Source organism: Massilia sp. LXY-6, assembly GCF_051233485.1.
Lineage (GTDB): Bacteria > Pseudomonadota > Gammaproteobacteria > Burkholderiales > Burkholderiaceae_D > Telluria.
Map to the genome: position 1 here is coordinate 113,747 of NZ_JBKFGF010000001.1, position 56,676 is coordinate 170,422.

Genomic DNA, 56,676 nt, shown 5'->3' on the forward strand with positions numbered 1-56,676 from the left:
CGGGTAGTTCTCGGCGTCGAAGCGGCCCGACAGCACGATGCGGCCGTCGATGTCGATGTGGTACAGGTCGGCCGTCACCGAGACCGACTTGGTCGGGGTCCAGGTCAGGCCCAGCGTATAGCTCTTCGACTTTTCTTCCTTCAGCTGCGGAATGCCGGCCGCGTTGGCGACCTTGCCGCCGTTCGGCGCCAGCACCACGTCCATCGGCACGCCGCTGATGAAGTCGGTGAAGGTGGAGGAGAAGTAGACCTGCTGCAGCGACGGTGCGCGGAAGCCGGTGCTGGCGGAAGCGCGCAGCAGGACATCCTCGGTCGCCCTGAAGGAGCCGGCCAGCTTGCCGGTGGTGGTCGAGCCGAAGTCCGAGTAGCGCTCGTGGCGCAGCGCGGCCTGCAGCTTGGTGCGGGCGGTCAGGTCGGCCTCGAAGTCGAGGTAGGCGGCGCTGCTGTGGCGGTTGCGGTTGGCGGCGTCGCCCGGCTGGAAGCCCGGGAAGCCCTGGCTGCCGGCATTGCCGCCCACGCCCACGCCGTCGGCGTCGATGTAGGAGCCCGGTTCGCCGGCGAAGATCTGGTAGTTCTCGGCGCGATACTCCATCCCGAAGGCCGCGTTCAGGCCGCCCAGGACATCGGGGTAAAAGCGGCTGAAGTCGGCGTTGGTGGTCAGCTGGCGGAACGAGAAGCCGCCGGCGTCGAACTGCGACGGGCTGATGCCCTTGCCGCCCTTGCTCAAATCGAGATTCGCGATCGAGGCGTTCAGCGTGTGCGCGATGGTGTAGCGCATGCGGTTGTAGCCGTAGGTCTGCGAGAAGTCGCCGGCCCATTCGCCGAGGCGGGTACGGTAGCCGAGGATGGCGTAGCGGTCGTCGATGTCGCCGTTGATGTAGGGGACGAAGCCTGCCGGATACATCGCCGCCGAGTTGCGCGAGGGGATGTCGTCCGAGCCGATGCCGCCGCGCGCCCAGGCGGCCGAGGAGGCGTCGCGGGTCTGCGCGCCGGCGGTCAGGTACAGCTTGCCGGGACCGACCGGGAATTCGCCGTTCACGTAGACGGTCTTGTTCTGGCTCTTGGTGTCGCCGATGGTGCGCGGGTTGTCGGCGTCGGCGCGGTTGGAGCGGCCGCGGTCGTAGTATTCGCCGGTGATGCCCAGCACGCCGTCCGCCACCGCGACGCCGCAGTAGGCCGAGGCCAGCCAGTTCTTGCCGTCGTGCCTGGAGTATTCGCCGAAGCCGAGGATCGATTCGCAGCCCAGGCTCTTCTTCAGCTCGACGTTGATCACGCCGGCGATCGCGTCGGAACCGTATTGCGCGGCGGCGCCGTCGCGCAGCACCTGCACATCCTTGATCGCCAGCAGCGGCAGCGCGTTCATGTCGGTGCCGGTATTGCCGCGGTTGCGCGCGCCGAACAGGTTGACCAGGGCGGTGGTGTGGCGGCGCTTGCCGTTCACCAGCACCAGGGTCTGGTCCGAGCCCAGGCCGCGCAGGGCGGCCGAATCGACCAGGTCGGCGCCGTCGGCGCCCGTCTGGCGGGTCGAGTTGAACGAGGGCGAGATGTTGGTCAGGGTCTGCGCCAGGTCGAACTGGCCGCCTTGCTCGGCCGACTTGGTCAGCGGGATGTAGTCGACCGGGACCGTGGTGTCGGTGGCCGAGGTGTTGCCGACGCGGCGCGAACCGACGATGCTGACGCTCTGCATGCCGGTATCGGACGAGGCGGCCGGGGCGGTGGTCTGGGCCGTGGCGCCGAACGGCAGGGTGGCCAGGGCGGCTCCGCCGTACAGGGCGAGAAGCAGGGAATGGCGGATCGGGTTGAGTTTCAAGTACTTGCTCCTTGGTAAAAATCACGTTTCCACGAATTTACCAGCTGGCAACCATGGGCAAGAAGTTAAACGTCTCATAACTGCAACAATGCGTCTCATAATCGGGAGTCATGTTGCAGAGCAGCGTCGTATTGACGTTATTTTGGTACATTGGTAACATACCTGAGCATTTTTGAGGCATGCATGACTGACCAGGAATTTATCGACACCTTCACCGCCGGTCAGCTTGCGCCCGCCGGTTTCGACCACCGCGCCCACCTGCGCGCAGCCTTCCTGCTGCTGCGCGACCGGCCCTTTCTGGAAGCCTGCGTGGCGATGCGGGACGGCCTGCAGGCGCTTGCCGGCAAGCTCGGCAAGCCGGACCTGTACCACGAGACCATGACGGTCGCCTTCATGGCGCTGGTGGCCGAACGTGCGCCGCCAGGCCCGGACGACTGGGATGCCTTCATCGAGGCCCATCCGGAGCTGTGCGAGCGCGGCCTGCTCGACAGCTATTATTCGACAGCGCTGCTGGCCTCCGGCGCCGCCCGTACGCGCTTTATCCTGCCGGACCGCTCCAAGGGCCGCCATGACTGAACGCGTGACCGTGGAGCGGGTCCAGACCGGACTGCGCATCGAAAAGCGGATGCTGAAGGTCTTGAAGGCGCTGGCGGAATACCACGACATCAGCCTCGGAGACCTGGTGGAGGGGATCGTCCTGTACGCCTTCGAAGGCAAGAGCGCGTTCGGCGAAGACAGCCTGGCGCGCATCCGGGACCTCAAGCGCATTTACGGCATGCAGCTCGATACGGGCGATGCGCACCGCCTGCAGGAGGCGGACCCGCCCTGATTACTCCTGGTGGAACTCTTCCGCCGTCGAGAACAGATCCCAGGAAGCGACGAACAGCGCCGCGACGACCGGGCCGATCACGAAGCCGTTCAGGCCGAACAAGGCCATGCCGCCCACGGTCGACAGCAGCACCACGTAGTCCGGCAGCTTGGTGTCCTTGCCGACCAGGATCGGGCGCAGGACGTTGTCGACCAGGCCGATCACGAACACGCAGAACAGAATCAGGACGACGCCCTGCCACACTGCGCCGGTGACCAGGAAGTACACCGCCACCGGCGCCCACACGATCGCCGCGCCGATCGCCGGCAGCAGCGACAGGAAGGCCATCACCACCGCCCACAGCAGCGGCGCCTGCACGTGCAGGATCCAGAAGATCAGCCCGCCCAGCGCGCCCTGCGCCATCGCCACCAGCACGTTGCCCTTGACGGTGGCGCGGATCACGGTGGTGAAATTACTGAACAGGCGCTGCTTGTACTTGCGGCTCAGCGGTACCGCGGTCCTGATCCTTCCCGCCAGCGAATGGCCGTCGCGCAGCAGGAAGAACAGCAGGTAGAGCATGATGGTCATGCTGACCAGGAAATCGAAGGTATTGCTGGCGAGGTTGAGCGTGTATTTTGCCGCGACCTGGCTGGCCTGGGCCGCGAAGCTCGAGAGTTTCTGCTGCAGGGTGGCCATGCTGGTGAGGTCGAAGCGCTCCAGCAGGCTGACCACCCAGTCCGGCAGCACCGCGATGATCTGGCGGAAGTACTGGCCGAAGTCGATGTGGCCGGAGCCGACCATGTTATAGATCCCGACCGCCTGCTGGACCAGCGAAGCGCTGATCAGGGCCACCGGGATGATCACCATCACCACGATCGAGGCCAGCGTGAGCAGGGCGGCGAGGTTGGCTTTCTGGCCGGTCGCGCGCAGCAGGCGGCGGTACAGGGGGATGAACAGGATCGCCAGCACGACACCCCAGAACACCGCGCCGGCATACGGCATGAGGATCCAGCCGAAACCGATGGTGACGATGGCCAGGAGAAACAGGAAGACTTTCTGCTGAAGTGTGTATTGGCTGGCGGGTGGGTTCATGATTGAATGATAATCCATCCGCCGTTCAGTACGCCATCTGCCGCTCCAGGTATTCCTCGAAGGCCTCGCGCGGCAGGGCTTTCGAGTAGTACCAGCCCTGGATGTAATCGCAGCCGAAGGCGGCCAGCAGGGCGCGCTGGGCCTCGTGCTCGACGCCCTCGGCGATCACTTCGATGCCGAGGCGGTGCGCCAGGCCGATGATCGCCTCCGTCACCGCCTTGTCGCTGCCGTCCTCGGCCAGCTGGTCGATGAAGGACTTGTCGATCTTCAGGTAATCGACATCGAAGTGCTTCAGGTAGGCCAGCGAAGAGAAGCCGGTGCCGAAATCGTCGATCGAGACCTTGGCGCCGGCGCCGTGCAGGGCGCCGAGGCAGCGCGAGACCTGGGCGGCGTCGCTTACCAGGATGCCTTCGGTGATTTCCACGGTGATGCTGCGGCTCGACGACTCCATCGCCAGGATGCGGTCCAGCCACGGCAGCTTGCCCTGGCGCTCGAACTGCATCGGCGAGATATTCACGCTCAGTTCGATCAGGCAGTCGTATTTCTGGCGCCAGCGCTCGATGCTGGCGATGGCCTCGCCCAGCACCCATTCGCCGATGTCGTCGATCAGGCCGGTCTCCTCGGCCAGCGGGATGAAGCTGGTCGGGCTGATCAGGCCCAGCTCGGGATGCTCCCAGCGCAGCAGCGTCTCGGCCTTGCGCACGCGCCCGGTGTCGGCTTCGACGATGGGCTGGTAGTACACGTGCAGCTGGCGCCGGGCGAGCGCCATGCGCAGGTCGTTGGTCAGCCTCAGCTTGTGCGCAGCCTGCTGCTGCAGCGAGGTCGTGAAATACTGGAAGTGGCCGCGCCCGGCACGCTTGGCCTTGTACATGGCGTGTTCGGCGCTGGCCAGGAGGGCGCCGGGGTCGGCGCCGTCGTCCGGGTAGACGCTGATGCCGATGCTGGCCGACAGGTAGGCCATGCCGTCGGGGCCGAGGCGCAGCGGCGCCGCCACCCCGTCGCTCAGGGCGCCGGCGATGGTCTCGAGGTGCAGCTGCTGTTCGCCCTGGCCGACCGCGATGGCGAACATGCCGCCGCCCAGGCGTGCCATGGTCGCGTCGGCCGGGATGCGGCGCGCCATGCGCCGGGTCAGCTCGACCAGGACCTCGTCGCCGCGGGCGTAGCCGTAGCCGTCGTTGATGTCCTTGAAGCGGTCGATGTCGAGCAGCAGCACGCCCAGCCGGCGCCCCGCGCCCTGGGCCTTCTTCAGGTCCTGCTGCAGGCGGTCGAGGAACAGCCGGCGGTTCGGCAGGCCGGTCAGCGAATCGAAGTTGGTCTGGCGCCAGATCACTTCGTCCTTCTGCTTTTGCTCGCTGATGTCCTGGAACTGGATCACGTGGCGGTAGACGCGGCCGTCCGGATGCCGGATTACGCGGATGTTGACGAACTTCACCGTGAAGCGCCCGTCCTTGTTGCGGTCGTGGATCTCTCCCTGCCAGTGGTCGTTGGCCGCCAGCGACTGCCGCAGGCGGGCGTAGAAACCCTGGTCGTGCATGCTCGAGCCGAACAGCGACGGCTCGCAGCCGGCAACCTCGTCCAGCGCATAGCCGGTCAGCGCCGTGAAGGCCGGGTTGGCGTCGACGATGTGGTTGGCTTCGTCGGTGACCACGACCGCCTCCGAGCTGGTGCGGTAGATCAGGTTCGCCATCCGCATCGATTCTTCGAGGTCGCGGCGCTGGGTCACGTCCTGCACGGTGCCGCTCAGTACCGTCCGGCCGTCCGCGGTCACGGGGACGCACAGCACGCGGACCCACTTGCGCGTGCCGGCCGCGGTGAGGATGCGGAATTCCTGGTCGAAAGGCTTACCGGCGGCAAAGGCCTTGTCGCGCGCGCGCTCGCCCAGCGCCCGGTCTTCCGCACTGTAGCAGGCCTCGCAGGCGGCCAGCGTCACCGGCTGCCCGGCGGGCAGTTCATAGATCCTGGCCAGCTCATCGGTCCACTCCAGGTGGCCGGTGGCGGGGTCGAGCTCCCAGGCGCCGATCCGGGCCAGGGCGCTCATTTCCGTGAGCAAGCGTTCCTGCCTGCGGATGGTGCGCTCGTGCTCGAGGCGCATGCTCACGTCGCGCCCGACGCCCAGCACGCCCAGGACCTTGCCGTCGGCGGCGACGACCGAGGTCTTGATCGTTTCGAAGCTCCGCTCCTTCGACTCGCCAGGGGCCGTCAGGCGCTGTTCGTGCACGGCCGGCGTGCCGGTGCGGAGCGCCTCGAGATCGGTGTTGCGCATGCGCTCGGCCGCGGCCGGCGCGAACAAGTCCTCGTCGCGCCGGCCGACAATGTCCGCGCGCGGCTTGCCCACCAGCTCCTCCAGCCGCGTGTTGCAAGCGAGGTAGATACCGTCGGGGTCCTTCAGCCAGATCGCGTCGGGGCTGCTTTCGACCAGCGTGCGCAGCTGCGCCTTTTCTTGTTCGAGCTCGGCGGTGCGCCTGCGTACCGCGCGCCGCACGGAAGTCAGCCAGACGGCCAGCAGCAGCACCAGCCCGCCCAGCGCAAGCAGGGCCAGCAGCAGCCGCCCGGCGTAGCGGACGAAGGGGAGGGTGCGGCCCATCCATTTGTCGTGCAGGGCGTCGAGTTCGTCCGGCGTGATCCGCGCCATGCCGTCCTCGACCATGGCGAGGGTGGCGGCGTCGCTCTTCCTGACGGCGCGCCGCAGGCCGTTACGGGTGACTTCGAAGGCCTTGACGTACTGGCGCTGCAGGCCGAGCTGGTACAGGCGGTAGTCGGCCGAATATTCGTCCATGCACAGCAGCTTGATGCTCTGGCTGGCGGCCGCGTCGACCAGCAACCGGTAGTTCGGGTAGATCCGCACCCCGGTGACGCCGGCGCGCCGCAGTTCCTCGGCGCAGGCGTCACCGGCCTGGACACCGACTTCGAATCCTTTCAGGCTGGCAATGTCGTGGACGCCGCCGATCGACGCATCGGCATACACGGCCGTGCCGACCGTCGCGTAGGGCTTCGAGAAATCGAGGGTGGCGGTGCGCTCCTCGGTGCGGAAGATGGTATCGATCACGTCGGCCTTGCCACTGGCGAGCGTCGGCTGGACGTCGGCCCAGTTCACGGCGATGAGCTCGGCCTGCCTGCCGGTCTTTTTCTCCCACAGCCGCCACAGGTCGACCGTATAGCCTTCAAGCTGGCCGTCCGCGGTGCGGTGGACGAAAGGCGGGTAGTTTTCGTCCAGGACAACACGCAGGGGCGCCGCCGAGGCGAGCCAGGGAATGCACAGTATAGCAAGCACGACGATGCGCAGGAGCCGCATGGACAAACTCTCCGGAAGTTGGCATGACGATATCACGAAGCGCTTGCCGCGCTCCGGCGCACGCGCGGCCGGACGAGGGCGGACCGGTCAAGCGTCCGGGCCGGCCTGCACCTGCCCGGATTGCGCGTCCCGGCTTTCGCGCTTGCGCAGGCTGCGGTTGGCCGCGACCACGCCGACCCCGACGATCGCCAGGCTCAGCATGGCCCCGAGCGAGGGCGCGGCCAGCCAGCGCAGCGACTGGTCCGGCAGTTCGGAGGGCGCCTGCTGCGGCGGATCGGAGTTCGCCTGCAGCATGGCCGGGGCGGCTTCGGCATCGCCGGCCAGCAGGGGCAGCAGCGCGCGCAGGAAGGCGGCGGCGTCCTGCGGAGTCCTGCTGGTGAGCATGCGGCCGTCGCGCACGACTTCCTGGTTGCACCAGATCGCGCCGGCATTCACCAGGTCGTCGCGCACGCCCGGCCAGGAAGTCAGCCTGCGCCCGGCCGCCAGTCCGGTCGACACCAGCACCAGGGCCGCGTGCGACATCGCCGCGATCGGCTTGCCGGCGTCGTTGAAGCCGCGCACGAACTCGCGCGCCTGGGCCGACTGGCGCAGCAGGTCGGGCGAGATATAGCCGCCGGGAATGAGCAGCGCATCGTAGTCGGCCGCACGGACATTGACGACCGTCCTGTCGACCCGGACCAGGTCGGCCGGCTGGTGCCCCTGCATGCTGCGGATCCGGCCGGCACGCAGGGCCACCAGCGCGGCCTGCGCGCCCGCGTCCTTCAGCCCCGCCAGCGCGGCGTCCAGTTCCGCCTGTTCGACACCGTCCGCCGCCAGCACGGCAATCCGCTTGCCGGCGAGTTTTCCGCTTGCGCTCATGATTTCCTCCGATCGATCGCCTCTTGCTAGCAGAGTTGGCTGACGTGGCTTTAGTTCCGCTAATATTGCGACGGTCTACAGGGCGAGGATGTCGCGCCCGATCTCGCGGATCGAGCGCACGCCGGTGAGCACCATGTTGGTGCGCATGTCCTTCTCGAACAACTCGAACAGCCTGCGCACCCCGGCCTCGCCATGGGTGGCGAGCGCATAGACGAAAGCGCGGCCGAGCAGCACGCCATCGGCGCCGAGGCCGAGCATGCGGATGACGTCAGTGCCGGTGCGTACGCCGCCGTCGGCGAAAATCGTCAGCCCGCCCTTGACCGCGTCGGCAATCGCCGGCAGCGCGCGCGCCGAGGACAGTGCACCGTCCAGCTGGCGGCCGCCATGGTTGGAAACGACAATGCCGTCGGCGCCGAAGGATTTCGCATCGCGCGCATCCTGTGCTTCGAGGATGCCCTTGATCACCATCGGACCTTGCCACTCGTCGCGAATCCATTGCAGGTCGGACCAGCCGATACCCGGATCGAAATTGGCGGCCAGCCAGCCGATGTAGTCCTCGAGCCCGGTCGCATGGCCGCGGTAGGCCGAGATGTTGCCGAGGTCGTGCGGACGGCCGAGCAGGCCGACGTCCCAGGCCCAGCGCGGATGCATCATCGCCTGCCACATGCGGCGGCGCGGGCCGGACGCGCCGCTCATGCCGGAATGCGCGTCGCGGTAGCGCGCGCCCGGTACCGGCATGTCGACGGTGAAGACGAGCGTGGTCGCGCCGAGTTCGCGTGCACGCTGCAGCACATCGCGCATGAAGCCGCGGTCCTTCAGCACGTAGAGCTGGAACCAGATCGGCCGGTTCGAAGCGTGGGCCACTTCCTTGAGCGGGCATACCGAGACGGTCGACTGGATGAAGGGGACCTTGCGCGCGGCCGCCGCCCGGGCCGCCTGCACTTCACCGCGGCGCGCATACATGCCGGTCAGCCCGACCGGCGCCAGCGCGACCGGCAGGTCGTATTTCACACCGAACCATTCGGTCGACAGGTCCAGGTCCTCCGACCCCTTGAGCACGCGCTGGCGCAGCTTCACCTGCTGCAGGTCGTCGATGTTGGCACGCAGCGTCTGCTCGGCGCCGGCGCCGCCGTCGAGATAGTGGAACAGGAAGGGCGGAACCTTGCGGCGCGCAGCTTCGCGATAATCGGTAGCGGAAGAGATGATCATGTCTAAAGCTTAGTGAGGCACCATGCCTGTCAGAACATAGGCTTGCAGCAGCGTGATGAGGCCGATGAAGACGGCAAACAGCAGGCTGTGCTTGACCGTGAAGCGAAACAGTTCCGATTCCCGGCCGACCAGCCCGGTGGCGGCGCAGGCGACCGCGATCGATTGCGGCGAAATCATCTTGGCCGTCACGCCGCCCGTGGTGTTGGCCGTGACCAGCAAGGTGTCGGACACGTGGATCTGGTGGGCGGTCGTGCTTTGCAGCGAACAGAACAGCGCATTCGACGAGGTATCCGAACCGGTCAGGAACACGCCCAGCCAGCCCAGGAAAGGCGAGAAAAAGGGAAAGGCGGCGCCGGTGCCGGCCAGCAGCAGTGCCAGCGTGGACGACATGCCGGAGTAATTGGCGACAAAGGCGAATGCCAGCACCAGGCCGATCGACAGGATGGGGCGGCGCAGATCGAGCAGGGTCTCGCCGAAGGCGGCAATGGCGGCGCGCGGCTTCATGCGCAGCAGTGCCACCGAGATGATCGCGGTCAGCAGGATCGCGGTGCCGACGGCGGAGACCAGGTCGACCTTGAGCACGGCCTCGTAGGCTTTCGGCGTCGCGACGATCGGCGCGGTTTTCACGACCAGTTGATCGAGGAAGGGAATCTTGAACTTGAGGATGGTGCCGGCCAGCGCCCCTTTGCCTGCGAACAGGGCCTTGAACGGCGGCAGGCTCCACACGGTAACCACGGCGGTGAGGATGAAAAAGGGCGCCCAGGCGCGGAGGGTTTGCGCCGGCGAATACGGCGACGCCTTGCGGCTGCGCGGCCGGGCGCCGCTACCGCCAGGGAATCCGCCGAGGGCGGCGGTGCCGCCGCCGGCTGCGACCACCGGCGTGCCGGCCTTGGCGCCGGCGGGCTGCCATACCTTGAGGAAGACCGTCAGGGAGAACAGGCACACGAGCGCCGAGGTAATGTCCGGCAGCTCAGGGCCGATGAAGTTGGAGGTGAAATACTGCGTCACCGCAAAGCTGCCGCCGGTGACCAGCGCCGCCGGCCAGACTTCCCGGATGCCGCGCATGCCATCCATCATGAACACCAGCCAGAACGGCACCAGCAGCGACAGCAAGGGCAGCTGGCGGCCGGCCATGGCGCCGATATGCATCGGGTCGATGCCGGTGATCTGTCCCGCCACGATCATCGGAATGCCCATCGCGCCGAACGCGACCGGCGCGGTATTCGCGATCAGGCACAGGCCGGCGGCGTAGAGCGGATTGAAACCGAGCCCGACCAGCAGCGCGGACGTGATGGCCACCGGCGCGCCGAAGCCGGCCGCGCCTTCCAGGAAGGCACCGAAGGCAAAGCCGATCAGCAACAGTTGCAGGCGCTGGTCATCGGTGATCGACAGGATCGAGGCACGGATGATGTCGAGCTGTCCGGTCTTGTCCACGATCTTGTAGAGGAACACGGCCGTGACGATGATCCAGGCGATCGGCCACAGGCCGTAGGCAAAACCGTAGCCGGCCGCCGCCAGCGCCTGCGGCACCGGCATGCCATAGGCGAAGATTGCCACGCCGATGGCCAGCAGCAGGGTAATCGCCGCAGCTACATGCCCCTTGATGCGCAGGGCAGCCAGGGCGATGAAGAAGAAGATGATGGGAATGGCAGCCGCCAGGGCGGATAGCCACAGGCTGCCGAGTGGTGAATAAATTTGGTTCCATGCTTGGTGCACGCCGGTCTCCTCGATAGGAATTGATTTGTAACTTCTAATTTTTGCGTTTTATTCTTGTTGTCCGCATAATTCCAGCATCTGCAGCGCACGACAAACTGGTTGGACCAGTTCGCATTTGCATGCAAAATAGACAATGAATAGTGGGGAGCACATGCAGGGACGCGTCGAGGAAATCGTGCGCCGGTTGGAGATGGCAATGCTGGACGGAAACTTCCAGGCCAATGCGCGGCTCCCTTCCGAACGGGTGCTGGCAGAGCAGTACGGCGTATCGCGCAACACCGTGCGCGAGGCGATCCAGCGGCTGGCCGCGCGCGGCCTGGTGCGCAGCCGTAGCGGTTCGGGCGCCTTCGTGACCGATCAGCTGCGCACCAGCAGCGCCTCGCCGTGGGGCCAGCTGGTCGCCGATCATCCGGCCGTGCGCGACGACATCCTGGAGTTTCGCCGGGTGCTGGAAGGCGCGACCGCGTATTTCGCTGCACTGCGCGGCAATACGGCGGACCACGAACGCATCCGCGAGCTGCTGGGCCAGCTGGAGTCTGCCCGCCGCGCCGGCGACAAGGCCGTCGAGGCGAGCATGGATTCCAAGCTGCATGAGGCGATTGCGCTGGCATCGCACAACACCATGTTCCTGCACTTGCATAGCAGTATCCTGAACATGCTGCGCGAGCACATCACGATCAATAACGCCAGCCTGCGCGAACTGGACGAAGATGTTTCCGAGCAACTGCTGTCGCAGCACCGTTGCGTATGCGAAGCGATCTGTGAACGCCGTCCCGAAGAAGCGCGTACTGCCATGCAGAGCCATATCGACTTCGTGCGCAGCCGCATTGCACAGGACGCCGGATAGACCGGGAATTGGTCCAACCAGTGGCTTTTACGGCGGCTTCGGCGCCGCCTGCTGCTTCTCCTGCCAGGCGCAATGCTGCGAAGAGGCGAGGCCTTTCAGGAAAGCCCGCCGCACCGACCCGGCCGTGAGGCTGGCGGCCACATGCTTCGAATGCCGCTCCGCACCGCTGAGTTTGCGTACCCAGCTGCGGAACGGGATCAGGCCCTCGGCCGTCCTTTGCACCGCGCCGACCGCCTGGTCTTCGGCGACGTCGGACGCCTTGTCCGCCAGCGATTCCTTGGTCTCCACCGCCGGTGCGTCGTAGTCGGGGCCGAGCGCTTCGTCGAGTTCGCGGATCTCGCGCGCGATGGCGGCACAGCTGCGGCCGGCCGGCATCCGGTAGGGGTTGTCCTTGGCTTTCTCGAGCACGGCCGGGATCTCTTCCTTGCTGATGCCGAGGTCCTTGAGCGGGGCGGCGGCGGCGCTGCCCATCCGGGACACCGTCTTCGAGGCGCAGCCGCCCAGCACCAGGAGGGTAGCTGCCAGCATGAGCTTGGTGGCGGGATGCATGTGTGTCAGGCGGCTTCGGCCGCTCCGCCCACCAGGATAGCGCCGTCCTCGACCCGTGCGCGGATCAGGCAGTCGCGCCCGGTCGCACGGCCCTGGCGCACGCTCAGGCCGCGGCCCAGCGCCACGGCCAGCGCGCCCGCGGCCACGCCGGTCGCGCTGTCTTCCAGGGCCGGATCGAGGTGGTTGAAGTTGCGGCCCTCGACCGTCCCCGCGTCCAGCCGGCAGTAGACATAGAAACCGTTCACGCCGTGTTCCTTGCCCCAGGCCGTGATGCCGGCCAGGTCGGGCGCCAGGCCGTACAAGGTGGCCGCATCGCGCACCTCGACCAGCAGCTTGGGGCTGCCGACCGAGGCCACGCGCGGCGCCCACGCCAGGGCCAGGCCGGGCGCGTCCAGCAGGGCCGCCACCTGTTCCGCGTCGACCTGAATGTGCGGCGCCGGCTGCGGCGCCAGCTTCACGAAATAGTCGTCGCCTTCGCGCGACAGCAGCAGGCGCTGCCCCTTCATGGCCGTGCGCACGGCGATCGTGTCGCCAGCGTGGGTGCGCGCGAACAGCACCGCCGCCACCGCCAGCGTCGCGTGCAGGCACAGCGGGCTGCGCATGTGCGGATAGAAGTAATCGACTTCGCCATCCTTTGACAGGAAAACGCAGGTCGTATTTTGTTCGGCGGCGAAGGCCTGGCGCGCGGCCGCGTCCATGCCGTCGCCTTCGATCACCAGCGCCGGGTTGCCGTCTCCAGGCTTCGCCCCGAAGCATTTCAATGTTTGTACGTGCATGTTTCGCTTGCGGAAGTCGTCAGTTATACTGTGTTTTTGTACAGGTGCGACCTGAAAAGTCGCTGTTTCAACCGTCCTGCTTCCTGGAAGAAAGGATGACAGGACCTGCTGTTCTGCCAGCAGTAGCCTACCTGAACGTGCATGGCTGGTAACGGCCGGGTGCGAAGCTTCAGGGACAAGGTACCGCGGTCGAAAGACCTAAATCATACCGCGAGGTATGAGGACCTCTGCGAGCATCACGCGGAGAGCTGGGCCTGGCTCGAATGGAAGATGGTTAACGAAAGTGAACCTTTGCAAGCGTCGCGAGCAAACAGTCCAGCCAAAGATGCTGAAAGGCTGAGGGCAAAAGCTATGGGATCTGGTGTCTCCCGTCTGGCTAGGGAGCACGCAGACGACAACGGTCCCCGGCGTAAAGAAGGAACCTGGCCATTCTGTTGAAACAACGGAACAGGGTAAGCCCGTCTATCTGCCCTCGGGCAGGTGGACCGTGAGGAACACTGTTGGATGGGCGGGTAAAGGAGGCTGGAGAAAGCAAAGGCCGGGCTGTAATGGTCCGGATATGGATGCAGGGTCACACCGGAGTCATCCAGCGCGAAAGCGGGCAGACTTCCAGCTGGTTTCTCGTCACGAAAGCGTTTGCATAATCTTCGAAGGCAGGAAGGCAAATGAGCGGGCAGTCGACGTGTGCGCTTGCCGACATGACGACACCTTGGCACGGTATCGATTGGGCCGAGGCGTACAGGCATGTCAGGAGAATGCAGACCCGTATCGTGAAGGCGACTCAGGAAAAGCGCTGGAACAAGGTGAAAGCCTTGCAAAGGCTGCTGACCAGCTCGTTTTACGGCAAAGCCTTGGCCGTACGGCGGGTGACTGAAAACCAGGGCAAACGCACGCCCGGAGTAGACGGCGCAACATGGTCGACTCCGGCAACCAAGATGGACGCGGTGTATTCGTTGAAGAGGCGGGGGTATCAAGCTTTGCCGCTCAAACGGATATACGTCCCGAAGAGTAACGGCAAAATGCGGCCCCTGAGCATCCCGACGATGCGGGACCGGGCCATGCAAGCCTTGTACTTGCTGGCGCTGGATCCTGTATCCGAAACGATCTCCGATGAGCAATCGTATGGGTTCCGCAAGGCTCGCTCCACCCATGATGCGATCGCGCAGTGCTACTTGAACGCGCGCTATCACGGTAATCCGAACGACAGAGGAGCACGTCGTTCGGCGGAGTGGATTTTCGAAGCGGATATTCAAGGCTGCTTCGATAACATCGACCATGACTGGTTGCTCGCACATGTCCCGATGGACGCGAGCATATTAAGGAAATGGTTGAAAGCCGGTTACTTGGAAAGGAACGTATTCGCACCGACGCAGAAAGGAACGCCGCAAGGCGGGATCATCAGCCCGGTGCTGGCGAACTTTGCGCTGAATGGGTTGGAACAGGCTCTCAGGGATGCACTCGGGAGCAAGGAGCAATGCAAGAAGGCGAAAGTGAACCTCGTACGTTACGCGGATGACTTCGTTATTACGGGTGCAAGCAGAGAGTTATTGGAAGAGCGGATCAGGCCGGCGGTGGAAAAGTTCCTTGCTGGCCGGGGTCTGTCGCTTTCCCCAGAAAAGACGAAGATCAGCCACATTACGGAGGGGTATGACTTCCTGGGGCAAAACATCAGGCGATACAACAGCAAGCTGTTGATCAAGCCATCCAGGAAGAACGTCAAGGCTTTCCTGCAGAAGGTGCGGGGTCTTGTAAAGGAGCTATGTGCGGCGCCACAGTTGAAAGTCATCGAGGTGTTGAACCCGGTGATCGATGGCTGGGCAAGGTATCACCGTCATGTGGTTTCGAAGCATACGTTTTCGAATGTGGACAACCAGATTTGGTACTGCTTGTGGAAATGGGCAAAACGCCGGCATCCGAACAAAATCAACAACTGGATAAAAGAGCGGTATTTCCATCGGATCGGAGAAAGAAGTTGGATGTTTGCAGTCCGAGTCGGTGGCATGTCCGAGGAAGGCGAGTTTGCGTATCGGGTGTTGAGACACGCGGCAAAACTTCCGATAGAGCGTCATCAGAAGATCAAGGCGGATGCGAATCCCTACGATCCTGCATGGGAAGAATACTTCGAGAAGCGCGCAGTCTGGCGCATGGAGCAATCGACCCAGGGCAGAAAAAGAATCGCTGACCTGTGGATGTCTCAGCATGGTCGATGCCTTGTATGTCACGAGCTATTAGAAGTCGGCGACATGCACGTGCATCACATCATCGAGCGCTGCAAGGGCGGCAAAGAGATAGCGTCCAACGAGGTCCTGTTGCATGACACTTGCCATAAGCAGGTGCATAGCCAGGGAATCAAGTTGGAGAAACCGGGTCCGGTAAAACGGGCCTTTGTAGAAACTTGAGCCGTATGCCGGGAAACTGGCACGTACGGTTCTGAGGGGGCGGGGCTGTGGAAACACAGCTCTGCTACCCGACTATTGTCTTTAGTTAAAACAATTGTAGACCTATTTGCCGAGACGATGCCACCCGAGCCGCCACCATCCCAGTCGCCTGCGCAGCAGGGCCTGCACCTGGGCTTGCCCCAGTATGCGGAACTGTTCTGCCTGTCGAACTTTTCCTTCCTGCAGGGCGCTTCGCACGCGGAGGAACTGGTGGCGCGGGCCGTGCAACTGGGCTATGCGGCGCTGGCGCTCACCGACGAGTGTTCATTGGCCGGCGTGGTGCGCGCGCACGCGGAGGCGAAGCAGGCCAGGCTGCCGCTCATTATCGGCGCCCATTTCCACCTGGAGCATCCGGACGGCAGTCGGGCGCTCTCGCTGGTGCTGCTGGCGCAGAACCGCAACGGCTACGGCAACCTGTCCGAGCTGATCACGCTCGGGCGCACCCGCAGCGGGAAGGGCAGCTACCTGCTGCGTCCCGCCGACCTGGAGAATGGCATGCCGGACTGCCTGGCGATCCTGCTGCCCGCGTATCCGGGCCACGACCAGGCCGGGGTCGACCGCCTGCATGCCCAGGCGGCGTGGCTGGCGCTGAGCTTCCCGGGCCGCGCCTGGATCGGCCTGAACCTGCTGCACCGCGCCTTCGACGATGCCCACCGCGCCAGCGTCGAGGAAGTCGGCTGGCAGCACGGCCTGCCGATCGTCGCGGTCGGCCACGTGCTCATGCACGTGCGCTCGCGTAAGCCGCTGCAGGACACCCTGAATGCGACGCGGATCGGCAAGCCGGTCGCCGAATGCGGCTACCAGTTGGCCCAGAACGCCGAGCAGCACCTGCGCTCGCGGGTGCGGCTGGCGAACATCTATCCGCGCGCGGCGCTCCAGGAGACCATCCGTGTCGCCAGCCGGTGCACCTTTTCGCTGGACGAGCTGCGCTACGAATATCCGGACGAGGTGGTCCCGCCCGGCCACACGGCCGCCAGCTACCTGCGCAGCGAGACCTATATCGGCGCGCACCGGCGCTTCCGCGACGGCATCCCGGCCAAGGTGCAGGCGCAGATCGAGCACGAGCTGGGCTTGATTTCCGAGATGCGCTACGAGCACTACTTCCTGACCGTGTACGACATCGTCCGCTTCGCCCGTTCCCGGCACATCCTCTGCCAGGGCCGCGGCTCGGCCGCCAACTCGGCGGTGTGCTACTGCCTCGGCATCACCGAGGTCGACCCAAGCAGGGCCAGCTTATTGTTCGAGCGCTTCATCTCGAAGGAGCGCAACGAGCCGCCCGACATCGACGTCGACTTCGAGCACCAGCGCCGCGAAGAGGTCATCCAGTACATCTACCGGAAATACGGCCGTACCAGGGCGGCGCTGGCGGCGGTGGTGATCAGCTACCGCCCCAAGAGCGCGCTGCGCGACAGCGGGCGCGCGCTCGGCATCGACCTCGCCATCGTCGAGAAGGTGTGCAAGCAGCACCACTGGTTCGACAGCAAGGCCGACCTCCTGGCGCGGCTGGCCGAGAGCGGCCTCGATCCGGACGCGCCGCTGTCGCAGCAATGGGCATCGCTGGCGCAGCGTCTGCTCGGCTTCCCGCGCCACCTGTCCCAGCATCCGGGCGGCTTCGTGATGGCGCGCGGTAAGCTCTCGCGCCTGGTGCCGATCGAGAACGCGACGATGGCGGAGCGCAGCGTGATCCAGTGGGACAAGGACGATCTCGAAGAGCTGGGCCTGATGAAGGTCGACGTGCTGGCGCTGGGCATGCTGTCGATGCTGCGGCGGGCACTCCACCTGGTCGGCCAGCGCCACGGCGACGTCTTCGAGCTGCAGGACATCCCGGCGGACGACCCGGCCACCTACCGCATGATCCGCGCGGCGGATACCGTGGGCGTATTCCAGATCGAGTCGCGCGCCCAGATGAGCATGCTGCCGCGGATGAAGCCGCGCGCGTTCTACGACCTCGTGATCCAGGTGGCGATCGTGCGTCCCGGGCCGATCCAGGGCGGCATGGTGCATCCCTACCTGAAGCGGCGCGAGGATCCGCGCCTGGTGACGTATCCGAGCCCGGACATGAAGGTGGCGCTGGAACGTACGCTCGGGGTGCCGATCTTCCAGGAGCAGGTGATGCAGGTGGCGATCCTGGCGGCCGGCTTCACGCCGGGCGAGGCCGACCAGCTGCGCCGCGCGATGGCGGCCTGGAAGAGAAAAGGGGGACTCGAAAAATATTACGAGCGTATCGTCGGCGGCATGCTCCAGAAGGGCTACGACATCGGCTTCGCCGAGCAGATCTTCAGCCAGATCCAGGGCTTCGGTGAATACGGTTTCCCGGAATCGCACGCGGCCAGCTTCGCGCTGCTGGCCTATGCCAGCTCCTGGCTGAAATGCCACGAGCCGGCGGCGTTCCTGTGCGCGCTGTTGAACAGCCAGCCGATGGGCTTCTACAGCCCTTCGCAGCTGGTGCAGGATGCGCGCCGCCACGGCATCGAGGTGCGCCCGGTGGACGTGACGGTCAGCGGCTGGGAGTCGGCATTGGAGGAACTGGACGCTCAGTCAGGCGATAGCCAGCCGGCGGTGCGCCTGGGCCTGCACATGCTGCGCGGGATGGCGCAGGACGCCGCCGAACGCATCGAACTGGCGCGCGCGATCCGGCCCTTCGTCGACGTGGCCGACCTGGCGCGGCGCGCCAGCCTGGAGCGTCGTGAGCTGCAGGTGCTGGCCGGCGGGAATGCGCTCGAGCTGCTTGCCGGGCACCGCCGCCAGGCGCTGTGGCAGGCGGTGGGCGCGGTGCCGGACAAGGACCTGCTGCGCCCCGCCGGCCTCGAAGAACAGACCCCCATCCTGGCCGCGCCCAGCGAAGGGCAGGAGATCGTCGGCGACTACCGCGCCCAAGGGCTCACGCTGGGCCGCCATCCGCTCGCGCTGCTGCGGCCGCAGCTGCTGGCGAAGCGCTTCCTGCCGGCCGAGGTGCTGATGGATTTCCAGGACGGCCAGCTGGCGCGCGCCTGCGGCATCGTCACCGTGCGCCAGCGTCCGGGCACGGCCAAGGGCGTGCTGTTCCTGACCATCGAGGACGAAACCGGGAACGTCAACGTGATCGTGTGGGCCAGCCTGGTCGAACAGCAGCGCCGCGAAGTGCTGAATGCGCATCTGCTGGGCGTGTATGGGATCTGGCAGAGGGAGGGGGAGGTGAGGCACCTGGTGGCCAAGCGCCTGGTGGATATGTCGCACCTGCTGGGGGGACTTGATACGCGGAGCAGGGATTTTTGTTAGCGCCGCCGTCGTTCCCGCGAAGGCGGGAACGACGGTCAAAACATTAAAACTCTTCCCAGTCCGCTTCCACCGCCTGCTTCGCGCGCTTGGCCGGCTTGGCCGCGGCCACCTTCGCCACCGGCTTTGCGGCGCGCGGCAGGGCAGGGCGGGCCGGGGCGGCCTTGACAGGTGCCGCCGCTGCCTTGGCTACACCGAGCTCGTGCGCGCGGTCCAGCTTGAACACGCTGACCACGTCGGCCAGCTTGGCGGCCTGGTCCTGCATCGACGTCGCGGCGGCCGCCGCTTCTTCGACCAGGGCCGCGTTCTGCTGGGTCACGTGGTCCATCTGGATGATGGCGCTGTTGACCTGCTCGATGCCGCCGGTCTGTTCCTGGCTGGCGCTGGTGATCTCGGCCATGATGTCGGTCACGCGGCGGATGCTGCCCACCACTTCTTCCATCGTCGCGCCGGCCCGGTCGACCAGCCTGGTGCCGGCGTCGACGTTGGCCACCGAGGCGGTGATCAGTTCCTTGATTTCCTTGGCCGCGGCCGCCGAGCGCTGCGCCAGGTTGCGCACTTCCGAGGCCACGACCGCGAAGCCGCGGCCCTGTTCGCCGGCGCGCGCCGCTTCGACGGCGGCGTTCAGCGCCAGGATATTGGTCTGGAAGGCGATGCCGTCGATCACGCCGATGATGTCGGCGATGCGCTGCGAGCTGTCGTTGATCGCACTCATGGTGGTGATCACTTCGCCGACCACTGCGCCGCCCTGGGTCGCCACTTCCGACGCGGCGATGGCGAGCTGGTTGGCCTGGCGGGCATTGTCGGCGTTCTGGCGCACGGTGGTGGTCAGCTCTTCCATCGAGGCCGCCGTCTCTTCCAGCGCGCCGGCCTGTTGTTCGGTGCGGCTCGAGAGGTCGAGGTTGCCGGCGCTGATCTCGCGCGAGGCGGTGGCGATGGTATCGGTGCCGCCGCGGACCTGGCCGACGATGCCCACCAGGCTGTCGTTCATGTGGCGCAAGGCGCGCAGCAGGGCGCCGGTTTCGTCCTTCGTGGAGGCGACGATGTCGCGGGTCAGGTCGCCGCTCGCCACGGTTTCGGCCACCGCCACCGCATCGCGGATCGGCAGCACGATGCCGCGGGTGAGCACCCAGGAGATCGCGCCGCCGAGCGCGAGCGAGCAGGCGCACAGGATCACGATCAGGTTCGTAGCGCTGTCGGCGTTGCCGTCGATGCCGTTGGCGGTGGCGTCCATGCTGCTGCGCTGCATGGTGACCAGTTCCTGGAGCAGGTCCTGGTACTTCTGCGCCGCCGGCGTGAATTCCTTGTCGAGGATGCGTGCCGCTTCTTCGGCGTTGCCGTCGGCCTTGGCCTTGACGGTGCCGTCGCGTGAGGCACTGTACACCTTGCGCTGTTCGAGGATCTTCGCAAACAGCTCCTTTTCCGGACCGCTGGCCGCGATCAGCGGTTCGATCTGCTTGAGCAGCTCGGCGGCTTTCTTCACCGAGGCGGCCGCGTCTTCCTTGAAGTAGGCGCCCAGCGACGGATCGGCGCTCTTGGCGATGGCCGCCGTGCGGCGGATCGACGCGAAATTCAGGGTGTACCAGTCGGTGATCAGGCGCTCTTTCGCGAGCGGCACGGCCATCATGGCCTTGGTCGCGTCGGCCACCTCGGCCATGCGCCAGGCGCCGACGGCGGAAATGACCACCGTCATCGCGAGAATGACGGCAAAACCGAGTCCGAGGCGTTTGCCGATCTTGATGTTTGCAACGAATCCCATCGAATTTCCTTTGTGCAGCCAGAAAAAACTGGATTGTACGTGGGGACAATTGCCCAAAGGAATCAAAAAATGCTAAATAGAAATATTTTTGCAACATTTTGTAGGTATTATCCGACATACATACAGGAGAATTGTTAAATTGAACATTGTTGCAAATGGAGTGATCTGTTAGGCTGAAAAAAGGAGCATGCCATCCGCGCCTGCTTTTTTCTCACCCAAACAACGTGAAACTCCTCCCCATGAAACCCTCCAGCATTCTCCGCAACACCCTGTTCCTGGCCGGTATCATCGGCGGCGCCGCCAGCGCGGCATCGCTGCCTGCGCCGTTCACCGAGCAGCTCAACGCCAACTATCCGGCGATCGAGACCCTGTACCAGGACCTGCACCGCAATCCGGAACTCGGTTTCGACGAACACAAGACCGCCGCCAAGCTGGCGGAACTCGCCAAGAAGCTGGGCTTCGAAGTCACCACCGGCGTCGGCGGCACCGGCGTGGTCGCGATCATGAAGAACGGCCCCGGCCCGACCGTGATGCTGCGCACCGAGATGGACGCGCTGCCGGTCCAGGAAAAGACCAGCCTGCCGTTCGCCAGCAAGGCCACCGGCAAGAACGCCGCCGGCGAACCCACGCCGGTGATGCACGCTTGCGGCCACGACCTGCACATGTCGGCCTGGTACGGCACCGCCAAGCTGATGGCCGAGAACCGCAAGGCCTGGAGCGGCACCCTGATGCTGGTCGGCCAGCCGTCCGAAGAGACCGTGCGCGGCGCCGAGGCGATGCTGAAGGACGGCCTGTTCAAGCGCTTCCCGAAGCCTGACTACGCGCTGTCCTTCCACGACGATGCCAGCGGCCCGTCCGGCACGGTCATGTACCACGCCGGTCCGTTCCGCGCTTCGTCCGACGTCGTCAACATCACCGTCTTCGGCCAGGGCGGCCACGGCGCCGTGCCGCACGAAACCCGCGACCCGATCGTGATCGCCGCACGCCTCGTGCTTGCGCTTCAAACTCTTGTTTCGCGCGAAAACAATCCGCTCGACCCGGTGGTCATCACCATCGGCAGCATCCAGGGCGGCACCCAGGCCAACATCATCCCGGACCAGGTCAAGCTGTCGCTGTCGGTGCGTACCTTCAAGCCGGAAGTGCGCCAGCGCGTGCTGGCCAGCATCGCGCGCGAAGCCAAGGGCGAGGCGCTGGCCGCCGGCGCGCCGAAGGAGCCGCTGGTCGAAGTCAAGCCGGGCACTGATTCGGTCTACAACGATCCCGAGCTGGTCGATCGCATGGTCAAGGCCGTGCAGGGCGCGGTCGGTCCCGAGTTCGTGAAGGAAATGCCGGCCAAGATGACGTCGGAAGACTTCTCGCAGTACGGCCAGCAGCCGGGCGTGAAGGCGATCCTGCTGCACGTCGGCGCGGTCGACGCGGGCCGCCTGGCCGCCGCCAAGAAGGCCGGCCAGCCGCTGCCGGGCACCCACTCGCCGCAATGGGCGCCGGACTTCAAGCCAACCGTGACCAACACCATCAAGGCCGAGACCGCGATCCTGCTGGACCTGATGGCGCCGAAGAAGTAAGCAACCGGATCGATCCCGCGAAGGCGAGAACCCGCAGCGGCAACAGCTAGCTGAGACCTTGTCCCTGTCCTGTCTTGCGCGATTTTGTGGAACAAGCTAACAGGCCCCAAAAGTTGGAGACAACTTTTGGGGCCTGTTCATGTCAGGGGCATTGCCTTGACCATTCCAACGCGATGCGTAGAGCGCTTATCGGTTAGCTGATTTGTTGCGTCGGAATCCAAGCGCCGCGCCCAGAAGTCCAATTCCAAGGAGTGCAAGGGAACCCGGTTCCGGCACTGCAGTAACGTTCAAGGAATCGATGTACGCGCCTTCGCCGGTTTTGTCGACACTTACCCAGAAACGAAGATCGATCATGGAGTTATCTGCCAATTGGCCGAGGCTAAACGATGCGGGGGCAAAGTTACCAGGGCCGCCCAGCGAAATGGAAGCAATGTTCGTGAAAACCGTGTCCGAAGTTTTCTTCCACGAGACCTTCAGAAAGTCAGTCTGATCGGAGGCGGTCAGCGGCGACCACAGGAAGTTGACTTGAACGTCATGGTAACCCGAGGCATCGATAGTATGAGTCGCTGCGGAATTCGGGCTCTTGAGTTCAAGCGTATTGTTAACGATCCTGACGTTCGAGTTCTGATTTTCTGTTTCAGTCCAGCCATTACCAACGAGGTTGCGGTTCTGGCCATCGAAATTATCCTGGAAAATCGTGACGGGACTGGCGATTGCCAACGGCATGGCAAGGAGCAGTGCAACTGCTGGGATAGCGCGACGGATAGATGGGTACATATAGTTGGCCCTAGTTTTGGTTATTTAACAGGTTTTTAAACTTCAATTCCTAATAAGCAAAACTTGTGCCAATTATGTAACTAATTGTTTTTAGGAAAAAAATTATTTTGACATTGTCTAAGATGTAAGATTTTTCGACAACTCGTCAACCAACGAAGCGGGCGGCAAACCAGTTCCGGGTACTCGAGCGAAGGACCTGCGGTTTGTGGCGGCTCGCTTGGTGAGGGCAACGTCCGCTTACTTCGACGGGGTGCGTTCTTCGAGTAGAGTCGATCCACTCGTCCTCGGTCCGGTCCGGGCCCTGCGGGCGCCCGGCCGCAATACCGGATCCGCAGCCGGCAAGGAGCAGCTGTCGGCGGCGAGCGCGGATGCCGCGATGGAGAAGGGGAGCAGGGCCGCAAGGATCGTGCGTGCGCACAGCGCACAGCGCCCGGCGGCTCATGCCGGCTGCGTGCCGTAGTAGTGATGCACCGCGCCGACCCATTCGAGGTCGGCCATGTCCGGCCAGTGGTCGGTATCGAAACCGGGAGCGCCGTCGATGCGCTCCTTCGGGATGTCCATCGTGAAGCGCTTGTGCTGCGGGTCGAGGGCCAGGGCTTGCCAGGGCACCGCGAACAGCTTTTCGCCCAGCCCGAGGAAGCGGCTGGACGACATCACGGCATAGGCGATGGCGCCGGTGCGCATGTCCACCATGAATTCCTTGATGACGCCCAGGTGTTCGTTCTGCAGGTTATGGACATGGTCGCCGATCAGGGTGTTCGTGCCCATCAGTTCAGGGCCCGGTCCCTTGCCATGCTTGTTCTTGTACATGCCGTAGTCGTCTCGTTCCTCGTAGGACATTTGCGCCTCCAGTATTCGGAAGCGCAAGGATAACCCGAGTCCGGCGAAATTCCGTTCGCGACTGTACCGGCCCGCATCTCTCCTCAGTAGGAGCGCGGCGCAGCCAGCGCCCTGCCGGCGCGCGCGGCCGGCAGCGGGGCGGCCTGGCCGGCCACATTGAACAGGCCGACCACCTGGGCCAGCTTGCCGGCCTGCTCCTGCAGCGAGCCGGCCGCGGCGGCCGACTGCTCGACCAGCGCCGCGTTGTGCTGGGTCGAGGAATCCATGTCGGCGATCGCCTGGTTGACCTGCTCGATGCCGGTACGCTGCTCGGCGCTGGCGCTGGTGATCTCGGCCATGATGTCGGTCACCTTGCGGATGCTGTCGACCACCTGTTCCATGGTGGCGCCGGCCTGGTCGACCAGCTTGCTGCCGCTGTCGACCTTGTCGACCGAATCCACGATCAGGACCTTGATCTCCTTGGCCGCGGCGGCCGAGCGCTGGGCCAGGGTGCGCACTTCGCTGGCCACGACCGCGAAGCCGCGGCCTTGCTCGCCGGCGCGCGCCGCCTCGACGGCGGCGTTCAGGGCCAGGATGTTGGTCTGGAAGGCAATGCCGTCGATGACGCCGATGATGTCGGCGATCTTGCGCGAGGCTTCGTTGATGGCGCCCATCGTGGCGACCACCTGGTTCACCACGGCGCCGCCCTGGGTCGCCACTTCCGAGGCGGTAATCGACAGCTGGTTGGCCTGGCGCGCGTTGTCGGCGTTCTGGCGCACGGTGCTCGTCAGCTCTTCGACCGCGGCCGCGGTCTCCTCGAGCGAACCGGCCTGCTGCTCGGTACGCGAAGACAGGTCGAGGTTGCCGGCCGAGATTTCCGACGAGGCGGTGGCGATGGTATCGGTGCCGGTGCGCACCTGGGTGACGATCGCCAGCAGGCTGTCGTTCATGTGGCGCAGTGCGCGCAGCAGGGCCCCGGTTTCGTCCCTGGCGTCCGATTCGATGCGCTGGGTCAGGTCGCCGGCGGCCACCTGCTCGGCCACGCCGACCGCCTGGCGGATCGGACGCACGATGGCGGCCGTGAGCGCCCACGAGCAGAGGGCGCCGAGCACGAGCGCGGCGATGGCCAGTATGCCGATCATGCGCACGCCGTCCTTGTTATTGGCCTTGATGTCGGCGGCGATGGCGTCGATGTGCTGCTGCTGGATCTTGACCAGGTCGGCCAGCGCGCTTTCGTAGGCGTCGGCGGCCGGCACGTATTCCTGGGTCAGGGTCCGGTCGGCGCCGTCGGCATCGCCCGCGGCGCGCAGCTTGATCGCCTTGTCCTTGGCCGCGGTGTAGGCCTTGCGCAGCGCGCTGATGTGATCGAACAGGGCATGTTCCTTGTCGCCTTCGAGCAGGGGTTCGATTTGCTTGATCAGCTCGGTGGTGCGGCCAGCCGTCTTGCTGCCGTCGGCCTTGAAGAATTCGACCAGGCTGGGGTCGCTGCTCTTGACGATGGCGGCGGTTCGGCGCACTGCAGCAAAGGTCTGGGTATGCCATTCGGTGATCAGGCGCTCTTTCGCCAGCGGCGCGGCCATCATGTCGCTGGTGGCGTCGGCCACCGCATCCAGGCGCCAGATGCCGGCGCCGGCAATCAGGACGGTCAGCGCCAGCACCAGGGAAAATCCGGCGCCGAGGCGCTTTCCGATATTTATGTTGTTAAAGAAACTCACTGCACATCCTCGGTTATTTATTTGCGGAAATTTTACCTGCTTCAAGGTTACAAAAAGCTTTCGACAGCCGGCAGTGATGCTGCTTTGCAACACGTGACAGGAAGCAGCTCGAGCAAAGGCGTGGCTTTGCGCGTGTTGCCAAGTTGTATTGAAGAAGCATTTGCGGGTTTTAAGGTATAATTTCTATTTCCCGCGCGTGCCGTTCGGCACCTTCTGCACAATGACCAAATTCGTATTCGTCACTGGCGGCGTCGTGTCTTCCCTGGGTAAAGGGATCGCGGCCGCTTCCCTCGCCGCGATCCTCGAATCGCGCGGTCTCAAAGTCACCATGCTCAAGCTGGACCCGTATATCAACGTGGACCCGGGCACGATGAGCCCGACCCAGCACGGCGAAGTCTTTGTCACCGACGATGGCGCCGAGACCGACCTCGACCTCGGCCACTACGAGCGCTTCATCAGCACCCGCATGCGCAAGGTGAACAACTTCACCACCGGCCAGATCTATGAATCGGTGATCCGCAAGGAACGCCGCGGCGAGTACCTCGGCAAGACCGTGCAGGTGATCCCGCACATCACCAACGAGATCCAGGACTACATCCGCCGCGGCGCCGAAGGCGTGGACGTGGCGCTGGTCGAGATCGGCGGCACCGTCGGCGACATTGAATCGCTGCCCTTCCTGGAAGCTGCGCGCCAGCTGTCGCTGCGCCTGGGCCGCAAGTCGACCGCCTTCGTGCACCTGACCCTGGTGCCCTGGATCGCCTCGGCCGGCGAACTGAAGACCAAGCCTACCCAGCACTCGGTGCAAAAGCTGCGCGAGATCGGCATTTCGCCGAACGCGCTGCTGTGCCGTGCCGACCGCCGCATTCCGGACGACGAGCGCGCCAAGATCTCGCTGTTCGCCAACGTCGAAGAGCAGGCCGTGATCTCGGTATGGGACGTCGACACCATCTACAAGGTCCCGCAGGTGCTGCGCGACCAGGGCCTGGACGACATCATCCTGGAAGCGCTGGGCATCGACGCGCCGCCGGCCGACCTGTCGATGTGGACGAAACTGATCCACACGCTGGAGAACCCGAAGCACGAAGTGACCATCGGCATGGTCGGCAAGTACGTCGACCTGATCGAGTCCTATAAATCGCTGACCGAGGCGCTGCGCCACGCCGGCATCCACACCGAAAGCCGCGTCAACATCGAGTACATCGACTCGGAAGAGATCGAGACCACCGGTTGCGCCCACCTGGCCAAGTATGACGCCATCCTGGTGCCGGGCGGCTTCGGCAAGCGCGGCGTGGAGGGCAAGATCATGGCTGCCCGCTATGCCCGCGAAAACGGCATCCCCTACCTCGGCATCTGCCTGGGCATGCAGGTCGCGCTGATCGAATACGCGCGCCACATGGCCGGCCTGCCGAACGCGAATTCGACCGAGTTCGATCCGGAAACCGACCAGCCGGTCGTGGCCCTGATCACCGAGTGGCAGAACCACGACGGCAAGGTCGAGCAGCGCGACACGAATTCCGACCTGGGCGGCACCATGCGCCTGGGCGCCCAGACCTGCGCGGTGAACCCGGGCACGCTGGCCGCCGAAATCTACGGCAACGTCGTGACCGAGCGCCACCGTCACCGCTACGAAGCGAACAATTACTACCTGCCGAAGGTCGAAGCCGCCGGCCTGGTGGTGTCGGCCCGCACCCCGAACGAAGACCTGTGCGAGATCATGGAGCTGCCGCGCAGCGTGCACCCATGGTACATCGGCGTCCAGTTCCACCCGGAGTTCAAGTCGACTCCGCGTAACGGCCATCCGCTGTTCACCTCGTTCATCAAGGCGGCCTTGTCCCACCAGGCCGGCAACACCAATCAGCAGGCGGCGGAGCAGCGCGCGCCGGCCCTGCAAGGAGATGCAGCATGAAGCTTTGCGGATTCGAAGTCGGCCTCGACCAGCCGATCTTCCTGATTGCCGGCACCTGCGTGATCGAATCGCGCCAGATGGCGATGGACGTCGCCGGGCAGCTCAAGGAAATCACCTCGGCGCTCGGCATCCCGTACATCTATAAATCGTCGTTCGACAAGGCCAACCGCTCGTCGGGCAAGTCGTTCCGCGGCCCGGGCATGGACAAGGGCCTGGAGATCCTGGCCGACGTGCGCAAGGAAATCGGCGTGCCGGTCCTGACCGACGTCCACACCGAGGAAGAGATCCCGGTCGTGGCCAGCGTCGTCGACGTGCTGCAGACCCCGGCCTTCCTGTGCCGCCAGACCGATTTCATCAACGCCGTCGCGCGTTCGGGCAAGCCGGTCAACATCAAGAAGGGCCAGTTCCTGGCGCCGGGCGACATGAAGAACGTGATCGACAAGGCGCGCGCCGCGGCTGCGGAAGTGGGCCTGCCGGACCAGTTCATGGCCTGCGAACGCGGCGTCTCGTTCGGCTACAACAACCTGGTGTCGGACATGCGCTCGCTCGCCATCATGCGCGAATCGAACTGCCCGATCGTGTTCGATGCGACCCACTCGGTGCAGCTGCCGGGCGGCCAGGGCACCTCGTCCGGCGGCCAGCGCGAGCACGTGCCGGTGCTGGCGCGCGCCGCCGTGGCAGCCGGCGTGTCCGGCCTGTTCATGGAAACGCACCCGGACCCGGCCTGCGCACTGTCGGACGGCCCGAACGCGGTGCCGCTGGGGCGCATGAAGGAGCTCTTGAGCACGCTGGTCGAGATCGACCGTATCGTCAAGAAGGCTGGATTCATCGAGTCGAACTTCAAATAAACAGCTCGTCGTTCCCGCGGAGGCGGGAACCCAAGTTTCGTTGGTCTACCACGAACTTGGACCCCCGCCTGCGCGGGGGCGACGATGAGGCACCTGCGGCTAAGTGCCTCGTTACCGATTTCTTACTTTCTGGAGACTGAAAAACCATGAGTGCTATCGTTGATATCATCGGCCGCGAAATCATTGACTCGCGCGGCAATCCGACCGTCGAGTGCGATGTGCTGCTGGAATCGGGCGTGATGGGCCGCGCCGCCGTGCCGTCGGGCGCATCGACCGGTTCGCGCGAAGCGATCGAACTGCGCGACGGCGATCCGAAGCGTTACTTCGGCAAGGGCGTGCTGCAGGCCTGCGAGAACATCAACACCGAGATCAGCGAAGCCATCATGGGCCTGGACGCCAACGAACAGGCATTCCTGGACCGCACCCTGATCGACCTGGACGGCACCGAGAACAAGAGCCGCCTGGGCGCGAACGCGATGCTGGCCGTCTCCATGGCCGTGGCCAAGGCAGCCGCCGAGGAAGCCGGCCTGCCGCTGTACCGCTACTTCGGCGGTTCGGGCGCGATGCAGATGCCGGTGCCGATGATGAACGTCATCAACGGCGGCGCCCACGCCGACAACAACCTGGACATCCAGGAATTCATGATCATCCCAGTCGGCGCGCCTTCGTTCAAGGAAGCCATCCGCTACGGCGCCGAGGTGTTCCACACCCTGAAGAAGATCCTGCACAGCAAGGGCCTGAGCACCGCCGTCGGCGACGAAGGCGGCTTCGCCCCGTCGGTCGCCAACCATGAGGAAGCCATCAAGCTGATCATGCAGGCGATCGAACAGGCCGGCTTTGACGCGGGCACCCAGATCGCGATCGGCCTGGATTGCGCCGCCAGCGAGTTCTACAAGGACGGCAAGTACGTGCTGGAAGGCGAGGGCCTGAACCTGTCGGCCCAGGACTTCACCAACATGCTGTCGACCTGGTGCGACAAGTACCCGATCATCTCGATCGAGGACGCGATGGCCGAAGGCGACTGGGACGGCTGGGCGACCCTGACCGCCGCGCTGGGCAAGCGCGTGCAGCTGGTGGGCGACGACCTGTTCGTCACCAACACCAAGATCCTGAAAGAGGGCATCCAGAAGGGCGTCGCCAACTCGATCCTCATCAAGATCAACCAGATCGGCACCCTGACCGAGACCTTCGCCGCCATCGAGATGGCCAAGCGCGCCGGCTACACCGCCGTGATCTCGCACCGCTCGGGCGAAACCGAAGACTCGACCATCGCCGACATCGCGGTCGGCCTGAACGCCCTGCAGATCAAGACCGGCTCGATGTCGCGTTCGGACCGCATGGCCAAGTACAACCAGCTGCTGCGCATCGAGGAAGACCTGGGCGACATCGCCAGCTACCCGGGCCGCGACGCGTTCTACAACCTGAAGTAATTTAGCAGCAAGCTGGCCGGCGTGACGTCGGCCAGCCGTCATTTCCTGTCCAGCCGATGCGCCTCATCACCCTTGCCCTTGCCGCCTTGCTGCTGCTGATCCAGTACCCCTTGTGGCTGGGGAAAGGGGGCTGGCTGGCCGTCGCCGACCTCGAAAGCCAGCTCGCCGGCAGCCGCGCGCGTACCGAGCAGCTGAAGGCGCGCAACGCCAAGCTCGATTCCGAAGTGCGCGACCTGAAGGACGGCACCGAAGCCGTCGAGGAACGTGCCCGCTACGAACTCGGCATGATCAAGCAGAACGAGATCTTTGTGCAGGTGCTGCGCAAGGACGAGAAGCCGGCGGTCATGATGACCCCGCCGCCGCCGCCGCGCGAACCGAAGAACGCGAAGGGCGGCAAGGCCCAGAAGCCGCCCGAAGACTGACAAGCGCCTCCCCATGACCCAGGACTTTTCCGCCCGTGACCCGGCCACGCTGAACACGCTGGAAGCCGTCGCCGCCTACCTGGCCGCGGCCTTCGAGAGCGGCGACGCCGACGCCATGGCGGTGGCGCTGGCGCAGGTCGCCGACTCGGGCGGCCTGGACGCGCTGGCCGCCGCCGCCAGCCTGCCGCGCGCCCAGCTGGCGGACGCCATGCGCGCCGGCGAGATGAGCCTCGACACCACGCTGGCGATCATGAAGGTGATCGACCTGCATATGCCCTGATACCGTCAGCGCCGGCCGCCACACAGCGGACGGCGCGATTTCTGCTGCCCGGTATGGATCCCCGCCTGCGCGTGGACGACCACACCGAATCCTCACATCAGCCGGCGCAGGCCGCCAGCGGCGGCACATAGCCCGGCTCGAGCAGGCCCGGCACCGGTTCCCCTTCCAGCACCACGATCTCGCCGATGCTCTGCGCGCGCGCGACGATGCGGTCGCCGTTGGCGACGTGGCTGCCGACCAGCGCGATCGGGCGGTTGGCGAAGGTGGACGCATGACCCGCCCCCGAGGTAATCACGCTTTCGCTGCCGTCCGGGTAGCGCACCCGGTCGCCGACGCAGGCAATCCGGTACTCATCGCCGTACTGCTCGTTCGATGCAAGCACCACCTGGCCCCCGCGGCTGGTGCGCGATCCGATGGTCGCGATCGGGTAGCGGGCCAGCACCTTGCGCGGCGGGGTATCGGTTTCACGATGGGTATGCGTGGAAACTGCTTTATTCATCCTGATCTCCAAAAACGACGGATTCGACTGACCGAAGCAATGTCGCCTTTGTATAAAAGCGACATTATCCCGGCACCGTGTGCACGAATTCATACACAGCGCCATTGGACAGTGCAGTTGATTAATGCCAATTGATTTTTGTCAACTTTACCCATGGCATGTACGGGAATCAGGGAATTCCGACAGCCACGCTTCCCGCTGTCCCTATCAGTCGATCAGCGTCTTGGCGAGGACCTTGCCATCGTGTGGACGGCGGCTTGGGCGGAGGCGCACAGGCCGGCGAGCAGGGCAGGGAGAATGAAGCGGCGCATGAAGACCTCGGCGGAATGGAACGCTGCCGAGTACGCCGATGATATGCACGCCGCGCGTGCATGCGACCTATGCCGCGCTGGGAGGAGCTTCGAGGCCAGCCAGCAACGCCCGCGTTCCTTCCGGAATCGGCACCGGCCGGCTGCTTTCGCGGTCGACGTAGACATGCACGAAATGCCCGGCCGCGGCCGGCATCTCGTCGTCGTTGCGATATAAAGCGATCTCGTAGCGCACGCTGGAGTTGCCCAGCTTGGCCACGCGCACGCCCACGTGCACGGTGTCCGGGAACGCGATCGAGCGGAAGTAGGAGCATCCGGTCTCGACCACGAACCCCACGGTCTTGCCGCCGTGAATGTCGAGCACGCCCCGTTCGATCAGGAAGCGGTTTACCGCCGTATCGAAGTAGCTGTAGTAATGGACGTTGTTGACGTGGCCGTAGACGTCATTGTCCATCCAGCGGGTAGCGATCTCGCAAAAGTGCGGGAAAGCGGAGCGGGGCGTGTCGCGCATGCGGTCCTTGTTGGTGCGTAGTACGTTAGTGCTTGACGTCGGATGCCGGCAGCACCGCGTCGGCCGTGGTGTCGCTGGCGAACAGCTGGGCGCAGTCGACCGCGTCGAACTCGTAGTGCTTGCCGCAGAAGTCGCAGTTGATCGCCAGCTGGCCGAGGTCGTGCAGCGCCGAGTCGACCTCGTCGCGGCCCAGCATCTTCAGCATGTTGCCGACCTTTTCGCGCGAGCAGGTGCAGCGGAATTCCGGGTTCATCGGATCGAACACGCGGATCGTCTCTTCCCAGAACAGGCGCTTCAGCAGGGTCGGCACGTCGACGCTCAGCAGTTCCTCGCGCTTGAGGGTGCCGCCCAGCGCCAGCGCGCGGTTCCAGGTCTCGAGGTCTTCTTCCTCGGTGGCCTGGGCAACCTGGCCTTCGACGGCGCTGTGGCGCGGCAGCTTCTGCAGCAGCAGGCCGCGCGCGACCTTGTCGTCGGCCGCCAGCCACAACTTGGTGTCCATCTGCTCGGAGCGCAGCATGTAGTTCTCGATCACGGTGGCCATGCTGTCGCCGACCAGCGGCACCACGCCCTGGTAGGGCTGCTGGCCCGGCACCTTGTCCTTGGGGTCGAGGGTGATCACGAAGCGGCCCGCGCCGGTAGCATTGAGCAGCTCGGTGACCGAGGCTTGGTCCGGCACCACGGCGCCCGGGCTCAGCTTGGCGGTGGCGCGCAGGTGCAGCTCGGCGTCGCACTCGACCACCAGCAACTTGACCGGGCCGTCGCCGAAGATCTGCATCACGATCGAGCCGTTGAACTTCAGGTTGGCCGACAGCAGCGCGGCCGCGGCGACCATCTCGCCAAGCAAGCCCTTCACCGCCTTCGGGTAGTCATGGCGCGACTGGATCTCGGCCCAGGTCTTGGAAATCTCGACCAGCTCGCCGCGCACGGCGGCGTTGTCGAAGATGAATTTTTGCAGGATGTCCTTGCTGGTGTCAGTCGTCATTCTTTATCCGATTTTCTTGAGCTCCGCCTTGAAGCGCTGGCCGCGCTCGACATAGCTGGCGGCATTGCCTTGCAGGCGGAGCAGGTCTTCTTCCGTGAGGGTACGCACTACCTTGGCCGGGGTGCCGAGGATCAGCGAATGGTCCGGGAATTCCTTCCCTTCGGTCACCAGGGCGCCGGCGCCGACCAGGCAACCCTTGCCGATCCTGGCGCCGTTCAGGATGACCGCCTGGATGCCGATCAGCGAACCGTCGCCGACGGTACAGCCGTGCAGCATGGCCTGGTGGCCGATGGTGACGTTCTTGCCGATCACCATCGGGTAGCCCATGTCGGTGTGCATCACCGTGCCTTCCTGCACATTGCTGTTTTCGCCGATCGTGATCCGCTCGTTGTCGCCGCGGATCGTCACGCCGTCCCACACCGAGGCCTTCGCCTCCAGCGTGACTTTGCCGATCAGGTTGGCCGAATCGGCCACATAGGCCGACACGTCGATCTCGGGTGCATCCTCGCCCAACTGGTAAATTGCCATGGATATGCTCGCGGAAGGGTTGTAATAAGCGCTATTTTACGCCCTTGCGCGCGCCGTCGTCCGGCAAGTGGCTGAGATGGGGCCGCCGAGCGCTTTATCAAGCATTGTGTTTATAATGTGAACGACCGTTCGATTTTTGTTCCCTCATCCAGACAAGCCATGACTCCATCCCGTTCCGAATTCCTCACCATCCGCGGCCTGCGCACCCACATCCGGCATTGGGGAAGGGAAGGCGCGCCGAAGATCTTCATGGCGCACGGCTGGATGGACATGTCGGCCTCGTTCCAGTTCGTGGTCGACTTTCTTGCAGGGGACTGGCACGTGATCGCGCACGACTGGCGCGGCTTCGGCCTGACCGAACGGTCGGGCAACGACACCTACTGGTTCCCCGACTACTTCGCCGACCTCGACGCCATCCTCGACCATTATGCCCCGGGCGAAGCCGTCAAGCTGCTGGGCCACAGCATGGGCGGCAACATCGCCAGCATCTACGCCGGCATCCGTCCGGAGCGTGTCGCCCGCCTGATCAACCTGGAAGGCTTCGGCCTGGCGCCGACCCGCCCCGAACAGGCGCCCGGCCGCTACGCCGCCTGGCTGGACGAACTGAAGTCGCCCCCGGGCATGCGTCCCTACGCCAGCCTAGCCGAGGTGGCGGCGCGCCTGCAGAAGACCAATCCGCGCCTGCCGGCCGAGCGCGCGGCCTTCCTGGCGCCGCACTGGGCGGCGCAGAACGAGGCCGGGGAATGGGAGATCCTGGGCGACCCTTTCCACAAGATGCACGGCCCGCTGCTGTACCACGTCGACGAAGTGCTGGCCTGCTGGCGCCGGGTCACCGCGCCGGTGCTGTGGGTCGAGGCCGAACACACGAATATGTGGCTGTGGATGGGGCCGAAGGAGCAGGCGCGCGGCGAAGTCGAGCGCCGCATGGGCCACCTGGCCAGGGTGACGCCGCGCATGGTGCCGGACGCCGGCCACATGCTGCACCATGACCAGCCGGAATTGCTGGCGCGGATGATCGAGGAGTTCCTGGCTGCATGACGTAGGGTGGGCACCACGTTCCCGCGCGGACGCGTCGTGATCCGCCCCCGTTGAAGGTACAATGATCGGATGCTAAAAGTCGATCTTCACTGCCATTCCAACGTCTCCGACGGCGTGCTCGCGCCGGCCGCCGTGGCGGCCTATGCCCGCAAGGGCGGGGTCGACGTCTGGGCGCTGACCGACCACGACGAGGTCGGCGGCATCAAGGCCGCGCGCGACGCGGCAACCGGGCTCGGGATGCGCTTCGTGCCGGGCGTCGAGATTTCCGTGACCTGGGGCGGAGAAACCGTGCACGTGGTCGGCCTGCAGGTGAACGAGGACGAGCCGGCGCTGGTCCAGGGCCTGGCGGCGACCCGCCACGGGCGCGACGAGCGCGGGCGCGAGATCGCCGCCCAGCTCGATCGTGCCGGCATCCCCGGCGCCTACGAAGGTGCGCTCAGGTACGTCGGCAATCCGGACCTGCTGTCGCGCACCCACTTCGCGCGCTACCTGGTCGAGATCGGCGCCTGTGGCAGCACCGCGGAGGTGTTCCGCAAATACCTGACCGAAGGCAAGCCCGGCTATGTGCCGCACCGCTGGGCCAGCCTGACCGATGCGGTCGGCTGGATCCGCAAGGCCGGCGGTATCCCCGTGATTGCCCACCCGGGCCGCTACCCCTTCTCGCCGCTGGCCGAGGGGGCGCTGTTCGACGAATTCAAGCAACTGGGCGGCAAGGCCATCGAGGTCGTCACCGGCAGCCACGCGCCGGACCAGTACGAAACCTATGCCGAGCAGGCGCGCCGCTACGGCTTCCTGGCCTCGCGCGGCACCGATTTCCATGCGCCGGGCGAGTCGAGGGTGGAATTCGACAAGCTGCCGCCATTGCCGGCGGGGCTGACGCCGGTCTGGCACGACTGGTTTTAACCCGGTTCGCGCAGTTTGACTCGTCGTTCCCGCTGAGGCGGGGGCGACGTTGCACTTGAAACGCTGACCGGGGACCCTTACATTGGCAGCCTGATATCCAGAACCCGCCGGGAGACCATCACCCCATGAAACGCATCGTCCTGTTCATCGCCACCAACCTCGCGGTGGTGCTCGTGCTGTCGATCGTGCTCAACGTGCTCGGCGTCGGACGCGCGGTGAGCGCAAACGGCCTCAACCTGGGAGCACTGCTGGTGTTCTCGCTGGTCGTGGGTTTCACCGGCTCGATCATCTCGCTACTGATGAGCAAGCCGATGGCCAAGTGGACCACCGGCGCGCGCGTGATCGGGCAGCCGGCCAACGCCACCGAGCTGTGGCTGCTGAACACGGTGCGCGCGCTGGCCGAGCGCGCCGGCATCGCGATGCCGGAAGTGGCGGTCTATGACGGCGAGCCGAACGCCTTCGCCACCGGCGCCTTCAAGAATTCCGCGCTGGTGGCGGTGTCCACCGGCCTGCTGGCCAGCATGAACCATGAAGAAATCGAGGCCGTGCTGGGCCACGAGATCGCGCACGTGGCCAACGGCGACATGGTCACGCTGACCCTGATCCAGGGCGTGGTCAACACCTTCGTCGTGTTCCTGGCACGGGTGGTCGGCTTCTTCGTCGACAGCATGCTGCGCCGCGGCGAGACCGATCGCGGGCCCGGCATCGGCTATGCCGTCACCGTGTTCGTCTGCCAGATCGTGTTCGGCCTGGTCGCCTCGATCATCGTGGCCTGGTTTTCGCGCCAGCGCGAGTTCCGCGCGGACGCCGGCTCGGCGCGTCTGCTGAACAGCCCGCTGCCGATGCAGCATGCGCTGATGCGCCTCGGCGGCCTGCAGTCGGGCGGCCTGCCGCAGTCGATGGCGGCGTCCGGCATTTCCGGCGGCGGCGGTGGCTGGGGCGCCCTGTTCGCCACCCACCCGCCGATGGAAGAGCGGATCGCGGCCCTGCAAACCCTGCGCCAGCCGGGGTTTGCACGATGACCCAATATTTCGAGATCCATCACGAGAACCCGCAGCCGCGCCTGATTCGCCAGGCCGCGCAGATCATCGAGTCGGGCGGCATCGTCGCCGTGCCGACCGATTCGGCCTACGCCCTGGTGTGCCGCCTCGACGACAAGAACGCCGTCGAGAAGCTGCGGCGGATCCGCGGCGTCGACGAAAAGCACCACCTGACCCTGCTGGTGCGCGACCTGTCCGCGATCTCCACCTACGCGCGCGTCGACAACCGCCAGTACCGCGTCCTGAAGGCGGTCACGCCCGGCCCCTATACGCTCATCCTCGACGCCACCCATGAAGTGCCGCGCCGCCTGTCGCACCCGTCGCGCAAGACGATCGGGATCCGCGTGCCCGAGAACGCGATCCTGCTGGCGCTGCTGGACGAACTGGGTGAGGCGCTGATCGGCACGACCCTGCAGCTGCCCGGCGACGAGCACATGCTGTCCGATCCGGAAGAGGTGCGCGAGCGCATCGGCAAGCAGCTCGACCTCGTGATCGACGGCGGCGCCGGCACCCTCGAGCCCACCACCATCGTCGACCTGACCGGGCCCGAACCGGTGCTGCTGCGCGCCGGCCGCGGCGATCCGGCCGTGTTTGGTCTGTAGTTGCGGCCGGCGAGGTCGCAGGCTCCGTTATCGCGGGCTCTGTTAGAATCCGTTTATGGATGAACTCATACGCAACCTCGCAGTCTATGCACTGCCCGTTCTTTTTGCGATCACGATGCACAACGCCGCCCAGGCGTATGCCGCAAAATATTTTGGCGACATGACCCCGTTCGCGGCCGGACGCGTCACCACCAACCCGCTGGCCCACATCGATCCTTTCGGTACCGTGATCCTGCCGGTGATGCTGTACCTGGCCACCGGCTTCGCCTTCGGCTACGCCAAGCCGCTGCCGATCGACTACGGCCGCCTGCGCAACCCGAAGCGCGACATGGCCTTCGTGGCGCTGGCCGGCACCGCCGCCAACTTCGGCATGGCGCTGCTGTGGCTGCTGTTGGGAATTTTCCTTGAATACTTCGGCGTCAGTGAACCCTTCCCGAACCGGGTTGCCAAAGCAGGTGTGCTGACCAATCTGGTGCTGCTGGCCTTCAACCTGCTGCCGATCCCGCCGATGGATGGCGGCCGCATCGTCTTCAGCCTGCTGCCGAACAAGCTGGCCTATAAGTTTGCCCGCATCGAACCGTACGGCTTCTTCATCCTGCTGGGCTTGATGCTGCTGAAGCTGCTGGCTTACTGGGTGATTCCGATCGTGGCGGTGGCGCAGTTGCTGCTGCAATTGATCGTCTACCCATTGAACTTCATCCTCACCTGAGCCTATGTTCCCCGACCGCGTCGTTTCCGGTATGCGCCCCACCGGGCTCATGCACCTTGGCCATTACCATGGAGCCCTGAAGAACTGGATCCGCATGCAGTCGGAGCTGCCCTGCCTGTTCTTCGTGGCCGACTGGCACGCCCTGACCACGCACTACGACGACCCGGCCATCATCGAAAAGAGCACCTGGGACATGGTGATCGACTGGCTCGCGGCCGGCATCGACCCGTCCCAGGCGACCATCTTCATCCAGTCGCGGGTGCCGGAACACGCCGAGCTGCACTTGCTGCTGTCGATGGCCACGCCGCTGGGCTGGCTGGAGCGGGTCCCGACCTACAAGGACCAGATCGAGAACCTGGCCAGCCGCGACCTCGCCACCTACGGCTTCCTCGGCTATCCGCTGCTGCAGGCGGCCGACGTGCTGATCTACCGCGCGACCCAGGTGCCGGTGGGCGAAGACCAGGTCCCGCACATCGAGATGATGCGGGAGATCGCGCGCCGCTTCAACCACCTGTACGGCAAGGAGCCGGGCTTCGAGCAGAAGGCGCTCGACGCCGTGAAAAAACTGGGCAGCAAGCGCGCCAAGTTGTACGCCGAGCTGCGCACCGCCTACCGGCAGGACGGCGATGACGCAGCCCTGGAGCAGGCGCAGGCGATGCTGAACGAAGCCGGCAGCCTGTCGAACATCGACCGCGAGCGCCTGTTCGGCTACCTCGAAGGCGGTCACAAGATCATCCTGGTCGAGCCGCAGGTAAAACTGACGGAAGCGTCGCGCCTGCCGGGCCTGGACGGCCGCAAGATGTCCAAGAGCTACGGCAACGCGGTCTCGCTGCGCGAAGATCCGGAGTCGGTCACCAAGAAGATCCGCACCATGCCGACCGATCCGGCGCGCGTGCGCAGGACCGACGCGGGCGATCCGCTGAAGTGCCCGGTGTGGCAGCTGCACGAGGTCTACTCGGATGGCGCCACCAAGGATTGGGTCATGAAGGGCTGCACCAGCGCCGGCATCGGCTGCCTGGAGTGCAAGCAGCCGGTGGTGGATGCCGTGCTGGCCGAACAGGAGCCAATGCACGAGCGCGCCCAGCAATACCTGGATGACCCCTCGCTGGTGCGCGCCATCGTCGCCGACGGCTGCGGGAAGGCGCGCAAGCTGGCCCAGGAGACCATGCGCGACGTGCGCGAGGCCATGGGCCTGAGTTACAGCTGATGCACGGCACCGACACGGTCTCTTCCTGGGTGGCGCGCTGGGCGCCGCTGATTCCGCAAGGGCAGGCGCTCGACCTGGCCTGCGGCAGCGGCCGCCATGCACGCCTGCTCGCCGGCTTCAAGCATGCCGTGACGGCCCTCGACCGCGATCCGCAGGCCCTGCTTGCTGCCGCGGGGAAGGGCATCGCGACGCTCCAGCACGACCTCGAAGCGCCGGGCGCCGCCTGGCCGTTCGCACCAGGCAGCCTGGCCGGCATCGTGGTCACGAATTACCTGCACCGGCCCCTGTTCGGCCACATCGCGGAGGCGCTGGCGCCGGATGGGGTGCTGATCTACGAAACCTTCGCCCGCGGGAACGAAGTCTTCGGTAAACCGTCGAATCCGGACTTCCTGTTGAATCCGGGTGAGCTGCTGGAGCTCGCCAGCCGCGGCGGCCTGCGGGTGCTGGCCTACGAGGACGGCGTCATCGACGCGCCCAAGCGGGCGCGCGTGCAGCGCCTGTGCGCGGTGGGGGCGGCCTTCGATCTGTCGACGGCAAAGCTGGATAGGTAACCGGCTGTAAGCGCGTCATTTATCTATGGGCGAATGAACCATTCGCTCGGGCTATCCAGTACAATCGAATTTTTATTTATTAACGGCACGGTCCACTGATTATGATTAAGGGCAGCATAGTAGCAATCGTCACTCCGATGTTTGAAGACGGCAGTCTGGACAAAGACAGCCTGCGCAAACTGATCGACTGGCACGTTGCGGAAGGGACGGACGGCATCGTCATCGTCGGCACGACCGGCGAATCCGCGACCGTCAGCCCGGAAGAGCACTGCGAACTGATCAAGCTGACGGTCGAGCACGTCGCTGGCCGTATCCCGGTGATCGCCGGGTCGGGCGGCAACTCGACCGCCGAAGCGATCGCACTCACCCGCCATGCCAAGGCCGTCGGCGCCGACGCCTCGCTGCAGGTGGTGCCGTACTACAACCGTCCGACCCAGGAAGGCATGTACCGGCACTTCAAGGCGATCGCGGAAGCGGTCGACCTGCCGGTGATCCTGTACAACGTGCCGGGCCGTACCGTGGCGGACATGAATAACGAGACCGTGCTGCGCCTGGCGCCGATCGACAACATCGTCGGCATCAAGGATGCGACCGGCAATATCGGCCGCGGGGCCGAGCTGCTGCGCGAGCTCGACCGTTCGTTCGCAGGCGGGAAGCCGTTCGGCGTGTATTCGGGCGACGACCCGACCGCGATGGCGCTGATGTTCATGGGCGGCGCCGGCAATATCTCGGTGACGGCCAACGTCGCGCCGCGCGCCATGCACGAACTGTGCGAGGCGGCGATGGCGGGACAGGTTTCCCGTGCGGTCGAAATCAACAATCGCGTGCTGTCACTGCACGCCAAGCTGTTCGTAGAACCGAATCCGGTCCCGGTCAAATGGGCGCTGGCTGAAATGGGCAAGATGCCGGCGGGCCTGCGCTTGCCGCTGGCGCCGCTGTCCGCGCAATACCACGACACCGTGCGCGCCGCGCTGCGCGAATCCGGCGTCCTTTGATAGCTTCAGACTCGCAACGATATGATGAATAGCAAGTTCAAGACTCACCACGCCACCCGCACCATCGCACTGACCGCCATGGCGCTCAGCCTGGTGGCGTGCACGACCGTGTTCGAATCGGACAAGGTGGACTACCGTTCGGCCAAGAAAGCGGCGCCGCTGGATATTCCCCCGGACCTGACCCAACTCCAGAAGGACAACCGCTACGCCGTGCCGGATGGCCGCGGCATCGCCACCGCTTCCGGCTTCCAGCAGGCCCGCGGCACCCAGGCCGCGCCTGTGGTCGCCGGCGGCGCCGTGGGCCCGGTGTCGTCCGACGCGGTGCGCATCGAGCGCGCCGGCGACCAACGCTGGCTGGTGGTCAAGCAGACCCCGGAGCAGCTGTGGCCGCAGCTCGAAGCCTTCTGGCCGAGCGTCGGCTTCACGGTGGAAACCGAGAACGCCCAGACCGGCATCATGGAAACCAACTGGGCCGAGAACCGCGCCAAGATCCCGCAGGACATCATCCGCCGCACGATCGGCAAGGTGTTCGATTCGGCTTACTCGAGCGGCGAGCGCGACAAGTTCCGCACCCGTCTGGAGCGCCGTCCGGACGGCTCGACCGAGATCTACATCAGCCACCGCGGCGCCGAGGAAGTGCTGGTCGGCGCCCAGCGCGAGACCACCACCTGGGTCGGCCGCAAGAGCGATCCGGGCCTGGAAGCCGAATTCCTGGGCCGCCTGATGGCCCAGCTCACCGGTTCCACCGCCACCAAGGACGTCAAGCAGGCCACCGCCGCCGTCGTCAACACTGCGCCGGAAGCGCAGCACGCCAAGCTGGAAAACGGCAAGGTCGTGGTGGACGAGGGCTTCGACCGCGCCTGGCGCCGCGTCGGCCTGGCGCTCGACCGCGTCGGCTTCACCGTCGAGGACCGCGACCGCGTGCAGGGCATCTATTTCGTGCGCTACGTCGACCCGGATGCCGTCAACAAGGCCGGCTTCTTCAGCAAGCTGTTCGGCGGCGAGGACAAGAATAAGGAAGCCCAGCGCTACCGCGTACTGGTCTCGGCCGTCCCGAGCGCGACCACCAGCGACGTCAGCGTCCAGACCAACGACGGCAAGCCGGAGACCTCGGCCACCGGCGCGAAGATCTTGAAACTGCTGGCGGATGAGCTGAAGTAATTTAATTACAAAGCCAAGCGAAAAACCGGCCCAGGCCGGTTTTTTATTGCCCGCAGCCTTGCTGCAGGTGTTTTACGCGAACAATGGGCGTAAAAAAACCGGCCCGCGGGCCGGTTTTCAAGAAGCAATGCTGATTACTTCGAAGCAGCCGGAGCAGCAGCAGCCGAAGCGGCCTCAGCAGCAGCCGAAGCAGCCGAAGCAGCAGCCGAAGCGGCCGAAGCAGCAGCTTCAGCAGCGGCCGGAGCAGCCGGGGTTGCGGCAGCGTCAGCAGCCGGAGCGGCCGGAGCGGCAGCCGGAGCGGTGGCTTCAGCAGCCGGTGCGGCTGCAGGAGCTTCAGCTTCTTTCTTCGAGCAAGCGGCCAGGGCAACAGCCAGCAGGGAGACGATCAGCAGAGATTTTTTCATGGTTTTTCCTTAGTTGATTCAAAAGGTCAGTACATTTAATGCGATGAATAATTACCGGTAATTATCGCTCGTTAGGAATTCTCGTAGCTTTCATACTTTTGAAAAAGTGCCTACAGACAACGGAACCTTCCTAACCCGATATTATAGCCAAATTTACTGAATCGCAACAGAAAACTCGTGTCAACTTGAAACACTTGCTGGTAACAACGACGTTCATATTGTTACAACATGTAACCACGCCGTACATATGCCGATACCTAGAGAGACCGGGCGTCAGAGCCCCGTCGTGGTGGCGTGCAGGGCCGGCCGTGACTCTTCCCAGATCGCCGCAAAACGTTCGCGCGGGACTTCGGTTTCTTGCGGTGCATCAAAAGCTGATTCGCCCCGCAGATGGTCGCTGTGAAAGCGCCGTACGAGGTGCAAGCCGTCCGCGATGCAGAAGGAATCGGTGAGCTGGCGGATGCCGCGCGAGCTAGACCGGCATTCGATGCGGTGGCCGTGGTCGCGCAGCAGGCGCAGGAAGCGCGGATAGTGGCGCGCGATGTGGCCGCTTTCGTGCATTGCCAGGCGCAGCTGGCCACCGCCCGCCAGGTAGCGCCGCAGCACCACGTCGACGTCCGCATCGCCCAGCGGGAACAGTGCGAAATCCGGGTCGAACAGGTCGAGCGAAGCCCGCGCCCGCTCCAGCACCGCGCGCAGCTGGCGCTGGAACTCGGCGCGGGTGTCGAAGCGCAGGATGTCCATCGCGGTCAGCCCAGGGTCAGGCCAGCTCGAGCCAGCCGTCGGCGTACCAGGTGTACAGCGCTTCCAGCACGTCGTCGGATGCCTGCTCCAGCATGGCACCAGCCAGGGCGCGCTGGTTGGCCAGCACGTCGAGCACGGTCTTGTCGGCGCGTCCGACGGCGAACGATTCGCCGTTGATGAACACGTGTTTGCCGCGGTACAGCATCAGCGTCTTCGGCGACAGCCGCAGTCCGCGTTTGGCGGCCTGTTCCATGAAGCGGCCGACGGTGAGCGGCTTGGCGACCGGCGTGAAGAACACATTGTGCTTCGGCTCGGACAAGTACTCGCCCAGGAAGATCGTGACGTCTTCCTCGTCCCAGCGCACCTTGTTCAACTCTTCGGTGACGCTGGTGAGCATGTCCTTCGGGATCTCGGCCGGGTTCTTGGCCGGCTGCAGGTCCGGATCGGCATAGCGGCCCGGCAGGTCGATCGCGTCGGCCATGAATTGCAGGAAGGCTTCACCCAGTTCCTGGAACGAGGGCGAGCGGAAGCCGACCGAATAGGTCATGCATTCGCCCTCGGCCACGCCGTCGTGGGCGTAGTGCGGCGGCAGGTAGAGCATGTCGCCCGGCTCGAGCACGAACTCTTCTTCCGGTTCGAAGTTGGCGAGGATCTTCAGCGGGAGGCCTTCGACCAGGCTCAGGTCCTGCTGGGCGCCGATGCGCCAGCGGCGCCGACCCTGGGCCTGCAGCAGGAACACGTCATAGGAATCGAAATGCGGACCGACGCCGCCGCCATCGGTGGCGAAGCTGACCATCAGGTCGTCCAGGCGCGCGTCCGGCACGAAGCGGAATTCGCGCAGCAGGGCGTCGGCCTTCGGCTCATGCAGGTTGATGCCCTGCACCAGCATGGTCCACTCGCGCTGGGTGCGCGGCGGCAATTCCTGGAGCGGACCTTGCTGCATGTCCCAGCTGTCGCCGGCCTGGGTGACCAAGCGCGATTCCACGTGGTTCAGCTTGGCCAGTTGGGCCAGCTTGTCGAATGTGAGCAGGGGTTTGAAATCGGGAATCGCCTGGCGGATCAGCAAGGGCTTCTTGTGCCAGTAATCCCGGAGAAACTGGGCGGGGGTAATATTCCCGAGGAGCTGTAATTTTTTCATGCGACATTATAACCAGCCGCTGGAGGGCTTCGGAAAGGGAGGCTCGCAAACCGTAGCGAGCGGCAGCAATGTTGGCTGAGAAGCGCAGCTGTACGAGTAGTACAGCGAGCATCGCAAGCCGACAGTGCAACGCGCAGCAGGTTTGCGAGCCTCCCGCATTGGCAGGAGTATAATCGGCGCCTCAATCACGAAAGGAAGCGCAATGAAGATTGCCCAGAACACGGTAGTATCGGTCAACTACAAGCTGTCCGACGCCCAGAACAACCTGATCGAAGATGGCGCCCAGCCGATGGTGTACCTGCACGGCGGCTACGAGAACACGCTGCCCAAAATCGAAGAGGAACTGGACGGCAAGGAAGTGGGCTACTCGTCGACCCTCCAGATCGAGCCGGAAGACGCCTTCGGCGACTACGACCCGAGCCTGCTGAAGGTCGAAGAGCGTTCGCGCCTGCCGGAACCGCTCGAAGTCGGCATGCAGTTCGAAGGCATGGCCGAAGGCAGCGACGAGGAACCGACCATCTTCACCGTCACCGAAATCGCCGACGACAAGGTCGTGCTCGACGGTAACCACCCGCTGGCCGGCATGGCCCTGCGCTTCGACCTGTCGGTGATCGACGTGCGCGCCGCGACCGAAGAAGAGATCGCGCACGGCCACGTGCATGGCGCCCATGGCCACCACCACGGCGACGACACGGATGAGGGCGACGAAGGCGACCACTTCCGCAGCCAGCCGCTGAACTGATCCGGCAGATCCGGCAAGGGGCCGCGCATTGCGGCCCGTGCTCATTTGCGCACTTTTATTCGATCATTTGATCGCTTTGGGTGGCGCCTTGTCGCCGGCATCGTCCGCCTCGCCCACCCTGAACAGGGCCTTGGCCGCCGGGTCCACCGCGACCTCGATGTCTTCCTGCCCGACCGATAGGTGGCCGAGGTTGCCGCGCCATTCGATCGCCGGCTTTGCGCCCTTGGCCAGCGGCGCGCTGTCGACCAGCAGCACCTTGCCCGGGAATTTCTGCGCCAGCGACAGTACCAGCCGGCGCGTCTCGGCGAAGCCGTCGTTGTCCGGCACCGCGCGGCGCAGCAGGGCGCTCAGGCCGCTCGGCTGCGAGAGTGCCTTCAGGTCGCCTTCCGCAAACAGCACGATCGCTTCCAGCTTGTCGCGCCGGGCGATGGCGAACAGGCGGTTCAGCCAGAAGCGGTTGGCCACCAGCCGGTCTTCGTATTCGCTGTTGCGGCCTGCCTCGGTCAGGTAGTGGTTGTTGTTGGCCGGCAGGTTGAGGGTTGCGTACAGCACCTTGCCGACCGACCAGTGGGCATTCTCGGCATAGCTGCGAAAGCGCGGGCTCATCGACTGGCGCGTGAGCGGCAGCTTGCGCGCGCCCAGCGTATTCGGCTCGGCGTAGAACAGTTCGCGCAGCCGGTTCAGGCGCTCGATCGCGTTCGAGCGGCCGGCGCTGTTGCGGCAATCGGTCCAGTCGCTGGCGGCCGGTACCACCACGGTGGGGCGGCGCGCATCGCCGATCAGTTCGCGCCGCTGCTGGTACAGCTTGTCGCTGCAGGATTCCTTCACGCCCTTGATGCCCGTGACCACCACGAACGCGGCGTCCTTGTCCTCGGCCTCGTCGAGCGCGTGCTTGAGCCGGGGCTCGCCGTTGTCGGCGGGGCCGTGCCCGAGGACCGCGAACCGGTGCGCCAGCTCGTCCTTCGACTCCTTCGCTTCCTTCGCGTCCTTTGCCGCGAAGGCGCCGCACGAGAGCAGGGCGGCGGCCAGCAGGACGCCCAGGCGCTGGCAGGCAGTCGGGCGGCGTGAAGGCATTATGCGCTGGCCAGGCGCTTGAGCTCGTACAGCCGCTCGAGCGCTTCGCGCGGGGTCAGCGCATCCGGATCGATTGCATCCAACAAGGCCAGGGCCGGCGACTCATCGGCAACCTGCGCGGGCACCTGCGCGACCACCGGCGCAGCCGGCGCCGGCTCGTCGGCCGGCAGACCGTCGTCGCACGGCGGCGCGGCGAACAGGTCGAGCTGGGGCGTGGCATCCAGGGCCTGCGATTCGAGCCGCGCGAGGTGCTTGCGCGCGGCGCGGATCACCGCAGGGGGCACGCCGGCCAGCTGGGCCACCTGCAGGCCGTAGCTCTGCGAGGCCGGGCCGTCCTGCACCGCGTGCAGGAACACGATGCTGTCCTTGTGCTCGACCGCCGACAGGTGCACGTTGGCCGCGCTCGGGTGGGCTTCCGGCAACTGGGTCAGCTCGAAGTAGTGGGTCGCGAACAGGGTGAAGCTGCGGCTGGTGTCGATCAGGTGGCGTGCGATCGCCCAGGCCAGCGCCAGGCCGTCGAAGGTCGAGGTGCCGCGCCCGACTTCGTCCATCAGCACCAGCGAGTGCTCGGTGGCGCCGTTCAGGATCGCCGCCGATTCCGTCATCTCGACCATGAAGGTGGAGCGGCCGTTGGCCAGGTCGTCGGAGGCGCCGATGCGGGTGAAGATGCGGTCGACCGGGCCGATCGTTGCTTGGCTAGCCGGCACGTAGCTGCCGACATAGGCCAGCAGCGTGATCAGGGCCACCTGGCGCATGAAGGTCGACTTGCCGCCCATGTTCGGGCCGGTGATCAACAGGAGCCGGCGCTCGTTCGAGAGCTTGCAGTCGTTCGCGATGAAGCGCTCGATCTGGTTCTCGACCACCGGGTGGCGGCCCTCGACGATGCTCAGGCAAGGATCGGCCACCAGTTGCGGCCTGCACCAGTTGTTGCGGACCGCATGCGAGGCCAGCGCCACCAGTGCGTCGATCTGGGCGATGCCGCCGGCGACCTTCTGCAGGCAGGCGATGTGCGGCGCCAGCTCGCCCAGCAGCAGGTCGTACAGCAGCTTCTCGCGCGCCAGCGCGCGGTCCTGGGCCGACAGCGCCTTGTCTTCGAAGGCCTTGAGTTCCGGCGTGATGTAGCGCTCGCAGTTCTTCAGGGTCTGGCGGCGGCGGTAGTCCTCGGGCACCTTGTCGGCCTGGCCATTGGTGACTTCGATGTAGAAGCCGTGCACCCGGTTGTATTCGACGCGCAGGTTGGCGATGCCGGTGCGGGCGCGCTCGCGCGTCTCCAGCTCGACCAGGAACTGGCCGGCGTTCTCGGACAGCGCGCGCAGCTCGTCCAGCTCGGCGTCGAAGCCGCGCGCGAACACCCCGCCGTCGCGCACCATCGCCGCCGGTTCTTCCGCGATCGCGCGCGCCAGCAGGTCCAGGCAATGCTCGGGAATCGCGATGGCTTCATGGAGGTCGCGCAGCAGGCAGGAGTCTCCCGGGATGAAGCAGCGCGCGACCTGCTCGCGCAGCACGGGCAGCTGTTTCAGTCCGTCGCGCAGGCTGGCCAGGTCGCGCGGACGTGCCGTCAGCAGGGCGATGCGGGTGGTGATGCGCTCGACGTCCGGCACGTGGGCCAGAGTGCTCGAGAGCGTGCCGCAGGCGTCGTGCTCGGCCAGCGCGGCGATTGCCTCGTGGCGGCTGCGCGCCACCGACTGCTCGCGTTTCGCGTGGTGGATCCAGTGGCGCAGCAGGCGCGAACCCATCGCGGTGCGGCAGCCGTCCAGCAGCGAAAACAGGGTGGGAGCTTCGGTCCCGCGGATGGTTTCGGTGAGTTCCAGGTTGCGGCGCGTGGCGGCGTCCAGGCCGATGAATTCGCTCTCCGATTCGACGGCCAGACTCTTCACGTGCTGCAGGCCGCGGCCCTGGGTCGACTGCGCATAGCGGAGCAGGGCGCCGGCCGCGCCGAAGGCCGCGCCGAGGCCGTCCGCGCCGAAGCCGGACAGGGTCGACACGCCGAGCTGGTCGAGCAGCGCCTTGTGGCCGTGCACGACCTCGAAGTGCCACTCCGGCATGCGCTGCATGTGGCCGATCGGGTTTTCATCGAACATGTCGGGCCCGCCGAGCGCATCCGCACGCAGGATCTCGGCCGGCGCGATGCGCTCCAGCTCCTGCACCAGGCGCAGGGCGGCATTCTTCGTATCGGCGCTGAACTCCATCAGCTTCAGCGCGCCGCTCGCCAGCGACAGCCAGGCCAGGCCGGTGGTGACGTGCTTGCGGTTCGGGACCGTGCACACCGCCAGCAGCGGGCGCTCGGCCTTTTCCGGCAGCAGGTCGGCATCGGTCAGGGTGCCGGGCGTGACCACGCGCACCACCTTGCGCTCGACCGGACCTTTGGAGAGGGCCGGATCGCCGATCTGTTCGCAGATCGCGCAGGACTCGCCAAGCTTGACCAGCTTGGCCAGGTAGGGATCGAGCGAGTGGAACGGCACGCCCGCCATCTTGATCGGATTGCCGCCCGAGCTGCCGCGCGCGGTCAAGGTGATGCCCAGGATGCGCGAAGCCTTCTCGGCGTCCTCGAAGAACAGCTCGTAGAAGTCGCCCATGCGGTAGAACACTAGCATGGTCGGGTACTCCCCTTTGATGCGGAGGTACTGTTGCATCATGGGGGTGTGTTTTTCGGCGGTGGCAAGCGCCCTGGCCGCGGCGGCGTTGATTTCGTGTGGGACGTTCATGGCTTGGCAATCGGAAGCCCGGCAGGGGGCCGGGCTCGGGTCGCCATTTTACCGCGTTAGGACTCGGCGGGGAGGGGAACAGGATGGTTTGGCAACAGCGGGCGCCGAATCAAGTTCAAGCCTCGCACTCCCGCCGCCACTCCGGCTTGGCCAGCACCCGCAGCGCCGTCGCCAGGTCGACCTGCTGGTGCTCGAGCGCCTGTGCCGCCGCGTGGATGCTGCGCGCCCGCAGTGCGTCGCGGATCTTCTCGGCGGTATCGTGGTCGGTGCGGCGGTCGCCGATGGTGTCGCGGCGGTTCCCGGCGACGCGGCTGGGTTCGTCGATCCATTGGTAGCTCATGTCATTCTCCCTTGTTGAAATGTCATGATCTCTCTCCTTGCTGCCCTGATAGCTTAGCGGAGGTCAAGGCATGTGAATGACGACAAGCTTGACTCAAGCGTCGGCCGAGTCGGCGGGTTCCATCCTGCGGGATATCCGTCCCGGCTCATCCTTCGCGCCGGCGAGCACGCGCAGCGCCACCTGTACGTCCACTTGCAGGTGCTGCATCGCCAGGGCCGCGGCCTGGGTACCGTCCGCCCGCAGCGCGTCGCCGATGTCGCTGGCAGTACGGTCGTCGATGCGCCGTTCGAAGCGGCGCTTAGTCGATTGAATCCGGGGATGGGTCGTTCGCAGGTAAGTCATGTTTGCCTCCACTGTTTAAGTAAAGGCATCTTCGCGCATTTACGATCTGGAAAATTTAGTTGACGTCAAGAAATTACGATAGTCTTGCATGTGTCAGGATGATCCATGCCACGGCGATCACGACCATCCCCGTCAGGCTCACGCAAGTCCAGGTGAAGAACCAGGCCGACAGCAGGCCGGCCTGCAGCACCTTTTCGAACAGCACGCCGAGTGCGAAATCGAAGGCGGTGAGGAAGGACCAGCGGCGCAGGTAGACCGGCAGGTAACGGCTCATCCTGCGGTTGTGCTGGAAGGCGGCATGGCGCTCGATGCGGGTGCGGGCCGCGCCGACGTCGCGGAACAGCCAGTCGAAGAAGAGGAAGCGGTAGAGCAGGGAACGAAAGGGGAGTTCCGGGGCGTCTTCGCTTGAATTCTTGTCCATGGTCATGATCTCACTGCCCGGCGATGTCGTGATCGTCCATGGTAAGCCATGCGCCGCCGCGGGGCTTGTGCGCTGGCTAACGTAAAAACGGGCGCCGCGGCGCCCGTTCTCCTTCGATGCGTGGCGGTTCAGGCCTTCGCTGCCGCCACCCGCTTGGCGATGTGCGCCAGCGCCTCGTCGACCTGGTCGATCAGGATCAGCGACAGGTCGCCCGGCTGCAGACGCTCCAGCGCGCGGTCGATCGCGACGAATTCGCCCTTGATCTCCTCGACGTGGCTGGTGCGCTTGGCGTCCGACAGGCCCTGGCGCAGCAGAGCCACGACTTCGCCTTCCGAGCGGCCGCGCTGGCACTGGTCTTCGTACAGCAGCACCTCGTCGAAGGCCTTGCCCAGGATGCGCGTCTGGTCGCGGATGTCCTCGTCGCGGCGGTCGCCGGCACCGCTGATGACCACCGAGCGGCGCCGGGCCGGCATGGCCTCCACTGCGTTCACCAGGGCCTGGATCGCGTCCGGATTGTGGCCGTAGTCGGCGATCACGGTGGCGCCACGATAGTCGAACACGTTGAAGCGGCCCGGCGCATTGTCGCTCTCGCCCACGAAGGTTTTCAGGCCGGCGCGGATCGCGCTCCAGTCGATGCCGACGGCCCAGGCCGCGGCCACCGAGGCCATCACGTTCTCGACCTGGAAGCCGATCACGCCGCCGCGGGTGATGGGCACCTCGGACAGCGCGATGCGGTGCTCGGACTTGCCCTGCGCCGCCACCAGGTGGCCTTCGTCGACGTAGACGATGCGGCGGCCCTGGGCGCGGTGCTTCTGCATGATCGGCAGCGAGCAATCCAGCGCGAAGTAGGTGACGTCGCCGCGGGTGTTCTCGGCCATGCCTGCCACGATCGGGTCGGCCGCGTTCAGCACGGCCATGCCGTTCGGCGCCACGTTCTGCACGATCACGCGCTTCAGCACCGCCAGGTCTTCCAGCGTCGTGATGTAGTTCAGGCCGAGGTGGTCGCCGGAACCGATGTTGGTCACCACCCCGACCTGGCAGCGGTCGAAGGCCAGGCCTTCGCGCAGGATGCCGCCGCGCGCGGTCTCGAACACGGCGGCGTCGACGTCCGGGTGCAGCAGCACGTTGCGCGCGCTGCGCGGACCGCTGCAGTCGCCGCTGTCGATGCGGCGGCCCTGGATATACACGCCGTCGGTGTTGGTCATGCCGGTGCGCAGGCCGGACGCGGCCAGCAGGTGCGCGATCAGGCGCACGGTGGTGGTCTTGCCGTTGGTGCCGGTCACGGCAACCACCGGGATGCGGCCGTCGTCGCCGGGCGCGTACAGGGTGTCCATGATCGCTTCGCCGACCGCGCGGCCCTTGCCGAACGAGGGCGAGATGTGCATCCGCAGTCCGGGCGCCGCGTTCACTTCGACGATGCCGCCGCCCTGTTCTTCGATGGGTTTCAGCACGCTGTCGCACACCAGGTCGACGCCGCAGATGTCGAGGCCGACCATGTGCGCGGCGGCGATGGCGCGCGCGGCCACTTCCGGATGCACGTCGTCGGTGACGTCGGTGGCCGAGCCGCCGGTCGACAGGTTGGCGTTGTTACGCAGGGTGACGCGCTGGCCTTTCGGCGGGATCGACTCGGCGTCATAGCCCTGTTTCGCCAGCGAGGCGAGGGCGATGTCGTCGAAGCGGATCTTGGTCAGCGAGGTCGCGTGGCCGCTGCCGCGGCGCGGGTCCTGGTTGACGGTCTCCACGAGCTGGCGGACGCTGTGCACGCCGTCGCCGACCACGTGCGGCGGTTCGCGGCGGGCGGCCGCCACCAGCTTGTTGCCGATCACGAGCAGGCGGTAGTCGTGGCCCGGCAGGTATTTTTCGACCATGATGTCGTCGCGGAATTCCGACGCCGCGTGGAAGCCGGCCGTGAGCTGTTCGCGGGTGGTGACGTTCACGGTCACGCCCTTACCCTGGTTGCCGTCCTTCGGCTTGATCACGACCGGCAGGCCGATCTCTTGGGCTGCGGCCCAGGCGTCGTCGGGGTCGGTCACGACGCGGCCCAGCGGCACCGGCACGCCGGCGGCGTCGAGCAGCTTCTTGGTCAGCTCCTTGTCCTGGGCGATGGTCTCGGCGATGGCGCCGGTCGCATCGATTTCGGCGGCCTGGATGCGGCGCTGGCGGCTGCCCCAGCCGAACTGCACCAGGCTGCCCTCGGTCAGGCGGCGGAACGGGATGCCGCGCGCCACCCCGGCGTACACGATCGAGCCGGTCGAGGGGCCGAGGCGCACGTCCTCGTCGAGTTCGCGCAGCTGGTGCAGGGCGCTGTCGAGGTCGAACGGCTGCTCCTCGCGCGCAGCCGTGATCAGCTGCTCGGCCAGGCTCAGGGCCAGGCGGCCGACGTCTTCCTCGCTGTATTCGACCACGACCTGGTAGATGCCGCGTTCGATGGTGGCGGTGGAGCGGCTGAAGGTGACGGGGCAGCCGGCCTGGGCCTGCAGCGCGAGGGCCGCCACTTCCAGCACCTGGGCCAGCGGGATGGTGTCGTCATGGCCGGTCGGCTGCAGCGGCCAGATCTCCGGGAACAGGGCACGCAGGCGCGCTTCGAAGCCGGGCATTGCGCTGATCGATTCTTCCTCCGGCGTGCAGGAGACGATTGCCTCGACCGACGTGTGGTGGCTCCAGAGGTTGGGGCCGCGCAGGGCCCGGACGCGTGATACTTCCATAAAAACCTTCAATCCTTTATTTGTTCTCGAAGCTGCGCAGGCCAGCGCAGATCAGGTCGGTCGGCACGTCCAGCGCCCAGCTTGCCGCAGCGGCGGCCAGCACGGCTTCCGGCTCGCTTGCCGTGGCCGGCTGCAGCTTGGTCAGGCCCAGCAGCGGCGCATCTTCGCTGCCCTGGGCCAGCACGATGTGCCGGTCGCGCAGGAAGGCGACGCGCCCGCCGGCGGCGCGGTGCTGCGTCAAGACGTCGTTGTTCTCGTCCAGCGCATAGAAGATCACGCCGCCGTCGGATAGTCCGGCCAGTTTCACGACCTGCGGGTCGGCCGCGTTCAGCACGGCCGCGCCCTCGGACAGGACCACATCGACCTGACTGCGCACCACGTTGAACAGGGCGTCGTCGTCGCGCACGTAGAGGTCGGCGACGTCGCCGACCCGGCCCATGCCGGTCACCACGCCCACCAGGCAGCGGTCGTAGGGCAGGCCTTCGCTCAGGATGGCGCGCGCGTTCGATTCGAACACGGCGGCCTGCACGTTACGGTTGATCAGCAGGCGCTGGGCGGCGTCGAAGCGGGTGCAGTCGGCGCCGGTGACGCGGCGCTGGTCGAGGAACAGGCCGTTGCGGTTGGCCACGCCGACACGCTTGCCGGACTGGTACAGCACCGTGCCGATCAGGTTCGCGACCAGGCTGGCGCCGGCGTCGCCGGTCACGCCGACCAGGGGAATGCGGCCGGATGCGCCGTCGGCGGGCTCGCCATCGGCGAACAGGTGCTCGACGATGGCCTTGCCGACTTCGCGCGGCTGGCCGGTGGCCGGCTTGATGTGGGCCAGCAGGCCCGGGCTGGAGTTGACTTCGATGATGGCGCCGCGCTGCGCTTCCAGCGGACGCGAGATGTCTTCGCACACCAGGTCGATGCCGGCGATGTCCAGCCCGACCACGCGCGCGGCCAGCGCCGCCACGTAGGCCACGTCCGGGTGCACCTCGTCGGTGACGTCGTCGGCGACGTTGCCGTTCGGCTGGATCAGTACCTTCTGGCCGGCCGGCGGGACCGACGCCGGGGTCAGGCCCTGGCGCTGCAGGTCGAGCCTGATCTCGTCGTCGTCGGGATTGACCAGGCCGAGCGGGTGTTCCTCGCTTTCGCCGCGGCGCGGGTCGATGTTGATCTGGCTGTCGCACAGCTCGACCACGTTCGACTTGCCGTCGCCCGTCACGAACAACGATTCGCCCTTGGCGGCGGCGACCACCTTCGAGCCGACCACCAGCAGGCGGTGCTCGTTGCCCGGCACGTAGCGCTCGACCAGCACGGCGCTCGAGTCGCCCGCCTCACAGGCGATCGCATAGGCGGCTTTCACGTCCGCTTCGTTCATCAGGTTCAGCGTCACGCCGCGGCCATGGTTGCCGTCGACCGGCTTGACCACCACCGGCAGGCCGATGTCCTCGGCTTCTTCCCACGCCGCCTCGGCACTGCGCACGACCGCGCCTTCCGGCACCGGCACGCCGCACGAGGCGAGCAGGGTCTTGGTGAGGTCCTTGTCGCTGGCGATGCTTTCGCCGATCGCGCTGGTGCGGTCGGTCTCGGCGGTCCAGATGCGACGCTGCGCGGCGCCGTGGCCGAGCTGCACCAGGTTGCCTTCGGTCAGGCGGATCGAGGGGATGCGGCGCTCGGTGGCGGCATCGACGATGTGGGCGGTGGACGGGCCGAGGCAGTAGCGGTCGACCAGTTCGGTCAGCGCGGCTACCGTGGCCTTGAGGTCGAATGGGGTGTCGTTGATGGCGGCCATCAGGAGGGCATGGCCGGCCTGCAGGGCGGCGCGGCCGACGACTTCGTCGCGGGTGCGGAACGCCATTTTGTAGATGCCGCGGTCGGCGGTGGAGCGGGTCTTGCCGAAGCCGGTCTTCATGCCGGCCATGTTCTGCAGTTCGAGAACGACGTGTTCGAGGATGTGGCCGGCCCAGGTACCGTCGCGCAGCCGTTCCAGGAAGCCACCGCGTTCGCCGACGCCACAGCGGTGTTCGATCAGTCCCGGAAGCCAGGCGGTCAAGCGCTCGTTGAAGCCGGGAAGGGTGTTCGAAGGACATTCTTCGAGTTCGCCGATGTCGAGCCAGGCCTCGATGACAGGGCGGTAGGTCCAGATGTTCGGGCCACGCAGGTGGGTTACACGAAGAATCTTGATGTCTTTCTTGTTTATCATGAAAAATTTCTTGCCCCGCGGTGACCTCTCTCTCGCCGCGCGGCGTTGCCTTATATTCGCGCCCCGCATCGAAGTCTACCCCACCGGGGAGCCCCTCTTGCTGCAGTGCACATGTTGTATACTTGCCGAAACGAAGCTTACCGTGCTGAACCGAATTCTGCCAGTCTTGCCCCCGCCGATAGAATACCGTACGCCTGTCAACCGGCGTGCCCTGCTCAGCGTTCCATCCTGGTGACCTGCCAGTCGCAACGCAAGCGCGCGACGCATATCCCCATTTCCAAGAGCACATGACGAATCAACAACTAGTTCCTTCCGCCGCGCTGGCGACCGCCAGTTTCCTGCCTGAGCAATGGCAGGCGGACGTCCAAAAAAAGCTTGCGCCAGGGGAAAACGTTTTAAGCGCCCTTGAGGTTGACCTCGATGCGAAATTACGCTTCACCAAAGGGGTACTGATTGTCACCAATATTCGCCTACTGACTCGCAGCCCCGGCGATACCCACTGGCGCGACTGGCCCTACCGCGCCGGCCTGGCGATGCGCCACTACGACCACGCCGGCGTCGGCCACGTCGAACTGGTCGATGCCAAGGGCCTGCTGGCGGCCTGGCGTTTTACCCTGGGCCAGAACCTGCAGGCGATCCGCCTGGTCGACCAGTTCCATGACCAGGTCGAGAGCCACCTGACCGGCATCGCCGTCCAGCCGCCCGAGCAGCACACCTGCCCGAGCTGCAAGGCGCCGCTCGAAGCGGACCAGGAAGAGTGCCCGATCTGCACCAAGGTACTGCACACGCCGCCGTCGACCTGGACCCTGTTCCGGCTGTGGCGCTTCGCCATGCCATACAAAGGGCAGCTGGCCCTCGGATTCTTGCTGATGTTGGCCAGTACCGGCGCACACATGATTCCGCCCTACCTGACGATGCCGCTGATGGACAAGGTCCTGATCCCGTACCAGAACGGGCAAAAGATCGACACCTCGCTCGTCTATATGTACATGGGCGGGTTGTTCGCCTCCGCGATCCTGGCCTGGGCGCTGGGCTGGGGCCGGACCTATATCCTGGCCCTGGTGTCGGAACGCATGGGCGCCGACATGCGCTCGGAAACCTACGAGCACCTGCTGCGCCTGTCGCTGGAATTCTTCGGCGGCAAGCGCACCGGCGACCTGATGAGCCGCATCGGCAGCGGCTCGGACCGCATCTGCGTGTTCCTGTCGCTGCACCTGCTGGACTTCCTGTCCGACGTCCTGATGATCATCATGACCGGCGCGATCCTGTTCAGCATCAACGCCAAGCTGGCCCTGATCACCCTGGTGCCGCTGCCCTTCATCGCCTGGATGATCCACGTCGTGCGCGACAAGCTGCGCACCGGTTTCGAGAAGATCGACCGGGTCTGGGGCGAGGTCACCAACGTGCTGGCCGATACCATCCCCGGCATCCGCGTGGTGAAGGCCTTCGCCCAGGAAAAGCGCGAAGCCTCCCGCTTCCGCGAAGCGAACAAGCACAACCTGGCCGTCAACGACAAGCTGAACAAGGTGTGGTCGCTGTTCTCGCCGACGGTGTCCTTCCTGACCGAACTCGGCCTGCTGATCATCTGGTGCTTCGGCATCTGGCAGGTCGCGAACCAGGAAATCACGGTCGGCGTGCTGTCCGCCTTTATCGCCTACAGCGGCCGCTTCTACGTGCGCCTGGATTCGATGAGCCGCATCGTCTCGGTGACGCAGAAATCGGCCTCGGCCGCCAAGCGCATCTTCGACATCCTCGACCACGTGTCGAGCGTGCCCGATCCGGTCAATCCGGCCAGGCTGGACAAGGTCGAGGGCAACATCGAACTGCGCGAAGTCGGCTTCCGCTACGGCAACCGCGCCGTCAACCGCGGCATCTCGCTAAACATCAAGGCCGGCGAGATGGTCGGCCTGGTCGGCCATTCCGGTTCGGGTAAATCGACCCTGGTGAACCTGATCTGCCGCTTCTACGACGTGGCCGAGGGCGCGATCCTGCTCGACGGCAAGGACATCCGCAGTTTCGCCGTCGCCGACTACCGCCGCCACATCGGCCTGGTGCTGCAGGAACCTTTCCTGTTCTTCGGCACGATCGCCGAGAATATCGCCTACGGCAAGCCGGATGCGACCCGCGAACAGATCATCGCCGCCGCCCGCGCCGCCCATGCCCACGAATTCATCCTGCGCCTGCCGCAGGGCTACGACTCGATGGTGGGCGAACGCGGCCAGGGCCTGTCCGGCGGCGAGCGCCAGCGCATCTCGATCGCGCGGGCACTCCTGATCGACCCGCCGATCCTGATCCTGGACGAAGCGACCTCGTCGGTGGACTCGGAAACCGAAAAGGAAATCCAGAAGGCGCTCGACAACCTGGTGCAGGGCCGCACCACGATCGCGATCGCGCACCGGCTCTCCACGCTGCACCGCGCCGACCGCCTGGTCGTGCTGGACCGCGGCGCCGTAGTGGAAGAGGGCAGCCACGACGAACTGATGGCGCGCGAAGGCGCGTATTTCCGCCTGTACGAAGCGCAGGCGCGCAACGTCGACCAGGATCCGGACGACTCCAGCCAGGAAGATTAATCGATGACGACCGCACTTCAATTACCGTTTCAACTGCGCCGCGACGCCTTCGGCAAGCTGGTGCTGACCTCTGACTCAGGCGAGGAATTCGTCGGCGTG

The 56,676-nt window shown here is 65.5% G+C and carries 49 protein-coding genes (2 of these 49 only partly in view); 23 read left to right on the top strand and 26 right to left on the bottom strand.

Annotated elements, in window-relative coordinates; genetic code table 11:
• Positions 1-1,809 carry the 5' portion of a TonB-dependent receptor plug domain-containing protein gene (locus tag ACI48D_RS00500; RefSeq protein ID WP_435569241.1) on the bottom strand. It extends 585 nt beyond the left edge of the window, so the window shows 1,809 of its 2,394 coding nt (coding positions 1-1,809); the start codon lies at positions 1,807-1,809; the stop codon falls past the left edge of the window.
• Between the two features lie 183 nt (positions 1,810-1,992).
• On the opposite strand from ACI48D_RS00500, the gene ACI48D_RS00505 reads away from it, so the two are divergent.
• On the top strand, positions 1,993-2,385 hold the full coding sequence (locus ACI48D_RS00505) for a hypothetical protein (RefSeq protein WP_435569242.1): 393 nt from the start codon (positions 1,993-1,995) through the stop codon (positions 2,383-2,385).
• Positions 2,378-2,638 (top strand): hypothetical protein, encoded by a 261-nt coding sequence (locus ACI48D_RS00510; RefSeq protein WP_435569243.1) that lies wholly within the window; start codon positions 2,378-2,380, stop codon positions 2,636-2,638. Before ACI48D_RS00505 ends, ACI48D_RS00510 begins: the two co-directional genes overlap by 8 nt.
• Here the strand turns inward: ACI48D_RS00510 and ACI48D_RS00515 are convergent, their stop codons facing one another.
• From ACI48D_RS00515 to ACI48D_RS00535, 5 genes are all read right to left on the bottom strand, one after another.
• Complete coding sequence (locus ACI48D_RS00515; RefSeq protein ID WP_435569244.1) at positions 2,639-3,709, bottom strand: AI-2E family transporter; 1,071 nt, start codon at positions 3,707-3,709, stop codon at positions 2,639-2,641.
• Between the two features lie 25 nt (positions 3,710-3,734).
• On the bottom strand, positions 3,735-7,001 hold the full coding sequence (locus ACI48D_RS00520; protein ID WP_435569245.1) for an EAL domain-containing protein: 3,267 nt from the start codon (positions 6,999-7,001) through the stop codon (positions 3,735-3,737).
• 87 nt (positions 7,002-7,088) lie between these two features.
• Positions 7,089-7,859 carry a type 1 glutamine amidotransferase domain-containing protein gene (locus ACI48D_RS00525; protein ID WP_435569246.1) on the bottom strand — a complete coding sequence of 257 codons (771 nt, stop codon included), beginning with the start codon at positions 7,857-7,859 and terminating at the stop codon, positions 7,089-7,091.
• A 75-nt stretch (positions 7,860-7,934) separates the two neighbouring features.
• A complete protein-coding gene (lldD, locus tag ACI48D_RS00530) occupies positions 7,935-9,068 on the bottom strand; it encodes an FMN-dependent L-lactate dehydrogenase LldD (protein ID WP_435569247.1) in 1,134 nt (377 codons plus the stop codon).
• Positions 9,069-9,077: 9 nt separating this feature from the next.
• Entirely contained in the window at positions 9,078-10,784 is a 1,707-nt protein-coding gene (locus ACI48D_RS00535) for a lactate permease LctP family transporter (protein WP_435569248.1), read from the bottom strand.
• 151 nt (positions 10,785-10,935) lie between these two features.
• On the opposite strand from ACI48D_RS00535, the gene ACI48D_RS00540 reads away from it, so the two are divergent.
• On the top strand, positions 10,936-11,631 hold the full coding sequence (locus tag ACI48D_RS00540; protein ID WP_435569249.1) for a FadR/GntR family transcriptional regulator: 696 nt from the start codon (positions 10,936-10,938) through the stop codon (positions 11,629-11,631).
• A gap of 27 nt (positions 11,632-11,658) precedes the next feature.
• Here the strand turns inward: ACI48D_RS00540 and ACI48D_RS00545 are convergent, their stop codons facing one another.
• Both ACI48D_RS00545 and ACI48D_RS00550 read right to left on the bottom strand, forming a co-directional pair.
• A complete protein-coding gene (locus ACI48D_RS00545) occupies positions 11,659-12,180 on the bottom strand; it encodes a hypothetical protein (RefSeq protein WP_435569250.1) in 522 nt (173 codons plus the stop codon).
• Positions 12,181-12,185: 5 nt separating this feature from the next.
• On the bottom strand, positions 12,186-12,956 hold the full coding sequence (locus tag ACI48D_RS00550; RefSeq protein ID WP_435569251.1) for a PhzF family phenazine biosynthesis protein: 771 nt from the start codon (positions 12,954-12,956) through the stop codon (positions 12,186-12,188).
• Positions 12,957-13,621: 665 nt separating this feature from the next.
• Here ACI48D_RS00550 and ltrA point away from each other — a divergent pair.
• Positions 13,622-15,355: a group II intron reverse transcriptase/maturase gene (gene ltrA, locus ACI48D_RS00555; RefSeq protein WP_435569252.1), complete on the top strand. Its 1,734-nt coding sequence runs from the start codon at positions 13,622-13,624 to the stop codon at positions 15,353-15,355.
• A 117-nt stretch (positions 15,356-15,472) separates the two neighbouring features.
• The gene (locus ACI48D_RS00560) at positions 15,473-18,652 is read left to right on the top strand and encodes an error-prone DNA polymerase (protein ID WP_435569253.1); all 3,180 of its coding nucleotides are present in this window, start codon (positions 15,473-15,475) and stop codon (positions 18,650-18,652) included.
• Positions 18,653-18,695: 43 nt separating this feature from the next.
• Here ACI48D_RS00560 and ACI48D_RS00565 read toward each other — a convergent pair whose 3' ends face one another.
• Positions 18,696-20,408: a methyl-accepting chemotaxis protein gene (locus ACI48D_RS00565; protein ID WP_435569254.1), complete on the bottom strand. Its 1,713-nt coding sequence runs from the start codon at positions 20,406-20,408 to the stop codon at positions 18,696-18,698.
• Between the two features lie 239 nt (positions 20,409-20,647).
• Between ACI48D_RS00565 and ACI48D_RS00570 the strand changes: the two genes are divergently transcribed.
• Positions 20,648-21,973: an amidohydrolase gene (locus ACI48D_RS00570; RefSeq protein WP_435569255.1), complete on the top strand. Its 1,326-nt coding sequence runs from the start codon at positions 20,648-20,650 to the stop codon at positions 21,971-21,973.
• 186 nt (positions 21,974-22,159) lie between these two features.
• On the opposite strand, the gene ACI48D_RS00575 is transcribed toward ACI48D_RS00570, so the two are convergent.
• The 3 genes from ACI48D_RS00575 to ACI48D_RS00585 all read right to left on the bottom strand — a co-directional run bounded on the left by ACI48D_RS00575 (position 22,160) and on the right by ACI48D_RS00585 (position 25,284).
• Positions 22,160-22,750 (bottom strand): PEP-CTERM sorting domain-containing protein, encoded by a 591-nt coding sequence (locus ACI48D_RS00575; RefSeq protein WP_435569256.1) that lies wholly within the window; start codon positions 22,748-22,750, stop codon positions 22,160-22,162.
• Positions 22,751-23,188: 438 nt separating this feature from the next.
• Positions 23,189-23,590, bottom strand: coding sequence for a PRC-barrel domain-containing protein (locus ACI48D_RS00580; RefSeq protein ID WP_435569257.1), 402 nt, complete (start codon positions 23,588-23,590; stop codon positions 23,189-23,191).
• 83 nt (positions 23,591-23,673) lie between these two features.
• Entirely contained in the window at positions 23,674-25,284 is a 1,611-nt protein-coding gene (locus ACI48D_RS00585; RefSeq protein ID WP_435569258.1) for a methyl-accepting chemotaxis protein, read from the bottom strand.
• A 220-nt stretch (positions 25,285-25,504) separates the two neighbouring features.
• On the opposite strand from ACI48D_RS00585, the gene ACI48D_RS00590 reads away from it, so the two are divergent.
• From ACI48D_RS00590 to ACI48D_RS00610, 5 genes are all read left to right on the top strand, one after another.
• Positions 25,505-27,190 carry a CTP synthase gene (locus tag ACI48D_RS00590; RefSeq protein ID WP_435569259.1) on the top strand — a complete coding sequence of 562 codons (1,686 nt, stop codon included), beginning with the start codon at positions 25,505-25,507 and terminating at the stop codon, positions 27,188-27,190.
• Positions 27,187-28,038 carry a 3-deoxy-8-phosphooctulonate synthase gene (kdsA, locus tag ACI48D_RS00595; RefSeq protein WP_435569260.1) on the top strand — a complete coding sequence of 284 codons (852 nt, stop codon included), beginning with the start codon at positions 27,187-27,189 and terminating at the stop codon, positions 28,036-28,038. Before ACI48D_RS00590 ends, kdsA begins: the two co-directional genes overlap by 4 nt.
• 146 nt (positions 28,039-28,184) lie before the next feature.
• Positions 28,185-29,468 carry a phosphopyruvate hydratase gene (gene eno / locus ACI48D_RS00600; protein ID WP_435569261.1) on the top strand — a complete coding sequence of 428 codons (1,284 nt, stop codon included), beginning with the start codon at positions 28,185-28,187 and terminating at the stop codon, positions 29,466-29,468.
• 56 nt (positions 29,469-29,524) lie between these two features.
• On the top strand, positions 29,525-29,890 hold the full coding sequence (gene ftsB, locus ACI48D_RS00605) for a cell division protein FtsB (protein ID WP_435569262.1): 366 nt from the start codon (positions 29,525-29,527) through the stop codon (positions 29,888-29,890).
• 13 nt (positions 29,891-29,903) lie between these two features.
• Complete coding sequence (locus ACI48D_RS00610) at positions 29,904-30,170, top strand: hypothetical protein (RefSeq protein ID WP_435569263.1); 267 nt, start codon at positions 29,904-29,906, stop codon at positions 30,168-30,170.
• A 97-nt stretch (positions 30,171-30,267) separates the two neighbouring features.
• Here the strand turns inward: ACI48D_RS00610 and ACI48D_RS00615 are convergent, their stop codons facing one another.
• The 4 genes from ACI48D_RS00615 to ACI48D_RS00630 all read right to left on the bottom strand — a co-directional run bounded on the left by ACI48D_RS00615 (position 30,268) and on the right by ACI48D_RS00630 (position 32,998).
• Positions 30,268-30,669, bottom strand: coding sequence for a PAAR domain-containing protein (locus ACI48D_RS00615; protein ID WP_435569264.1), 402 nt, complete (start codon positions 30,667-30,669; stop codon positions 30,268-30,270).
• A 378-nt stretch (positions 30,670-31,047) separates the two neighbouring features.
• Complete coding sequence (locus ACI48D_RS00620; protein ID WP_435569265.1) at positions 31,048-31,488, bottom strand: acyl-CoA thioesterase; 441 nt, start codon at positions 31,486-31,488, stop codon at positions 31,048-31,050.
• A 25-nt stretch (positions 31,489-31,513) separates the two neighbouring features.
• Positions 31,514-32,470 carry an Hsp33 family molecular chaperone HslO gene (hslO, locus tag ACI48D_RS00625; RefSeq protein ID WP_435569266.1) on the bottom strand — a complete coding sequence of 319 codons (957 nt, stop codon included), beginning with the start codon at positions 32,468-32,470 and terminating at the stop codon, positions 31,514-31,516.
• A gap of 3 nt (positions 32,471-32,473) precedes the next feature.
• Positions 32,474-32,998, bottom strand: a complete 525-nt coding sequence (locus ACI48D_RS00630) for a gamma carbonic anhydrase family protein (protein ID WP_435569267.1) — start codon at positions 32,996-32,998, stop codon at positions 32,474-32,476.
• A 159-nt stretch (positions 32,999-33,157) separates the two neighbouring features.
• Here ACI48D_RS00630 and ACI48D_RS00635 point away from each other — a divergent pair, with 159 nt between their 5' ends.
• From ACI48D_RS00635 to bamC, 9 genes are all read left to right on the top strand, one after another.
• Positions 33,158-34,036, top strand: coding sequence for an alpha/beta fold hydrolase (locus tag ACI48D_RS00635; protein WP_435569268.1), 879 nt, complete (start codon positions 33,158-33,160; stop codon positions 34,034-34,036).
• Positions 34,037-34,105: 69 nt separating this feature from the next.
• A complete protein-coding gene (locus tag ACI48D_RS00640) occupies positions 34,106-34,939 on the top strand; it encodes a 3',5'-nucleoside bisphosphate phosphatase (protein ID WP_435569269.1) in 834 nt (277 codons plus the stop codon).
• Positions 34,940-35,064: 125 nt separating this feature from the next.
• Positions 35,065-35,961, top strand: coding sequence for a protease HtpX (htpX, locus tag ACI48D_RS00645; RefSeq protein ID WP_435569270.1), 897 nt, complete (start codon positions 35,065-35,067; stop codon positions 35,959-35,961).
• Entirely contained in the window at positions 35,958-36,581 is a 624-nt protein-coding gene (locus ACI48D_RS00650; RefSeq protein ID WP_435569271.1) for an L-threonylcarbamoyladenylate synthase, read from the top strand. Before htpX ends, ACI48D_RS00650 begins: the two co-directional genes overlap by 4 nt.
• A gap of 55 nt (positions 36,582-36,636) precedes the next feature.
• Positions 36,637-37,290, top strand: a complete 654-nt coding sequence (locus ACI48D_RS00655; protein WP_435569272.1) for a site-2 protease family protein — start codon at positions 36,637-36,639, stop codon at positions 37,288-37,290.
• A gap of 4 nt (positions 37,291-37,294) precedes the next feature.
• Positions 37,295-38,497, top strand: coding sequence for a tryptophan--tRNA ligase (locus ACI48D_RS00660; RefSeq protein WP_435569273.1), 1,203 nt, complete (start codon positions 37,295-37,297; stop codon positions 38,495-38,497).
• A complete protein-coding gene (locus tag ACI48D_RS00665; protein WP_435569274.1) occupies positions 38,497-39,048 on the top strand; it encodes a class I SAM-dependent methyltransferase in 552 nt (183 codons plus the stop codon). The genes ACI48D_RS00660 and ACI48D_RS00665 overlap by 1 nt, the downstream gene beginning before the upstream one ends.
• A gap of 101 nt (positions 39,049-39,149) precedes the next feature.
• Positions 39,150-40,043, top strand: a complete 894-nt coding sequence (dapA, locus tag ACI48D_RS00670; RefSeq protein WP_435569275.1) for a 4-hydroxy-tetrahydrodipicolinate synthase — start codon at positions 39,150-39,152, stop codon at positions 40,041-40,043.
• Between the two features lie 21 nt (positions 40,044-40,064).
• A complete protein-coding gene (gene bamC / locus ACI48D_RS00675) occupies positions 40,065-41,204 on the top strand; it encodes an outer membrane protein assembly factor BamC (RefSeq protein ID WP_435569276.1) in 1,140 nt (379 codons plus the stop codon).
• Between the two features lie 134 nt (positions 41,205-41,338).
• Here the strand turns inward: bamC and ACI48D_RS00680 are convergent, their stop codons facing one another.
• From ACI48D_RS00680 to ACI48D_RS00690, 3 genes are all read right to left on the bottom strand, one after another.
• Positions 41,339-41,608, bottom strand: coding sequence for a hypothetical protein (locus tag ACI48D_RS00680; RefSeq protein ID WP_435569277.1), 270 nt, complete (start codon positions 41,606-41,608; stop codon positions 41,339-41,341).
• A gap of 273 nt (positions 41,609-41,881) precedes the next feature.
• A complete protein-coding gene (locus tag ACI48D_RS00685) occupies positions 41,882-42,352 on the bottom strand; it encodes a hypothetical protein (RefSeq protein WP_435569278.1) in 471 nt (156 codons plus the stop codon).
• A gap of 16 nt (positions 42,353-42,368) precedes the next feature.
• Positions 42,369-43,490 (bottom strand): JmjC domain-containing protein, encoded by a 1,122-nt coding sequence (locus tag ACI48D_RS00690; protein ID WP_435569279.1) that lies wholly within the window; start codon positions 43,488-43,490, stop codon positions 42,369-42,371.
• A gap of 202 nt (positions 43,491-43,692) precedes the next feature.
• Between ACI48D_RS00690 and ACI48D_RS00695 the strand changes: the two genes are divergently transcribed.
• Positions 43,693-44,232 (top strand): FKBP-type peptidyl-prolyl cis-trans isomerase, encoded by a 540-nt coding sequence (locus ACI48D_RS00695; RefSeq protein WP_435569280.1) that lies wholly within the window; start codon positions 43,693-43,695, stop codon positions 44,230-44,232.
• Positions 44,233-44,295: 63 nt separating this feature from the next.
• Here the strand turns inward: ACI48D_RS00695 and ACI48D_RS00700 are convergent, their stop codons facing one another.
• The 7 genes from ACI48D_RS00700 to cphA (ACI48D_RS00730) all read right to left on the bottom strand — a co-directional run bounded on the left by ACI48D_RS00700 (position 44,296) and on the right by cphA (ACI48D_RS00730) (position 54,007).
• On the bottom strand, positions 44,296-45,306 hold the full coding sequence (locus ACI48D_RS00700; RefSeq protein WP_435569281.1) for a hypothetical protein: 1,011 nt from the start codon (positions 45,304-45,306) through the stop codon (positions 44,296-44,298).
• Positions 45,306-48,011, bottom strand: coding sequence for a DNA mismatch repair protein MutS (mutS, locus tag ACI48D_RS00705; RefSeq protein ID WP_435569282.1), 2,706 nt, complete (start codon positions 48,009-48,011; stop codon positions 45,306-45,308). Before mutS ends, ACI48D_RS00700 begins: the two co-directional genes overlap by 1 nt.
• Positions 48,012-48,126: 115 nt before the next feature.
• Positions 48,127-48,351, bottom strand: coding sequence for a hypothetical protein (locus tag ACI48D_RS00710; protein WP_435569283.1), 225 nt, complete (start codon positions 48,349-48,351; stop codon positions 48,127-48,129).
• A 93-nt stretch (positions 48,352-48,444) separates the two neighbouring features.
• Positions 48,445-48,693, bottom strand: a complete 249-nt coding sequence (locus ACI48D_RS00715; protein ID WP_435569284.1) for a hypothetical protein — start codon at positions 48,691-48,693, stop codon at positions 48,445-48,447.
• A gap of 73 nt (positions 48,694-48,766) precedes the next feature.
• Positions 48,767-49,114, bottom strand: a complete 348-nt coding sequence (locus ACI48D_RS00720) for a hypothetical protein (protein ID WP_435569286.1) — start codon at positions 49,112-49,114, stop codon at positions 48,767-48,769.
• Positions 49,115-49,242: 128 nt separating this feature from the next.
• On the bottom strand, positions 49,243-51,819 hold the full coding sequence (gene cphA, locus ACI48D_RS00725) for a cyanophycin synthetase (RefSeq protein WP_435569287.1): 2,577 nt from the start codon (positions 51,817-51,819) through the stop codon (positions 49,243-49,245).
• 16 nt (positions 51,820-51,835) lie between these two features.
• Complete coding sequence (cphA, locus tag ACI48D_RS00730) at positions 51,836-54,007, bottom strand: cyanophycin synthetase (protein ID WP_435569288.1); 2,172 nt, start codon at positions 54,005-54,007, stop codon at positions 51,836-51,838.
• A 287-nt stretch (positions 54,008-54,294) separates the two neighbouring features.
• Here cphA (ACI48D_RS00730) and ACI48D_RS00735 point away from each other — a divergent pair, with 287 nt between their 5' ends.
• Positions 54,295-56,577 (top strand): ABC transporter ATP-binding protein, encoded by a 2,283-nt coding sequence (locus ACI48D_RS00735; protein WP_435569289.1) that lies wholly within the window; start codon positions 54,295-54,297, stop codon positions 56,575-56,577.
• 3 nt (positions 56,578-56,580) lie between these two features.
• Positions 56,581-56,676, top strand: the 5' end (the start) of a protein-coding gene (locus tag ACI48D_RS00740; RefSeq protein WP_435569290.1) for a DUF1854 domain-containing protein. It continues 384 nt past the right edge of the window; only the first 96 of its 480 coding nucleotides appear in the window; its start codon is at positions 56,581-56,583; the stop codon falls past the right edge of the window.

What these genes read in the sequence shown, in the direction of transcription:
- ACI48D_RS00665 (WP_435569274.1), top strand. Translation starts at nt 38,497, where the DNA reads ATGCACGGCACCGACACGGTCTCTTCCTGGGTGGCGCGCTGGGCGCCG.
- ACI48D_RS00660 (WP_435569273.1), top strand. Translation starts at nt 37,295, where the DNA reads ATGTTCCCCGACCGCGTCGTTTCCGGTATGCGCCCCACCGGGCTCATG.
- ACI48D_RS00525 (WP_435569246.1), bottom strand. Translation starts at nt 7,859, where the DNA reads ATGAGCGCAAGCGGAAAACTCGCCGGCAAGCGGATTGCCGTGCTGGCG.
- cphA (WP_435569287.1), bottom strand. Translation starts at nt 51,819, where the DNA reads ATGGAAGTATCACGCGTCCGGGCCCTGCGCGGCCCCAACCTCTGGAGC.
- ACI48D_RS00565 (WP_435569254.1), bottom strand. Translation starts at nt 20,408, where the DNA reads ATGGGATTCGTTGCAAACATCAAGATCGGCAAACGCCTCGGACTCGGT.
- ACI48D_RS00640 (WP_435569269.1), top strand. Translation starts at nt 34,106, where the DNA reads ATGCTAAAAGTCGATCTTCACTGCCATTCCAACGTCTCCGACGGCGTG.
- ACI48D_RS00650 (WP_435569271.1), top strand. Translation starts at nt 35,958, where the DNA reads ATGACCCAATATTTCGAGATCCATCACGAGAACCCGCAGCCGCGCCTG.
- ACI48D_RS00510 (WP_435569243.1), top strand. Translation starts at nt 2,378, where the DNA reads ATGACTGAACGCGTGACCGTGGAGCGGGTCCAGACCGGACTGCGCATC.
- lldD (WP_435569247.1), bottom strand. Translation starts at nt 9,068, where the DNA reads ATGATCATCTCTTCCGCTACCGATTATCGCGAAGCTGCGCGCCGCAAG.
- ACI48D_RS00590 (WP_435569259.1), top strand. Translation starts at nt 25,505, where the DNA reads ATGACCAAATTCGTATTCGTCACTGGCGGCGTCGTGTCTTCCCTGGGT.
- mutS (WP_435569282.1), bottom strand. Translation starts at nt 48,011, where the DNA reads ATGAACGTCCCACACGAAATCAACGCCGCCGCGGCCAGGGCGCTTGCC.
- ACI48D_RS00685 (WP_435569278.1), bottom strand. Translation starts at nt 42,352, where the DNA reads ATGGACATCCTGCGCTTCGACACCCGCGCCGAGTTCCAGCGCCAGCTG.
- ACI48D_RS00720 (WP_435569286.1), bottom strand. Translation starts at nt 49,114, where the DNA reads ATGGACAAGAATTCAAGCGAAGACGCCCCGGAACTCCCCTTTCGTTCC.
- ltrA (WP_435569252.1), top strand. Translation starts at nt 13,622, where the DNA reads ATGAGCGGGCAGTCGACGTGTGCGCTTGCCGACATGACGACACCTTGG.
- ACI48D_RS00560 (WP_435569253.1), top strand. Translation starts at nt 15,473, where the DNA reads ATGCCACCCGAGCCGCCACCATCCCAGTCGCCTGCGCAGCAGGGCCTG.
- ACI48D_RS00610 (WP_435569263.1), top strand. Translation starts at nt 29,904, where the DNA reads ATGACCCAGGACTTTTCCGCCCGTGACCCGGCCACGCTGAACACGCTG.
- ACI48D_RS00615 (WP_435569264.1), bottom strand. Translation starts at nt 30,669, where the DNA reads ATGAATAAAGCAGTTTCCACGCATACCCATCGTGAAACCGATACCCCG.
- ACI48D_RS00715 (WP_435569284.1), bottom strand. Translation starts at nt 48,693, where the DNA reads ATGACTTACCTGCGAACGACCCATCCCCGGATTCAATCGACTAAGCGC.
- bamC (WP_435569276.1), top strand. Translation starts at nt 40,065, where the DNA reads ATGATGAATAGCAAGTTCAAGACTCACCACGCCACCCGCACCATCGCA.
- ACI48D_RS00630 (WP_435569267.1), bottom strand. Translation starts at nt 32,998, where the DNA reads ATGGCAATTTACCAGTTGGGCGAGGATGCACCCGAGATCGACGTGTCG.
- ACI48D_RS00690 (WP_435569279.1), bottom strand. Translation starts at nt 43,490, where the DNA reads ATGAAAAAATTACAGCTCCTCGGGAATATTACCCCCGCCCAGTTTCTC.
- cphA (WP_435569288.1), bottom strand. Translation starts at nt 54,007, where the DNA reads ATGATAAACAAGAAAGACATCAAGATTCTTCGTGTAACCCACCTGCGT.
- ACI48D_RS00550 (WP_435569251.1), bottom strand. Translation starts at nt 12,956, where the DNA reads ATGCACGTACAAACATTGAAATGCTTCGGGGCGAAGCCTGGAGACGGC.
- ACI48D_RS00635 (WP_435569268.1), top strand. Translation starts at nt 33,158, where the DNA reads ATGACTCCATCCCGTTCCGAATTCCTCACCATCCGCGGCCTGCGCACC.
- ACI48D_RS00580 (WP_435569257.1), bottom strand. Translation starts at nt 23,590, where the DNA reads ATGTCCTACGAGGAACGAGACGACTACGGCATGTACAAGAACAAGCAT.
- ACI48D_RS00700 (WP_435569281.1), bottom strand. Translation starts at nt 45,306, where the DNA reads ATGCCTTCACGCCGCCCGACTGCCTGCCAGCGCCTGGGCGTCCTGCTG.
- ACI48D_RS00735 (WP_435569289.1), top strand. Translation starts at nt 54,295, where the DNA reads ATGACGAATCAACAACTAGTTCCTTCCGCCGCGCTGGCGACCGCCAGT.
- eno (WP_435569261.1), top strand. Translation starts at nt 28,185, where the DNA reads ATGAGTGCTATCGTTGATATCATCGGCCGCGAAATCATTGACTCGCGC.
- ftsB (WP_435569262.1), top strand. Translation starts at nt 29,525, where the DNA reads ATGCGCCTCATCACCCTTGCCCTTGCCGCCTTGCTGCTGCTGATCCAG.
- ACI48D_RS00575 (WP_435569256.1), bottom strand. Translation starts at nt 22,750, where the DNA reads ATGTACCCATCTATCCGTCGCGCTATCCCAGCAGTTGCACTGCTCCTT.
- ACI48D_RS00620 (WP_435569265.1), bottom strand. Translation starts at nt 31,488, where the DNA reads ATGCGCGACACGCCCCGCTCCGCTTTCCCGCACTTTTGCGAGATCGCT.
- ACI48D_RS00695 (WP_435569280.1), top strand. Translation starts at nt 43,693, where the DNA reads ATGAAGATTGCCCAGAACACGGTAGTATCGGTCAACTACAAGCTGTCC.
- ACI48D_RS00545 (WP_435569250.1), bottom strand. Translation starts at nt 12,180, where the DNA reads ATGCATCCCGCCACCAAGCTCATGCTGGCAGCTACCCTCCTGGTGCTG.
- ACI48D_RS00680 (WP_435569277.1), bottom strand. Translation starts at nt 41,608, where the DNA reads ATGAAAAAATCTCTGCTGATCGTCTCCCTGCTGGCTGTTGCCCTGGCC.
- ACI48D_RS00515 (WP_435569244.1), bottom strand. Translation starts at nt 3,709, where the DNA reads ATGAACCCACCCGCCAGCCAATACACACTTCAGCAGAAAGTCTTCCTG.
- htpX (WP_435569270.1), top strand. Translation starts at nt 35,065, where the DNA reads ATGAAACGCATCGTCCTGTTCATCGCCACCAACCTCGCGGTGGTGCTC.
- hslO (WP_435569266.1), bottom strand. Translation starts at nt 32,470, where the DNA reads ATGACGACTGACACCAGCAAGGACATCCTGCAAAAATTCATCTTCGAC.
- ACI48D_RS00540 (WP_435569249.1), top strand. Translation starts at nt 10,936, where the DNA reads ATGCAGGGACGCGTCGAGGAAATCGTGCGCCGGTTGGAGATGGCAATG.
- ACI48D_RS00570 (WP_435569255.1), top strand. Translation starts at nt 20,648, where the DNA reads ATGAAACCCTCCAGCATTCTCCGCAACACCCTGTTCCTGGCCGGTATC.
- ACI48D_RS00520 (WP_435569245.1), bottom strand. Translation starts at nt 7,001, where the DNA reads ATGCGGCTCCTGCGCATCGTCGTGCTTGCTATACTGTGCATTCCCTGG.
- ACI48D_RS00710 (WP_435569283.1), bottom strand. Translation starts at nt 48,351, where the DNA reads ATGAGCTACCAATGGATCGACGAACCCAGCCGCGTCGCCGGGAACCGC.
- kdsA (WP_435569260.1), top strand. Translation starts at nt 27,187, where the DNA reads ATGAAGCTTTGCGGATTCGAAGTCGGCCTCGACCAGCCGATCTTCCTG.
- ACI48D_RS00505 (WP_435569242.1), top strand. Translation starts at nt 1,993, where the DNA reads ATGACTGACCAGGAATTTATCGACACCTTCACCGCCGGTCAGCTTGCG.
- ACI48D_RS00655 (WP_435569272.1), top strand. Translation starts at nt 36,637, where the DNA reads ATGGATGAACTCATACGCAACCTCGCAGTCTATGCACTGCCCGTTCTT.
- dapA (WP_435569275.1), top strand. Translation starts at nt 39,150, where the DNA reads ATGATTAAGGGCAGCATAGTAGCAATCGTCACTCCGATGTTTGAAGAC.